Source organism: Cryobacterium sp. Y57, from assembly GCF_002929505.1.
Classification (GTDB): Bacteria; Actinomycetota; Actinomycetes; order Actinomycetales; family Microbacteriaceae; genus Cryobacterium.
This window is the reverse complement of sequence record NZ_PJJL01000071.1, coordinates 57,672-115,342: the sequence shown is the minus strand read 5'-3', so window position 1 is coordinate 115,342 and position 57,671 is coordinate 57,672. Positions and strand designations below refer to the sequence as shown.

Annotated in this window: 52 protein-coding genes (2 of these 52 cut by a window edge); 41 read left to right on the top strand and 11 right to left on the bottom strand. The window is 64.1% G+C overall.

The features are described 5' to 3' along the window. The 6 genes from nrdR to CXY72_RS14640 all read left to right on the top strand — a co-directional run. A protein-coding gene (gene nrdR / locus CXY72_RS14665) for a transcriptional regulator NrdR (RefSeq protein ID WP_104128407.1) crosses the window boundary here: on the top strand, window positions 1–498 show its 3' portion. The gene continues 24 nt to the left of window position 1, outside the view; 498 of the gene's 522 nt are visible here — the last part of the coding sequence; its start codon lies off the left edge, out of view; the stop codon is at window positions 496–498. A 6-nt stretch (window positions 499–504) separates the two neighbouring features. Next, on the top strand, window positions 505–1,545 hold the full coding sequence (locus CXY72_RS14660) for a quinone-dependent dihydroorotate dehydrogenase (RefSeq protein WP_104128406.1): 1,041 nt from the start codon (window positions 505–507) through the stop codon (window positions 1,543–1,545). Window positions 1,546–1,770: 225 nt separating this feature from the next. After that, a complete protein-coding gene (locus CXY72_RS14655) occupies window positions 1,771–2,856 on the top strand; it encodes an ABC transporter substrate-binding protein (protein WP_104128405.1) in 1,086 nt (361 codons plus the stop codon). Window positions 2,857–2,973: 117 nt separating this feature from the next. Beyond that, a complete protein-coding gene (locus tag CXY72_RS14650; protein ID WP_104128404.1) occupies window positions 2,974–3,819 on the top strand; it encodes an ABC transporter ATP-binding protein in 846 nt (281 codons plus the stop codon). Continuing rightward, on the top strand, window positions 3,816–4,628 hold the full coding sequence (locus CXY72_RS14645) for an ABC transporter permease (protein WP_233197859.1): 813 nt from the start codon (window positions 3,816–3,818) through the stop codon (window positions 4,626–4,628). The genes CXY72_RS14650 and CXY72_RS14645 overlap by 4 nt, the downstream gene beginning before the upstream one ends. After that, window positions 4,625–5,419 carry an ABC transporter permease gene (locus CXY72_RS14640; RefSeq protein ID WP_104128403.1) on the top strand — a complete coding sequence of 265 codons (795 nt, stop codon included), beginning with the start codon at window positions 4,625–4,627 and terminating at the stop codon, window positions 5,417–5,419. The genes CXY72_RS14645 and CXY72_RS14640 overlap by 4 nt, the downstream gene beginning before the upstream one ends. A 63-nt stretch (window positions 5,420–5,482) precedes the next feature. On the opposite strand, the gene CXY72_RS14635 is transcribed toward CXY72_RS14640, so the two are convergent. Beyond that, on the bottom strand, window positions 5,483–6,505 hold the full coding sequence (locus tag CXY72_RS14635) for an App1 family protein (protein ID WP_104128593.1): 1,023 nt from the start codon (window positions 6,503–6,505) through the stop codon (window positions 5,483–5,485). Window positions 6,506–6,652: 147 nt separating this feature from the next. Here CXY72_RS14635 and CXY72_RS14630 point away from each other — a divergent pair, with 147 nt between their 5' ends. From CXY72_RS14630 to CXY72_RS14610, 5 genes are all read left to right on the top strand, one after another. Next, the gene (locus CXY72_RS14630; RefSeq protein ID WP_104128402.1) at window positions 6,653–7,330 is read left to right on the top strand and encodes a TetR/AcrR family transcriptional regulator; all 678 of its coding nucleotides are present in this window, start codon (window positions 6,653–6,655) and stop codon (window positions 7,328–7,330) included. Between the two features lie 175 nt (window positions 7,331–7,505). Further along, the gene (locus CXY72_RS14625; RefSeq protein WP_104128401.1) at window positions 7,506–8,423 is read left to right on the top strand and encodes an ABC transporter ATP-binding protein; all 918 of its coding nucleotides are present in this window, start codon (window positions 7,506–7,508) and stop codon (window positions 8,421–8,423) included. Next, window positions 8,423–9,103 (top strand): ABC transporter permease, encoded by a 681-nt coding sequence (locus CXY72_RS14620; RefSeq protein WP_104128400.1) that lies wholly within the window; start codon window positions 8,423–8,425, stop codon window positions 9,101–9,103. Before CXY72_RS14625 ends, CXY72_RS14620 begins: the two co-directional genes overlap by 1 nt. Continuing rightward, entirely contained in the window at window positions 9,100–9,843 is a 744-nt protein-coding gene (locus tag CXY72_RS14615) for an ABC transporter permease (protein ID WP_104128592.1), read from the top strand. The genes CXY72_RS14620 and CXY72_RS14615 overlap by 4 nt, the downstream gene beginning before the upstream one ends. A gap of 11 nt (window positions 9,844–9,854) precedes the next feature. Further along, on the top strand, window positions 9,855–10,808 hold the full coding sequence (locus CXY72_RS14610; protein ID WP_104128399.1) for an ABC transporter substrate-binding protein: 954 nt from the start codon (window positions 9,855–9,857) through the stop codon (window positions 10,806–10,808). A gap of 12 nt (window positions 10,809–10,820) precedes the next feature. Here CXY72_RS14610 and CXY72_RS14605 read toward each other — a convergent pair whose 3' ends face one another. After that, window positions 10,821–11,810 carry a M56 family metallopeptidase gene (locus tag CXY72_RS14605; protein ID WP_158252591.1) on the bottom strand — a complete coding sequence of 330 codons (990 nt, stop codon included), beginning with the start codon at window positions 11,808–11,810 and terminating at the stop codon, window positions 10,821–10,823. 25 nt (window positions 11,811–11,835) lie between these two features. Beyond that, window positions 11,836–12,222 carry a BlaI/MecI/CopY family transcriptional regulator gene (locus tag CXY72_RS14600; protein ID WP_104128397.1) on the bottom strand — a complete coding sequence of 129 codons (387 nt, stop codon included), beginning with the start codon at window positions 12,220–12,222 and terminating at the stop codon, window positions 11,836–11,838. Window positions 12,223–12,353: 131 nt separating this feature from the next. Here CXY72_RS14600 and CXY72_RS14595 point away from each other — a divergent pair, with 131 nt between their 5' ends. From CXY72_RS14595 to cydC, 4 genes are read left to right on the top strand one after another with little or no spacing between them, the layout of a single operon-like run. Continuing rightward, window positions 12,354–13,766: a cytochrome ubiquinol oxidase subunit I gene (locus CXY72_RS14595; RefSeq protein ID WP_104128396.1), complete on the top strand. Its 1,413-nt coding sequence runs from the start codon at window positions 12,354–12,356 to the stop codon at window positions 13,764–13,766. 23 nt (window positions 13,767–13,789) lie between these two features. Beyond that, window positions 13,790–14,794, top strand: coding sequence for a cytochrome d ubiquinol oxidase subunit II (gene cydB, locus CXY72_RS14590; protein ID WP_104128395.1), 1,005 nt, complete (start codon window positions 13,790–13,792; stop codon window positions 14,792–14,794). A gap of 4 nt (window positions 14,795–14,798) precedes the next feature. Beyond that, on the top strand, window positions 14,799–16,454 hold the full coding sequence (gene cydD / locus CXY72_RS14585) for a thiol reductant ABC exporter subunit CydD (protein ID WP_104128394.1): 1,656 nt from the start codon (window positions 14,799–14,801) through the stop codon (window positions 16,452–16,454). Then, window positions 16,447–18,210, top strand: coding sequence for a thiol reductant ABC exporter subunit CydC (cydC, locus tag CXY72_RS14580; protein WP_104128393.1), 1,764 nt, complete (start codon window positions 16,447–16,449; stop codon window positions 18,208–18,210). Before cydD ends, cydC begins: the two co-directional genes overlap by 8 nt. Here cydC and CXY72_RS14575 read toward each other — a convergent pair. Continuing rightward, window positions 18,167–18,802, bottom strand: coding sequence for a DedA family protein (locus tag CXY72_RS14575; RefSeq protein WP_104128392.1), 636 nt, complete (start codon window positions 18,800–18,802; stop codon window positions 18,167–18,169). The genes cydC and CXY72_RS14575 overlap by 44 nt on opposite strands. Before the next feature lie 78 nt (window positions 18,803–18,880). Here CXY72_RS14575 and CXY72_RS14570 point away from each other — a divergent pair, with 78 nt between their 5' ends. The 5 genes from CXY72_RS14570 (at window position 18,881) to holA (ending at window position 27,449) form a co-directional block, all read left to right on the top strand. Beyond that, complete coding sequence (locus CXY72_RS14570; RefSeq protein WP_104128591.1) at window positions 18,881–20,323, top strand: anthranilate synthase component I family protein; 1,443 nt, start codon at window positions 18,881–18,883, stop codon at window positions 20,321–20,323. A gap of 82 nt (window positions 20,324–20,405) precedes the next feature. Further along, on the top strand, window positions 20,406–23,006 hold the full coding sequence (leuS, locus tag CXY72_RS14565) for a leucine--tRNA ligase (protein ID WP_104128391.1): 2,601 nt from the start codon (window positions 20,406–20,408) through the stop codon (window positions 23,004–23,006). A gap of 137 nt (window positions 23,007–23,143) precedes the next feature. After that, on the top strand, window positions 23,144–23,872 hold the full coding sequence (locus CXY72_RS14560; protein WP_104128390.1) for a helix-hairpin-helix domain-containing protein: 729 nt from the start codon (window positions 23,144–23,146) through the stop codon (window positions 23,870–23,872). Next, the gene (locus tag CXY72_RS14555) at window positions 23,869–26,355 is read left to right on the top strand and encodes a ComEC/Rec2 family competence protein (RefSeq protein WP_104128389.1); all 2,487 of its coding nucleotides are present in this window, start codon (window positions 23,869–23,871) and stop codon (window positions 26,353–26,355) included. Before CXY72_RS14560 ends, CXY72_RS14555 begins: the two co-directional genes overlap by 4 nt. Window positions 26,356–26,393: 38 nt before the next feature. Then, window positions 26,394–27,449, top strand: a complete 1,056-nt coding sequence (holA, locus tag CXY72_RS14550; RefSeq protein WP_146071195.1) for a DNA polymerase III subunit delta — start codon at window positions 26,394–26,396, stop codon at window positions 27,447–27,449. A 29-nt stretch (window positions 27,450–27,478) separates the two neighbouring features. On the opposite strand, the gene CXY72_RS14545 is transcribed toward holA, so the two are convergent. From CXY72_RS14545 to CXY72_RS14535, 3 genes are all read right to left on the bottom strand, one after another. Further along, entirely contained in the window at window positions 27,479–28,105 is a 627-nt protein-coding gene (locus CXY72_RS14545; protein ID WP_104128388.1) for a hypothetical protein, read from the bottom strand. Between the two features lie 167 nt (window positions 28,106–28,272). Next, window positions 28,273–28,536, bottom strand: a complete 264-nt coding sequence (gene rpsT, locus CXY72_RS14540) for a 30S ribosomal protein S20 (protein ID WP_092339797.1) — start codon at window positions 28,534–28,536, stop codon at window positions 28,273–28,275. 243 nt (window positions 28,537–28,779) lie between these two features. Then, on the bottom strand, window positions 28,780–29,517 hold the full coding sequence (locus CXY72_RS14535; protein ID WP_104128387.1) for an alpha/beta fold hydrolase: 738 nt from the start codon (window positions 29,515–29,517) through the stop codon (window positions 28,780–28,782). Window positions 29,518–29,751: 234 nt separating this feature from the next. On the opposite strand from CXY72_RS14535, the gene lepA reads away from it, so the two are divergent. Genes lepA through hemW form a run of 3 tightly spaced genes read left to right on the top strand, consistent with a single transcriptional unit; the run spans window position 29,752 to window position 33,518 of the window. Continuing rightward, window positions 29,752–31,602, top strand: a complete 1,851-nt coding sequence (lepA, locus tag CXY72_RS14530; RefSeq protein WP_104128386.1) for a translation elongation factor 4 — start codon at window positions 29,752–29,754, stop codon at window positions 31,600–31,602. A 5-nt stretch (window positions 31,603–31,607) separates the two neighbouring features. Then, window positions 31,608–32,258, top strand: coding sequence for a DUF1990 family protein (locus tag CXY72_RS14525; protein ID WP_104128385.1), 651 nt, complete (start codon window positions 31,608–31,610; stop codon window positions 32,256–32,258). 36 nt (window positions 32,259–32,294) lie between these two features. Beyond that, window positions 32,295–33,518, top strand: a complete 1,224-nt coding sequence (gene hemW, locus CXY72_RS14520; protein WP_104128384.1) for a radical SAM family heme chaperone HemW — start codon at window positions 32,295–32,297, stop codon at window positions 33,516–33,518. On the opposite strand, the gene CXY72_RS14515 is transcribed toward hemW, so the two are convergent. Beyond that, window positions 33,515–33,922: a DUF4870 domain-containing protein gene (locus CXY72_RS14515; RefSeq protein WP_233197858.1), complete on the bottom strand. Its 408-nt coding sequence runs from the start codon at window positions 33,920–33,922 to the stop codon at window positions 33,515–33,517. The two genes, hemW and CXY72_RS14515, sit on opposite strands and share 4 nt — an antisense overlap. Before the next feature lie 463 nt (window positions 33,923–34,385). On the opposite strand from CXY72_RS14515, the gene hrcA reads away from it, so the two are divergent. The 9 genes from hrcA to CXY72_RS14470 all read left to right on the top strand — a co-directional run bounded on the left by hrcA (window position 34,386) and on the right by CXY72_RS14470 (window position 42,750). Next, a complete protein-coding gene (gene hrcA, locus CXY72_RS14510) occupies window positions 34,386–35,405 on the top strand; it encodes a heat-inducible transcriptional repressor HrcA (RefSeq protein WP_104128383.1) in 1,020 nt (339 codons plus the stop codon). A gap of 79 nt (window positions 35,406–35,484) precedes the next feature. Then, the gene (gene dnaJ, locus CXY72_RS14505; protein WP_104128382.1) at window positions 35,485–36,591 is read left to right on the top strand and encodes a molecular chaperone DnaJ; all 1,107 of its coding nucleotides are present in this window, start codon (window positions 35,485–35,487) and stop codon (window positions 36,589–36,591) included. A 1-nt stretch (window position 36,592) separates the two neighbouring features. After that, complete coding sequence (locus tag CXY72_RS14500; protein WP_104128381.1) at window positions 36,593–37,333, top strand: 16S rRNA (uracil(1498)-N(3))-methyltransferase; 741 nt, start codon at window positions 36,593–36,595, stop codon at window positions 37,331–37,333. Between the two features lie 19 nt (window positions 37,334–37,352). Then, the gene (locus CXY72_RS14495; protein WP_104128380.1) at window positions 37,353–37,730 is read left to right on the top strand and encodes an HIT domain-containing protein; all 378 of its coding nucleotides are present in this window, start codon (window positions 37,353–37,355) and stop codon (window positions 37,728–37,730) included. Then, entirely contained in the window at window positions 37,717–38,820 is a 1,104-nt protein-coding gene (locus tag CXY72_RS14490) for a PhoH family protein (RefSeq protein ID WP_370446267.1), read from the top strand. Before CXY72_RS14495 ends, CXY72_RS14490 begins: the two co-directional genes overlap by 14 nt. Beyond that, window positions 38,817–39,281 (top strand): rRNA maturation RNase YbeY, encoded by a 465-nt coding sequence (gene ybeY, locus CXY72_RS14485; RefSeq protein WP_104128379.1) that lies wholly within the window; start codon window positions 38,817–38,819, stop codon window positions 39,279–39,281. Before CXY72_RS14490 ends, ybeY begins: the two co-directional genes overlap by 4 nt. Next, window positions 39,281–40,612 (top strand): hemolysin family protein, encoded by a 1,332-nt coding sequence (locus CXY72_RS14480; RefSeq protein WP_199184055.1) that lies wholly within the window; start codon window positions 39,281–39,283, stop codon window positions 40,610–40,612. Before ybeY ends, CXY72_RS14480 begins: the two co-directional genes overlap by 1 nt. Next, window positions 40,609–41,526: a GTPase Era gene (gene era, locus CXY72_RS14475; protein WP_104128377.1), complete on the top strand. Its 918-nt coding sequence runs from the start codon at window positions 40,609–40,611 to the stop codon at window positions 41,524–41,526. The genes CXY72_RS14480 and era overlap by 4 nt, the downstream gene beginning before the upstream one ends. 357 nt (window positions 41,527–41,883) lie before the next feature. Continuing rightward, window positions 41,884–42,750, top strand: coding sequence for a universal stress protein (locus CXY72_RS14470; protein ID WP_104128376.1), 867 nt, complete (start codon window positions 41,884–41,886; stop codon window positions 42,748–42,750). A gap of 58 nt (window positions 42,751–42,808) precedes the next feature. Here the strand turns inward: CXY72_RS14470 and CXY72_RS14465 are convergent, their stop codons facing one another. Next, window positions 42,809–43,849, bottom strand: a complete 1,041-nt coding sequence (locus CXY72_RS14465) for a hemolysin family protein (protein ID WP_104128375.1) — start codon at window positions 43,847–43,849, stop codon at window positions 42,809–42,811. Further along, the gene (locus CXY72_RS14460; protein ID WP_104128587.1) at window positions 43,842–45,209 is read right to left on the bottom strand and encodes a hemolysin family protein; all 1,368 of its coding nucleotides are present in this window, start codon (window positions 45,207–45,209) and stop codon (window positions 43,842–43,844) included. The genes CXY72_RS14465 and CXY72_RS14460 overlap by 8 nt, the downstream gene beginning before the upstream one ends. Before the next feature lie 482 nt (window positions 45,210–45,691). Here CXY72_RS14460 and CXY72_RS14455 point away from each other — a divergent pair, with 482 nt between their 5' ends. The 6 genes from CXY72_RS14455 to leuA all read left to right on the top strand — a co-directional run bounded on the left by CXY72_RS14455 (window position 45,692) and on the right by leuA (window position 54,388). Further along, window positions 45,692–46,438, top strand: coding sequence for a hypothetical protein (locus tag CXY72_RS14455; protein WP_158252590.1), 747 nt, complete (start codon window positions 45,692–45,694; stop codon window positions 46,436–46,438). Continuing rightward, complete coding sequence (locus CXY72_RS14450) at window positions 46,435–46,830, top strand: GntR family transcriptional regulator (RefSeq protein WP_104128373.1); 396 nt, start codon at window positions 46,435–46,437, stop codon at window positions 46,828–46,830. The genes CXY72_RS14455 and CXY72_RS14450 overlap by 4 nt, the downstream gene beginning before the upstream one ends. Window positions 46,831–47,158: 328 nt before the next feature. Continuing rightward, window positions 47,159–48,379, top strand: a complete 1,221-nt coding sequence (locus tag CXY72_RS14445) for a calcium:proton antiporter (RefSeq protein ID WP_104128372.1) — start codon at window positions 47,159–47,161, stop codon at window positions 48,377–48,379. 170 nt (window positions 48,380–48,549) lie between these two features. After that, window positions 48,550–49,902, top strand: coding sequence for an esterase family protein (locus CXY72_RS14440; protein WP_104128371.1), 1,353 nt, complete (start codon window positions 48,550–48,552; stop codon window positions 49,900–49,902). Beyond that, window positions 49,899–52,448 carry a DUF2156 domain-containing protein gene (locus CXY72_RS14435; protein WP_233197857.1) on the top strand — a complete coding sequence of 850 codons (2,550 nt, stop codon included), beginning with the start codon at window positions 49,899–49,901 and terminating at the stop codon, window positions 52,446–52,448. The genes CXY72_RS14440 and CXY72_RS14435 overlap by 4 nt, the downstream gene beginning before the upstream one ends. A gap of 173 nt (window positions 52,449–52,621) precedes the next feature. Then, the gene (gene leuA, locus CXY72_RS14430; RefSeq protein WP_104128370.1) at window positions 52,622–54,388 is read left to right on the top strand and encodes a 2-isopropylmalate synthase; all 1,767 of its coding nucleotides are present in this window, start codon (window positions 52,622–52,624) and stop codon (window positions 54,386–54,388) included. Between the two features lie 100 nt (window positions 54,389–54,488). Here the strand turns inward: leuA and CXY72_RS14425 are convergent, their stop codons facing one another. Then, complete coding sequence (locus CXY72_RS14425; RefSeq protein ID WP_199184054.1) at window positions 54,489–55,079, bottom strand: hypothetical protein; 591 nt, start codon at window positions 55,077–55,079, stop codon at window positions 54,489–54,491. A 489-nt stretch (window positions 55,080–55,568) separates the two neighbouring features. Here CXY72_RS14425 and CXY72_RS14420 point away from each other — a divergent pair, with 489 nt between their 5' ends. From CXY72_RS14420 to CXY72_RS14410, 3 genes are all read left to right on the top strand, one after another. Continuing rightward, the gene (locus tag CXY72_RS14420; protein WP_158252589.1) at window positions 55,569–55,934 is read left to right on the top strand and encodes a hypothetical protein; all 366 of its coding nucleotides are present in this window, start codon (window positions 55,569–55,571) and stop codon (window positions 55,932–55,934) included. A 127-nt stretch (window positions 55,935–56,061) separates the two neighbouring features. Then, a complete protein-coding gene (locus CXY72_RS14415) occupies window positions 56,062–57,039 on the top strand; it encodes a beta-1,6-N-acetylglucosaminyltransferase (protein ID WP_104128368.1) in 978 nt (325 codons plus the stop codon). Then, window positions 57,036–57,671, top strand: partial view of an oligosaccharide flippase family protein gene (locus tag CXY72_RS14410; protein ID WP_104128367.1) — the start only. 2,310 nt of this gene lie beyond the right edge of the window; 636 of the gene's 2,946 nt are visible here — the first part of the coding sequence; its start codon is at window positions 57,036–57,038; the stop codon falls past the right edge of the window. The genes CXY72_RS14415 and CXY72_RS14410 overlap by 4 nt, the downstream gene beginning before the upstream one ends.

Here is a 57,671-nt window from a genome sequence, read left to right as displayed (position 1 = left end):
CCCGATTCCCGAGTCGTCGACTCGCGCACGAGCGACGACGGACTGTCGATTCGCCGCCGTCGGCAGTGCCCGGAATGCGGCCGCCGGTTCAGCACCAGCGAAACGGCGAGCCTGAATATCATCAAGCGCAGCGGCGTGGTCGAACCGTTCAGCCGAGAGAAGATCGTCTCCGGCGTGCGCAAAGCCTGCCAGGGGCGGCCCGTCACGGACTCCGACCTCGCCATGCTGGCTCAGAAGGTCGAGGAAACCATCCGCCAGACCGGTGCCTCCCAGGTCGACGCCAACGACATCGGCCTGGCTATTCTCCCGCCGCTGCGTGACCTCGACGAGGTCGCCTACCTGCGATTCGCGAGCGTCTACCAGGGGTTCGACTCCCTCGACGACTTCGAAGCCGCCATCGCCGCGCTGCGCACCGAGCACTCACACGACTCGAAAAAGCCGAGCGCAGTGTCAACCGCGGGCGCACCCGTGGTCGACGCTGCTGCCACCAAACGGTAGGGACCGATGTATCCGCTGTTCTTCAAGCTCGTGCTCACCCGGATGGACCCCGAGCGCGCTCATCACCTCGCTTTCACCGTCATTCGGCTGCTGCCGGCGCTGGGTATCGGCCATCTCGTACACCGCTTCACGCGCCCGCGCACCGACCTCGGCGTGAACACCCTCGGCCTGCACTTTGCGTCACCGTTCGGCGTCGCGGCGGGCTTCGACAAGGATGGCGAAGCCGTGCTCGGGCTCGGCCAGCTCGGCTTCGGCCACGTCGAGGTCGGAACGCTGACCGCCGTAGCCCAGCCCGGAAACCCGAAGCCGCGTCTGTTTCGCCTCGTGGCCGACCGCGCGGTCATCAACCGCATGGGCTTCAATAACCACGGTGCCGCCGCAGCCGTCGCCCGGCTCACGCGGGTGCGTGCCGCGGCCGGCCGGCCGGTGCTCGGCATCAACATTGGCAAGAGCCGCGTCACCGCCGTCGAGAACGCCACGGCCGACTACCTGCAGAGCGCTCACACCCTCGCTGCCCTCGCCGACTACCTCGTGGTCAACGTGAGTTCGCCCAACACCCCGGGCCTGCGCGGACTGCAGGAACTGGACCAGCTCGCCCCGCTGCTGACCGCGGTCAAGACGGCCGCCGGGGCCACCCCGTTGCTCGTCAAGATCGCACCCGACCTGTCGGACGCCGAGGTCGCGCGCATCGCTGCCCTCAGCGTCGAACTCGGTCTCGACGGCATCATCGCCACGAACACCACGATCTCCCGCACGGGCTTACGAACGGGTGCCGCCACGATCGCCGCCGCCGGAGCCGGCGGCCTGTCCGGCGCCCCGCTGCACGCCCGGTCGCTCGCCATCCTGCAACAGATTCGTGCCGTCGTGCCGCCCGGGTTCTGCGTCATCTCCGTCGGCGGGGTGGACACGGCCGCTCAGGTGGCGGAACGTCTCGCCGCCGGTGCCACCCTCGTGCAGGGCTACACGGCGTTCCTCTACCGCGGTCCCCTCTGGGCCCGCCAGATCAACCGCGGACTCGACCGCATCCTGGCGCCTGCCGCCTGGTAACCCTGTGGCTTCGGCTAACCGGGCATCGAGCCGGTCAAGCGGAGGATATTCTCCCTTTGTCGACATCCGTTCGAAACATAGTCGAACTGGGATTGTTACATGACGCGCTTACACTGCCCTTTCCGGGCCATTTTCGCCCCTCGGCCGCGCCCGAAAGCAAGCGTGCCGACAACCACAGCGACTGTATCTCCACAGCGCCCTTGCATCCTCGAAAGGAAACCCGCAATGACACCGTCCAGAGGCTTGATCAATCATCGATCGGCAACCCGGGTGGTACGCGGCGTTGCGGTCGCAGCCGTCCTGACGCTCTTCCTGGCCGCGTGCGCGGGCAGTGACCCAGAAGTGGCCGACGCGGACGGCGCCACGGCATCGTTCGGGGACGCGAGCATTCAGTTCAGCTGGATCAAAAACGCCGAATTCATGGGGGAATACCTCGCCGACGCAAACGGATACTTCAGCGCAGCGGGCTTCGACTCCGTCGACATGATCGAGGGGCCGGCTTCGATCGAAGCGGCCGTCATCTCCGGCAACGTCGACATGGGCATCGGCAACGCGATCTCGACCGGCACCATCATCGCCAACGAGGGTGCCCCGCTGAAGATCATTGGCGCCACCTACCAGAAGAACCCCTTCACCATTCTCTCCCTGGCCGATAAGGGCAACATCGCAAGCCTCGACGACCTGAAAGGCAAGACCATCGGCGTGCAGGCCAGTAACCTGAGCCTCTGGGAAGCCTTCCTCGAGATCAACGACATCGACGAGAACTCGCTGACCACCCTTCCCGTGCAGTACGACCCGACGCCGCTGTTCAACGGCGAGGTGGACGGCTGGTTCTCTTACCTCACCAACGAATCCATCGACGCCGAACTGCTCGGACTCAACCCGGTGAACCTGCCGCTGGCCGACTTCGGCCTGCCTTTCGTGGCGGAGACATTAACGGTCACCGACGACGCGATCAAGAACGACCGGGAAAAGCTCAAGGCCCTGCTCGTCGCCGAGATTCGCGGCTGGACTGACGCGATCAACGACCCGGAGGCCGCCGCAAAACTCACCCTCGAGACCTACGGGCCGACCTTCGACCTCACGATCGAGAAGGAGACCCGGCAGGCCGAGATTCAGTCCCTTGACCTCGTGGTGAGTGCCGACACCCTCGCCAACGGCCTGTTCACGATCAGCGACCAGTTGCAGCAGCAGAGCATCGACACCCTCGCGGCTACCGGCCTGACGATCACGGCCAGCCAGTTGTTCGATCTGACCCTGCTCGACGAGGTCTACGCCGAGAACCCCGACCTGGTGGCGTACCGCGAATAGCCGCAGGGGGAGCACTGGGCATCCGTTTGAACGAGACGACGGATGCCCATTCGGAACGTAAAATAAGGCCTGACCCGAGGAAGCACCTCGCTTTGCCATCGCCAAGGAGCGAATCACGTGAGTAGTACTGATGCCGGCGTTCGTGACTCGGTCACGAACACGACTGCCGGTAGCGAGGCTGCGGGCACCGGCCTGCACATCTCCCAGCTGCACAAGGTCTTCACTGTTGGGCGCACCGACGTCGTCGCCCTGGATGACGCCAACCTGCACACCGACAAGGGCAGCTTTCTCTCGCTGCTCGGACCGTCCGGATGCGGAAAATCAACCATTCTGCGCATCCTGGCCGGACTGGAACAACCCACGAGTGGCACCACCCGGGTCGACGGCAAGAGCCCGCAGCAACTTCGGCAGGGGCATCAGCTCGGCATTGCCTTCCAGGATTCGGCCCTGTTGCCCTGGCGCAGCGTGCGCTCCAACATTCGCCTGCCGTTCGAGGTCGCCCGTCTCCCCGTCGACGACGCCTATATCGACGAACTGATCGCCCTCGTCGGCCTGCAGGGCTTCGAGACAGCCAAGCCGGCGCAGCTTTCCGGCGGCATGAAACAGCGCGTGTCGATCGCACGCTCGCTCGTGCTCAAGCCTTCGGTGCTGCTGCTCGACGAACCCTTCGGAGCCCTCGACGACATGACCAGACAGCGGCTCAACCTGGAGCTGCTGCGTATCTGGACCCAGAAGCCGGCCACGACGCTCATGGTCACCCACGGCATCGCGGAAGCCATCTTCCTCTCCGACCACGTGGCGGTCATGAGCGCCCGCCCCGGTCGAGTCAAAGAAATCATCGACGTTGACCTCCCGAGGCCTCGGCTGCCCGAGATGATGCGTGCGCCCGAGTTTCACGCCCTGCACGACCGCGCCTCCGACCTGCTGTTTGGCGATGCGGTCGTGGCGGGCGACGACCGGTGATTCGCAGCAGGCTGCGCACCCTGCCCGCCTGGGGGACCGGCCTCATCGGAGCCGGGCTCGTCATTGGCCTGTGGTGGATCGGAGCCGTCACCGTCTTTGCCGAGGTCGGGTCGATGCCCGGCGGCGCAGTACCCACCCCGCTCGATGTGTTCATGCAACTCGTCAGCGACGGGCCGGCTTTCTACCTGCCCCACGTCAGCGTCACCGTGCTCGAAGCGCTCATCGGCTTCGCCTGGGGCACTGGGCTCGCCCTGGCCCTCGCGGCGCTCGTGCTCCTGCTGCCGCGCATCGAGAAGATCGCGATGCAGGTCGCCGTGATCACCTATTGCATACCGATCGTAGCCATCGGCCCGATCGCGTACATCGTGATCGGGGCGCCGAGCGCGGGCGACCCGGCAGGAACGGCAGTGTTTCTCGCTGCCATGTCGGTGTTCTTCACCACGGTCATCGGGTCACTCGTCGGTCTCAAGGCAGCGGATACCGCGAGCCTCGACCTCATCAGCGTCTATGGCGGCAGCAAGTTCACCCAGCTGCGCAAGGTGCGCCTGATCGCCGGGCTGCCCAGTGTGCTGACCGCGCTGCAGGTCGCAGCACCGGCCGCCTTCATTGGGGCCATCCTGGGGGAATATCTCGGCGGGGTCAGTCGGGGGCTGGGCATCGCCATGCTCGTAGCCGGTTCAACGGCCAACGTCGACAGGGTCTGGAGCCTCGCGCTCGTCGCCGGGGTCGCCGCGGGGCTCGGCTACGCGATCTTCGCCGTCATCCTCCGTTTAGCGACGCCGTGGACGATGGGACGGAGCAGCCGATGAGCTTTGCACGGGTAGCACTGGCGACCGTGGCGCGCGGTCTGCTCACCGGGCTCATCACCCTGGTGCTGGTTCTGATCGCCTGGCAGGGACTGCTCCTGCTGCTGGACATTTCGCCGTTTTTGGCCAAGGGGCCTCTCGATGTCTGGACCTGGCTCGTGACCGTACCGGATGCCACCGACAATCGCGCCCTCGTCCTCGGCAACCTCATGGTGACCCTCGGTGACGCCTTTCTCGGTTTCGTCGCCGGACTCACCTGCGCCCTGCTCCTTGCAGTGCTCTTCACACTGTCGCGGGGGATCGAGCATGCCCTCATGCCCATTGCCCTGCTGCTACGGTCGGTACCCCTCGTGGCGCTCGTGCCCATCATCAGCCTCATCACCGGGCGCGGCCTCACGACCGCCGTGGTGATGGGGGCCATCGTCGTGCTGTTTCCGGCGCTGGTGAACATTGCGTTCGGATTGCGTTCCACCTCGCCGCAGATCAGCGATGTCATCACCGTGTACGGCGGCAGCGCCGTCACGACCCTGCTCAAGGTGGCGCTGCCGAGTTCGCTGCCATCTTTCTTCGCCGCGGTGAAGATCTCGGTGCCCGGGGCGATCACCGGCGCGCTACTGGCCGAATGGCTCACGACCGGTCAGGGACTGGGCAATTCGATTGTCGCCGCCGTTGCCAAGGTGCAGAACTCCGAGGTGTGGGCGTCGGTCGTGGTGATCACCATTGTCTCCCTCGTTCTCTACGGCCTGGCCCAGGTCGTCGAGAACCTGGTCCTGCGTCGTATGGGCATGGGGTAGCGCGCCGCAAACTGACGCGCTGACGCGCTGACGCACGAGTGCGGCCGAAGATCTTGAGCGGGGCTAGAGCAGCCCGTGTTCGGCGAGTTGATTGGCGAGGCTGGAGCCGTCCGGGCCGTAGACCCAGGGGGCCTCAGGGCCGCCCTCGATGAGCACGGCATCACGGGAGCGACCGCCGGCGAGAACCGCTTCGCTCGGGGAGAGCTGACGAATGGCCACGGCCGCTACGCTGCCCGGATAGTCGCGTTGAAAGTCGCTGTAGATGGCTTCGTCGTGCTGGCCGTCGTCGCCGATCAATATCCAGCGCATCTGCGGAAACTGTTCGGCGAGTCGGCGGAGGTTGTCGCGTTTGTGAGCGCTGCCACTGCGGAACCAGCGGTCGTGTGTTGGTCCCCAGTCGGTCAACAACAGCGCCCCGGCGGGATACAGGTTACGGGAGAGAAAACGAGACAGGGTGGGGGCCACATTCCAGGCGCCGGTCGAGAGGTAGATGATCGGGGCGCCGGGGGTGAACGACGCCAGACGCTCCAGGAACACGGCCATGCCGGGGGTCGGCACCCGGGCGTGCTCGTCGAGCACAAACGTGTTCCAAGCGGCTAACAGGGGGCGGGGGAGGGTAGTGACCATCACGGTGTCGTCGACGTCGGAGACGATGCCGTAGCCGACCGTGGGGGCCACGATGAAAATCGGGGCTTCCACCACGTTCGAGGACTCGGTGTGCAACCGGGCAACGTGCCAGCCGGCGGGCAACGATACCGGAACCACGGTATCGACGACCCCGCCGCGATCCGCCTGGACAAGGTGGGTCCGCCCATCGATCTCAATCGTGACGGTGACATCGTTGACGGGCACACTCGTGAAGCTGCGCCAGCCTCGAATGCCGGCGTCACGGCCATCCGCTCGGGGGCGTTTTTGACGTTTCGTGGGCTTTTCCGGTTTGGCCAGGAGTACGCGACACAGGATGCGTACCCAGGCGGTCGAGCCGTAACCGGTATACGGGATGACGGTGGGCTGGTAGCCGCGGCGGCGGGCGGAATGCTCGCGATGTTCGTGGAGCCAGTCTTCGATGCGGGCCGCACGGTGCATGATTCGCTCGGGACTCGGCGCACGCGGAGTGGCGTCTGGAAACTCTGGCACACTTTCATTCTGCCATGTTTGCTGTGCATCCCCGATCAGGCCTGTGGAAAAAGGGTTTTACCCCGTAGTATGGTGACTTATCTTCAAGGGGGATAAATGTCGCTTGGTGGCCTATTAGGTGAAGGGTCCGGTGCAGCACTTCAGCAAGTGCGCACCGAGCCGATTCAGCAGCGCAGTGCTGCACGTCTGTCCGGTTTGCTCGATGCAGCCGCCGCCGTTGTGGACGAGGTGGGTTTCGACCGCATCACGACCGCCATGGTCGCCGAACGCGCCGGTGCCTCCATCGGCACCGTGTACCGCTACTACCCCGACAGGGTCGCTGTTCTGCACGCCCTGCATGAGCGTGCCGTGGCGCGCTTCCGGCAGCGTGTCGTCGATGAACTCGGTGCCAGCACCCTCACCTCCTGGTGGGACGCCGTGGACTGCGTCGTCACGGCCTTTGTCGGCCTGTACCGCACGGAGGCGGGCTTTCGTATCGTGAACTTCGACGACCGCGACGGCGCTCCCGCCGCAGACGCCGTTGCGGACGCCGACTTCTTCGCCCGCCGCCTCGCCGACGTTCTCGTGAACGAGTTCGATCTGCCCAGCGGCGACGATTTGATCTTTCGACTCGGAGTTGCCGTGGAGATGGCCGACGCGCTGCTCGCCCGCGCTTTCTATAGCAATCCGCTCGGTGACGAGCGCTTTATCGCCGAGTGCCGCCTGGTCATGCGCGACTACCTCGACCGCTTCTACAGCCCGCAGGCGCTGGATCTCCTCGCCACTGTGTCGTAGTACCCGCCGACAGCCGGGCCCCACTGGGGCTCGGCTTTTTGTGTTGGGGAAGCCGCGCCTGTTCGCTCAGAGATAAAACTTTGTTAGCGATGGGTTTTGCCTGTCGCGCAAAATAGTGATTGGGTTAGCATCTGATTTGTGTTGACCCACAAGATGCGAGGAGCGAGCCGCCAGGATGATTGAATTCCACTCGGTGACAAAACGGTTCCCCGACGGCACGCTCGCCGTTGAAGATTTCAGCCTCGTGCTGCCTTCCCGCAAAACGACCGTGTTCGTCGGTTCGTCGGGCTGTGGCAAGACCACACTGCTGCGCATGATCAACCGGATGATCGATCCCTCGAGCGGTTCGATCGAGATCGACGGAGTCGATATCGCCAGTGGCTCGGCCGTCGCCCTGCGACGCAGTATTGGCTACGTCATGCAGAATTCCGGACTTCTGCCGCACCGACGCGTGATCGACAACGTAGCGACCGTGCCATTACTCAAGGGCGTCAAGAAGGTGGATGCCCACACGCAAGCCATGGAATTGCTTGACACCGTCGGGCTCGATCGTGCACTCGCGTACCGGTATCCCAGCCAGTTGTCCGGCGGGCAACAACAGCGTGTAGGCGTCGCCCGCGGCTTGGCGGTGAACCCGAACATTCTCCTCATGGATGAACCTTTCGGTGCGGTGGATCCGATCGTGCGCGACGATCTCCAGCAGGAGCTGCTTCGCCTGCAACACGACCTGGATAAGACAGTCGTGTTCGTGACGCACGATATCGACGAGGCGTTCCTGCTTGGCGATCAGGTCGTGATCCTGGAGAAGGGCGCACAGATCGCCCAGGTGGGAACCCCGAAAGAGATCCTGGCCAACCCGGCAAGCGACTTTGTCGCCTCTTTCATCGGAGCAGACCGCGGGAAGCGACGACTGGCCGTTGATTCGACTGTCAGTCGCTCCGGTGACGATGTCGTGCTCGTAGACGGCGCCGGCTACGTTGCCGGTGTAATCGAGGCACCGGGGGGCGTTCTGCCCGGCGCCGGTGCTGGAGTGAGCACAAATTCCCGGGCGCGCAGCGTGTCGAACAAGACGGACCAGGCGGGCGATGCCTGATGCTCTGGCTGTGGGACAACCTCGATCTGGTACTCGGGCTGACCGCTGATCACGTGCGTCTGAGCATCATCCCGATTGTGGTCGGTTTCATAGTCTGTATCCCGTTCGGTTGGCTCGCGAACCGCTACACGGTCGCGCGCACCATCCTGCTGACCTTGGGTGGAGTCCTCTTCAGTATTCCGTCCCTGGCCCTGTTCGTGACCCTCCCGGCTCTTCTTGGTACTCGCATTCTCGACGAGGCCAACGTCGTTGTGGCACTCTGTATCTACGCGATTGCGGTGATGGTACGTGGGGCAGCGGATGCGTTCTCCTCGGTGTCGAGAGATGTCATCTCCTCGTCCACCGCCGTCGGGTTCTCGGCGGTGTCACGGTTCTGGACCGTCGAATTTCCACTCGCTGGTCCGGTTCTGCTTGCGAGTCTCCGCGTTGTCTCGGTAAGTACGGTCAGCCTGCTCAGCGTCGGATCTCTGATCGGCGTCCAGAGCCTGGGCTATCTATTCATCAACGGCTACCAGCGTGACTTTCCTGAGGAAATCCTGATCGGTATTGTTTTTACCGTTATTGTCGCTGTGCTTTTTGACACAATTCTGGTACTCGTCGGCCGTTTGTTGATGCCCTGGACGCGCGCGACGCGACGCCGCCGTTGGGTGACCTCGGCCACGGCTTCGGTGAGCGCATGAACCTTTTTCTGGACGCCCTGAATTTTATGTTTGATCCGGCCAACCTGACCGGTGCGAATGGCATACTGTCGCGTCTTGTTGACCACCTCTGGTACACCGGCCTGAGCATGGCCGTCGCCGTCGTCATCGGCATCCCACTCGGGCTGCTCGTCGGACATACGGGGCGCGGGCGCAACGCGGTCGTCGCTGTCAGCAGCGCAGCTCGCGCGCTTCCCACGCTCGGACTGATCTTCCTCATTATTCTCTACACCGGTCTGGGGGTCGGGCCGCTCATCGTCGTGCTCGTCATTCTTGCCGTTCCGCCACTTCTGGCCGGTGCCTACTCCGGGCTCGAAGCCGTAAATCGTTCGACAATCGACGCGGCTCGGGCGATCGGCATGACCGAGTGGCAGATTCTGTTCAAGGTCGAGATGCCCCTGGCCATGCCACTCATTTTCGGCGGCATTCGCTCAGCGACTCTTCAGGTGATCGCGACCGCTACAATCGCCGGCTATGTGGGCCTGACCGGCCTCGGCCGTTTCCTTATCGAGGGTCTCGCACTGCGCGATTACAAGCTCGCCCTCGCCGGTGCAATACTCGTCATTGCCTTGGCGCTTTGCGTCGATACGATTCTCGCACTGGCCCAACGACTCGTCATTCCGCACGGGGTTGCCCGCGGACTGACGCGACACCCCGATGAATCCGCCGCGCCAACTCCAAGGCAGCACGGGCGCGTCTCACCAGCACCATCCAACCTTTAAGGATATGCCGCATGTTCACACAGCACCGAACAATTACCTCGCGTCGTGGTCGCCTCGTTCTGGGCGCAGCGCTCGCACTGTCCGTCACTGCAGCCCTTGCTGGATGCAGTTCGGGCGACCCCCTCGGCGCCGATTCCGCAACCCCCGCCGATTCCACGACCATCACAATCGGGTCGCAAGGGTTTGCGGAGAGTGAAATTCTCGCGCAAATCTATGGGCAGGTTCTGGCAGCCAACGGTTACACGGTCGACTACAACCCGGGAATCGGTTCGCGGGAAGCGTTTGTCCCCGGTCTGAAAGACGGCTCCATCGACATGATCCCGGAGTACTCGGGCAACCTCCTCCAGTTCCTCGACCCGTCGGCCAGCGCATCCTCGTCGGAAGAGATCGCAGCAGCCCTCCCGGCAGCTCTCGAACCCGAAGGTCTTACGGTGCTCGACGCAGCACCGGCCGAAGACGCTGACTCACTCGTCGTAACGCCCGAATTCGCCGCGGCCAACAATCTCGTGACCATCGCCGATTTGGCTCCTATTGCTTCAACGATTACTCTCGGGGCCAACACCGAGTTCCAAACTCGTCCGTACGGCCAGAGCGGTCTCGAGTCTGTATACGGCGTGACCGGCTACACCTTCAAGGCCATCGACGATTTCGGTGGGCCGGGTACCCTAAGCGACCTGCTGGCCGGAAATATCCAGGTAGCCGACATTTATACAACCACCCCATCGATCAAGCAGAACAATCTCGTCATCCTCGAAGACCCGGAGAATCTTATTGCGGCCCAAAACGTAGTGCCGCTGATGAACACCTCGGTTTATTCAGATGCGCTGGCCGCGCTGCTGAACCCCGTGTCCGCCAAATTGACGACCGCAGGGGTGCTCGACCTGAACGAAAAGAGCAACTCTGACGCTAAGCCGTCGCCCGAGAAGCTTGCAACCGAGTGGCTCACCACCAACGGTTTTCTGTAGTGAGACGCTGCTCTAGGCACCGAACAGAATGAGCGCCGGCCCGGCCAGGAGCACCGCTGACACGGTGAGTGCTCCGGCTGTGGCGGCGTAGCCCAGCGGCATAATCGAGTTCACCAACCTCGACACACGAGGAGTGACCTGATAGGCCGGATGCTCAGGATCTGCAGCGGGTGCTATTTCAGAGCGCGAAGCGGATGCAACGGCGCGCGCCGTCGCATCCGCTTCGTGCTCTGACGGGGGAGTAGACCCCACGAGCGCGAATGCGACGAGGGCGATCGCGCGCGCCAGCGTGTAGTCATCCACCACTCGGCGGGCGCGGTCGTCGGCGAGCATCTCGACCAGCAGGGCAACGGCGTTTTCGGCGCGGTTGGCGATGGGAAACCACGGCAGTGCGCTGTGCCAGCTCTTGAAGGCGAGCAACACCAGGTGGTGCTGCTGCACGAGGTGGGCCTGCTCATGGGCGATCACGGCGCGTACCTGATCGGCATCGAGCAGCCGGAGCAATCCGTTCGAGAGTACCGTCGCCGAGTGCCCGGCCCGGGGCAAGCAGTAGGCGACCGGGGCGGGATAGTCGATGACTCGCATTCCGGGCTGCCCGTGCAGGGGATCGCTGAGCAGGGTGATGAGGGCGTGGTGACGCCGGCGCTGCCGCTCGGACCGCACGAAGGTCGCGAGCAGGTTCAACAAAAGGTGCGTGCCGAGCAGAACGGCCGCTCCAAGCGCGAGCACGTGCGCGAAGGTCGTGCCGACAGGGAGGGTGCCTGCACGCAAATTACCGCTGAGGGCGACGATGCTCTGCGGCAGTGCATCGCCGAATGGAACGAGACCGTAGACGAGCAGCGACCCAATCATGGACATGCCGCCGGACAGTGCGATGGCTTGCCAGAGAACGAGTGCCACACCGGGGGAACGCGCCGGCCATGCTGAACGGGCGAGCACGAGCGGGATCGGCCAGGCGAGCAGCACGGCAATGGCGCCGAGCAGGACGGCGGCGGTAATCACGAGAATTGACGAGTCAGGAGGCGGGTCAGACGCTCGGTCTGGGCGCGACGCCGAGTAGTTGCCGCAGGGTCTCGGCCTCCTGTGGGGTGACATCACCGATGAACCGGGCCAGCGCAGCCTCGCGATCGGGGACCTGGCCGAGCACTTCGTGCATCAGCCCGGCAGTGTGCGCAGCGCGAGTCATGGCCGCGGTGTAGGCGTGCGGCCGAACGCCTCGGTCGCGATTGACGAAGCCCTTCGTTTCGAGCCGGGAAAGTACGGTCAGAACCGTCGTCGTCGCCAACTGCTTCGTGGGGGTACCCGGCGCATCTGGCCGCAGCAGGGATTCTTTGAGTTCGTTGGCCGTCAGCGGGGTCGAAGACTCCCACAAGACGTCCATCATCAGCCTCTCGAGTGCACCCAGTGATCCCATGGCCACTATGATACGCCGCGAAACTGAGACTTCTACGAGCCGTAGAAATCAAGGTTCTACACAGCGTAGAAGGGTAATCTTCTACACAGCGTAGAAAAGTGTGCGCGGGTAACAATAATGCTGGAGGGCATATGAACGAGTGGTTGGACCCTTTACTCCTCTCACGGTGGCAGTTCGGTCTCACGACCATGTATCACTTCATTTTCGTACCACTCACGATCGGTATGGCCCTCACGGTCGCGATCTTCCAGTCCGCGTGGGTGCGCACGGATAAAGCGAAGTACCTGCAGCTCACGCACTTCTTCGGCAAGATCTTTCTGATTAACGTCGCCATGGGCGTGGTGACCGGAATCGTTCAGGAATTCCAGTTCGGTATGAACTGGTCGGACTACTCGCGTTTCGTCGGTGACGTCTTCGGTGCTCCGCTCGCCTTCGAGGGCATCGTCGCGTTCTTTCTCGAGGCGACGTTCATCGGATTGTGGATCTTCGGCTGGGACAAGCTGCCCAAAAAGATCCACCTGGGCACGATCTGGATGACCGTGGTCGGCTCGATCGCCTCGGCCTATTTCATTCTTGCCGCGAACGCGTTCATGCAAAACCCGATCGCGTACACGATCAACGAGGAGAAGGGGCGGGCCGAACTCACGAGCATCTGGGAACTGCTCACGAACCCCATTGCCATCGCCGCGTTCCCGCACACGATTTTCGCCTGCTTCATGGTGTCTGCCGGACTCATCATCTCGGTAGCCGCCTGGCACCTCTATCGCAACCAGCACCTCGACACGATGCGTCCAGCACTCAAGTTCGGTCTCTGGATGATGGTCATCGCCGGAGTGCTCACCACGCTCGCCGGTGACCAGCTCGGTCTGGCCATGGTCGACGCCCAGCCGATGAAGATGGCGGCGGCCGAGGCGCTTTATCACACCGCGACCGGCGCCAACGCAAGCTTCTCAGTTTTCACTCTGGGCACTCCGGACGGCGTCCACGAGCTGTTCTCCGTGCGTATTCCGTACCTGCTCTCCTTCCTGTCGACCCATACTTTCGACGGCACGGTCGAGGGCATCAACAATTTGCAGGCCCAGTACGTCACCCTGTACGGTCCTGGCGACTACACCCCGACGATCTGGATCACCTACTGGGCATTCCGCTGGATGATCGGACTCGGCCTCGCGCACATGCTCGTCGCCGTCGCCGGCCTGTGGCTGACCCGTGGGGGGCGCAGCCCGAAGCGCACCTGGGTGTGGAAGGTTGCGATCTGGAGCTTCCCGATGTCGCTACTGGCGATGAGCGTCGGTTGGGTCTTCACGGAGATGGGTCGTCAGCCCTGGCTCGTATTCGGACTCATGCGCACTGCAGACGGTATCTCGCCCGGCGTGACCGGTGTGGAGATTTTGATCTCGTTGATCGTCTTCAGCCTGCTCTACGGAATTCTCGCAGTGGTCGAGTTCAAGCTCATCCTCAAGGCCGTCCAGAAGGGCCCGGACGATGCGCCGGTTCAAGACGCCGAATCCGGCGCCCACCAGCACGCTGTCACGGTCTACTAGGACAGGGTTACGGAAAACACACAATGGATCTCACAATTCTCTGGTTCTGGATCATCGCTTTCATGTTCATCGGGTACTTCGTACTCGATGGGTTCGACTTCGGAGTCGGTATGTCCCTGCCCTTCCTCGGCAAAGACGACACCGATCGCCGCGTTCTCATCAACACCATCGGTCCGGTCTGGGACCTCAACGAAACCTGGGTCATCGTGGCCGGGGCGTCGCTCTTCGCAGCGTTCCCGGAGTGGTACGCCACAATGTTCAGCGGCTTCTACCTTCCCCTGCTGCTCATTCTGGTGGCCCTGATCCTGCGTGGTGTGTCGTTCGAATATCGGCACCAGCGCCCGGAATCATCGTGGAAGAAATGGTTCGACGGCCTGATCATCGTCGGTTCAGCCGTTCCGGCGTTTCTGTGGGGTGTGGCCTTTGCCAACATCGTGCGCGGCGTCAAGCTCAATGCCAACCACGACTACATCGGTACCCTCTTCGACCTGCTCAACCCGTACGCCCTGCTCGGCGGCATCACGACGCTGCTGTTGTTCTTCGTGCACGGGGTGGTGTTCGTGTCGCTCAAAACCGAGGGCGACATTCGACTGCGAGCCCGGAAGCTGGCGACGAAAGCTGGAATCGTGACGATCCTCGCCGCGGCCACCTTCCTAGCCTGGACGACGCTCGCCTACGGCACCGTGGCATCCGCTCTGCTGGCCGCCCTGGCCGCTGCCCTGCTGCTCGCATCGTTCCTCGCCAACCTGCGCGGCGCTGAACGGCTCGCGTTCGCCCTGATGGCCGGCACGATCGGTCTCGTCGTGCTGACCCTGTTCTCGTCATTGTTTCCCGAGGTCATGCCGGCCAGCAACAACCCGGCCAACAGCCTGACGATCGCGAACGCCTCCTCGTCGACGTACACGCTCGGTGTGATCAGCTGGACCGCCCTGATTGCTATGCCCGTCATTCTGCTCTATCAGGGCTGGACCTACTGGGTATTCCGCAAACGCATCGGCCGGGCGCACATTGACCTCGCCGTACACTAAACGAGTGCGCCCTCTGGATCCGCGTCTCCTTCGCTACGCCCACGCAGCCCGTCGGTTTCTTCTGGTCGGCGCGCTGCTGGGCCTGGCGCAAACGCTCGTCGTCATCGCGTTCGCATGGCTGTTGACCCGAGCAATCACGTTCACCGTCGCGGGGGAGCCCCTCCGCACCATCGCGCCGACCCTCGCCGCCCTCGCCGGAGTCGTCGTGCTGCGCTCGGTGCTCATCTGGCTGCTCGAAGTAGCGGCCAACCGTGGCGCCGCCCAGGTGAAAAGCCAGCTGCGCGCCAAAGTCATTGCGCGGCTCGCCGAGCGCGGCCCCGACTGGGTCGCATCCCGGCAGAGCGCGCGACTCTCGACGGTCGTGACGACCGGACTGGACGCGCTCGACAACTACTTCGCTCGGTACCTGCCCCAACTGTTGCTAACCCTGATCGCCACCCCCATCCTGATCATTGTCATCCTCTCGCAAGACCTCATCAGCGGGCTCATCGTCATTGTCGTGATTCCGCTGATTCCGCTTTTCATGATTCTCATCGGCCGGGTCACCCAGTCGGTGCAGCAGGAGCAGTGGCAGGCCATGCAGCGTCTGTCGACCGGGTTTCTCGACGTGGTCGGGGGCCTCGGAACCCTGAAGATTTACGGCCGCGAACGACGCCAGTTCGATCGAATCAGGTCGATCACCGAGGAATACCGCACTCGCACCATGAAAGTGTTGCGCGTCTCCTTCCTCAGCGGTTTCGTGCTCGAACTCGCCGCGAGCCTCTCCGTTGCGATCATCGCCGTGTCGATCGGCCTGCGACTTATCGACGGTGCCCTGCTGCTCGGCGTCGGCCTGTTCGTTCTGCTGCTCGCCCCGGAGGTCTTTCTCCCGGTGCGCCAGGTCGGAGCGCAATTCCATGCCGCAGCAGACGGGCTCGCCGCTGCCGAAGAATTGTTCGCCATTCTCGACGACGAGATGACGCCGGAAGTATCACAAGCGGATGCCGTCGCCCACACGGTACAGCTCGGCGTGGGCTCCCTGGTGCTGAACGGAGTCTCCGTTCGGCATGGCGACACCCTCGTGATCGATCACCTGCATGCGGAATTTGCTCCCGGACAGCTCAGCGTGCTGCGCGGGGTAAGCGGAGTTGGCAAGTCGACCCTCGTCGCAGCCCTGCTTGGTTTCGTCCCTTTCACCGGTACTCTCACCCTCGACGGTGTGACAGTGCCGGCCGGCGCGACGCGCGGCTGGCTGGCCTGGGCCGGCCAACGCCCGGGCCTGTTCCGGGGGACAGTGGCCAACAATGTGGCGCTCGGCGCAGCATCCGTTGATTCCACCGGCCCCGATCACAGGCTGGTCGTGCAGTCACTACGCTGGGCCGGCGCCGCCGAGGTGTCACCGGCTACGGTCCTCGGGGTCAACGGTGAAGGCCTCTCGGGCGGGCAGGCCCAACGTATCGCCGCAGCACGAGCCATCTACCGGGCCCTGGCGACCGATTGCCACGTGCTGATCCTGGACGAACCGAGTTCGGCGCTCGATTCCGACGCCGAGGCCGGTCTGCTCGTCGGACTCCGACACCTGGCCGACCAGGGACGCGTGGTGATCGTTGTCAGCCACCGCGCGGCTGTCGCCGCCGCCGCCGACAACGTGATCGAACTGCAGGAGTTGACTCATGTCTGAGGCCACGTTGCACCCGCATACCCGCGACGTGTTGCGCCTCGCCCAGCCTCACCCACGCTGGTTCGTTCCCGGTCTGCTGGCCGGCATCGGCAGCGCCGTCATGGCGGTGGCGCTCTTGGCCTGCTCCGCCTGGCTGATCACCGTCGCGGCCGAAATGCCGTCCCTCGCGGTTCTGGGATTGGCCGTCGTCGGGGTTCGCGCCTTCGCTATTTTTCGCTCTGTGTTTCGCTATCTGGAACGGGTGTCCAGCCACGATGCCGCCTTCCGGCAGCTCGCCGAACTGCGCCTCGGCATGTTTCGACGCATCGTGCCCATCGCTCCGGCCGGGCTCGCCAGCACCGGGCGTGGTGATCTGCTCACCCGCCTCGTGCGGGATGTCGACGATCTTCAGGACCTGCCGTTGCGCGTCGTGCAGCCGCTCCTGGTAGCGGGAACAACGGCCCTGCTCAGTGTGGTCGGTATCTGGCTGATCGTTCCGGCTGCCGGACTGACGCTGCTGGTCTGCCTGCTGCTGGCCGGAATACTCGGAACGCTCTTCTCCGGCACACTGTCCGCACGTGCCGATCGTGAACTCGCGCCCCTGCGCGGTTCCCTCGCCGATGAGGTGCTCGAGATCATCGAGAACCTCGACGTCCTCACCGCCTTCGACGCTCTCACCCCGCGTCTCGAGCAGCTGGCGCGTACCGACGCGCGCCTCCGACAGGCCACCCTGCGCCGATCGGTCGGGATCGGCGTCCAGTCGGCGGTGGTGGCGCTGTTCGCCGGCGCGGCAACGCTCGGGGCTCTCTATTTTGGTGTCCCCGCCCTCGACAGCGGCGGTGGCCTGCTCAGCCCCGTGCTGCTCGGCCCGACCGTCATCGTGGCCGTGCTCGTACCGATGGCCGTGTTCGAGGTCTTCGGTATGATTCCCCTCGCCGGCTCGGCCTGGCGGCAGGTGCGGGTGAGTGCTACCCGGGTCGCCGACATCGTTCCGGCCGCGGTCCCGGGGGAGATTCCCGTCGATGTGGTCGACCCGCTGACGCTGTGTGCCTCCGATTGCGCCAGCGGTCCGGTCGTTCTGGAACTGGCCGATCTCGCCGCGCGCTGGCCAGGGCAGCACGAACCCGGCGTGGCCGGCGTCACCCTGCGGTTGGCGCCGGGCGATCGCGTGCACCTGGCCGGGCCGAGCGGCGCCGGCAAGACCACCCTCGCCCAAACCCTCGAGCGCTTTCTCGACTACACCGGTTCATATCGATTGAACGGGGTTGAGGCGCGACTGCTCGCCCAGTCCGAGGTGAGACGCATGGTCGGACTGTGCGAGCAGCGCCCGTGGTTATTTGACGACAGCATCCGCCAGAATTTGCTGTTCGCCCGCGATACCACCACCGATGCCGAGCTCGAAGCCGTGCTGGCGCGCGTCGGACTAGCCGAGTGGTCCCGCGCCCGCGGCGGCCTCGACGCCCGGGTGGGCGAGCGTGGTGCGTTGGTCTCCGGCGGCCAGGCGCAGCGTATTGCCCTGGCGCGGGCCCTGCTCGCCGATTTTCCGGTGCTGATCGTCGACGAGCCCACCGCCAATGTCGACAGTGCCGGGGCGGATGCCCTCGTGCGCGACATCCTGACGGCCGCGGCCGATGCGCACCGCGCAGTGCTGCTCATCTCTCATACCCCGGTACCTGACGAGCTCGTGACCGCGAGGGTGACGCTGCCGGCCCGTGCCGGCGGGCCCACCGTAATCAGTCCATGTGGCGCAGTTCGCGGCGGTGCAGCCATTTCTTGAGGAGGAAGACCGCGAGTGTGAACAGGGCGATCACGCCGACGAAGAGGTAGCCGGCGAAGTGCAGGCGCCCGCTCAGCTCGCGGTAGCCGTCCGCCGCAGCCGATCCGACGCTCACGTAGGCGAGGGACCAGATGATGCAGGCGGGTACGGTCCAGGCCATGAAGGTGCCGTACCGCATACGGCTCATTCCCACGGTGAGCGGGATCAGCGAGTGCAAGACCGGCAGAAACCGGGAAATAAAAACGGCCAACCCTCCGCGCCGGTCGAGGTAGGTCTCAGCGCGAGCCCAGTTGTGCTCGCCGATGCGTCGCCCCAGCCTGCTGCTCCTGATGAACGGGCCGAAGTGGTGCCCGAGGGCAAAACCGATGCTCTCTCCGGTCAGGGCTCCCACGATCACGGCCAGAACCAGGGTGACGAATTCCACCGGGCTGGCGACCGCAGTGCTGGCAACGATCACAATGGTGTCGCCGGGTACGACCAGCCCCACCAGCACCGAGGTCTCCAACAGCATGCCCACACCGGCCAGAAGCGTTCGAATGACCGGGTCGACGCCGGAGACGGTGTCGAGAATCCACGTGAGGATGTCATTCATTGTGCCCAGCCTACGTGCCGCGCGCGATTCAACAAGGTCGACCCGGCCCCCACCGCGTCGAAAAGCTAGACTAGTGTGGTGACCGGCACCGTGCAGAGCAAGCTCTTGGCCGGTTGGTTCGACCCTGCCGCGGTTTTTACTGCGCTGTATGCTTTCGACCGGTATTCTTTCTGGCTCGATGCCGGACCGAGGGCGCGCACCGGCGTCAGCTACCTCGGGGCGGCGTCGCCCCGGTCTCGTTTCGTCACGGCCTCGGTGATGGAGGGAACGGTCACCAGCACATACGTTTATCCGCAGGATGCCCCGCCTCCGGTGAGCACACACGAGACCGTCTTCGAGTTTCTGCGTCGCGACCTCAAAAGCGACAGCCCGCCTGCAGACGCTGCCTCGCGTCCGGATGGGTTTGAGCTTGGTTGGGTCGGTTGGCTCGGCTACGAACTGGGCGCGAACACCGTCGGTACACCCACGCACGAGTCTCGGTACCCCGATGCCGCACTGCTTGAAATAGACCGCATGATCCGGTTCGACCACGGTGACCGTACGGTGACACTCGTGGCACGAGCGAGTGCAGGCGAGACAGGAGCGTCCGTCGCCGACTGGTTCGACCAGATCACCGCAGCGCTACCGGCGACCCAGACGGTGGACCGCGTCACACCCCCGCCGACTCGCGCTTCTCTGCTGCGGGCATCCGCTGCCCCAAGGTGGCGTCACAGTCCCACCGACTATGACGCCCTGATCGAGACCTGCCTGGCTTTCATCGGCAACGGCGACGCGTACCAACTGTGCCTGACCAATGAGATTCGGGTGCCGGGCGAGTGGCACCCGGTTGAAACCTACGGCCGGCTGCGAACTGGCAGCCCCAGCCACCATGGCGGTTTGCTGCGCTTTGGTGACGTGGCGCTGCTGAGCGCGAGCCCGGAGCAGTTTCTGCAGGTGAGCCGGGATCGACGCATCCGGACCAAACCGATCAAAGGCACCCGGCCACGCTCGAACGAGGCAGCCGAAGACGAACGGCTGAAAGTCGAACTCGCCAAAAGCGACAAAGAGCGCGCCGAAAACCTGATGATCGTCGACCTCATGCGCAACGACCTCGGACGAATCGCCGAGCTCGGTACCGTAGCCGTCTCCAGCCTGCTGGCGGTGGAGAGCTACCCACACGTGCACCAACTGGTCAGCACCATTGAAGCGCTTCTGTCACCGGGTATCACGGTGGTCGACGCCATTGAGTCGTGTTTTCCGGCCGGTTCCATGACGGGTGCCCCGAAGCAGAGCGCGATGACGATACTCGACGCGCTCGAACAGGGGCCGCGGGGGGTCTATTCCGGGGCATTCGGCTATATCGGGCACGGCGGCGTGGCCGACCTGGCCATCGTCATCCGCAGCATCGTGCTCGATATCGAGGGAGCCAGTATCGGAACGGGTGGCGGAATCACCACCCTCTCGATCGCCGCCGACGAGATCGAAGAGACCCGAATCAAGGCGGCCGCGCTGCTGGCGAGCCTCGGCATCGCCGCGCCCTAGTAATCTAGACCGTGCATACGTGCGCTTCATCGCGCGTGCGCCCGAGCGAATGCTCCCGCATCGATCATGTACAACCCCTGCAATGAATGAGAGTCACGTGGCACACGAGCATGACAGCGTACGCATTGACGCGCGCGACGAGAGCGACGAAGAAGTGTACGACTTCGCGGCGATCCAGGCGAAGTGGCAACCCATCTGGGAGGAACTCGCCCCGTTCAAGACGAGCGCCGAGGGCGATACCCGCCCGCGCAAGTACGTGCTCGACATGTTCCCCTACCCCTCCGGCGACCTGCACATGGGCCACGCCGAGGTGTACGCGCTCGGCGATGTCGTCGCCCGCTACTGGCGCCACCAGGGTTTCAACGTGCTGCACCCAATTGGCTGGGACTCCTTTGGACTGCCGGCCGAGAACGCCGCCATCAAGCGGGGCATCGACCCGCGCGGTTGGACCTACGACAACATCGCCCAGCAGAAGAAGAGCATGAAGCTCTACGCGACCAGCTTTGACTGGGACCGCGAACTGCACACGAGCGACCCCGAATATTACAAGTGGACCCAGTGGCTGTTCCTGCAGCTGCACAAGAAGGGGCTCGCCTACCGCAAGGACAGCTGGGTCAACTGGGACCCGATCGACCAGACCGTGCTTGCCAACGAACAGGTACTGGCCGACGGCACGAGCGACCGCAGCGGCGCCGTCGTCGTGAAGAAGAAGCTCACCCAGTGGTACTTCAGGATCACCGACTACGCCGACCGCCTGCTGGATGATTTGAACCAGCTCGAGGGCACCTGGCCGGCCAAGGTGCTCAACATGCAGCGCAACTGGATCGGACGCTCCATCGGAGCGGATGTCGACTTCGCTATCGAGGGCCGCACGGAGCGCGTCACCGTGTTCACGACCCGTCCCGACACGCTTTTCGGCGCCACCTTCATGGTCGTGGCGCCAGATTCTGACCTCGCTGCCGAACTCGTCGCCGAGGCCACGCCTGACGTGCAGGAGGCGTTCCAGGACTACCTCCTGCAGGTGCAGCGCAGCACCGAGATCGAGCGTCAGGCCACTGATCGGCCCAAGACGGGCGTGTTCCTCGGTCGCTACGCGATCAACCCGGTCAACGGCGAACGCCTGCCCGTCTGGGCCGCCGACTATGTGCTCGCTGACTATGGCACCGGCGCGATCATGGCTGTGCCGGCCCACGACCAGCGCGACCTCGACTTCGCCCGTGCCTTCAACCTGCCCGTGCGGGTCGTCGTCGACACCAACTCTCCGGCCACCGGCATGATCCCGGTGATTACTCAGGGCATGCTCGACGGCACCGAAGAGCTGCCAGAGCTCGACCCGCTCAGCACCGGCATCGCGCTGGCGGGCGAGGGCCGCCTGATCAATTCGGGCCCCCTCAACGGCCTGAGCAAGATCACCGCCATCAAGCGCATCATCGAGCAACTGACCAACGACGGGCTCGGCCGCTCCGCGAAGAACTATCGCCTGCGCGACTGGCTCGTCTCCCGCCAGCGTTACTGGGGCGCGCCAATCCCCATCATCCACGGCGCCGACGGCACCGAGATTCCGGTTCCTGAAGATCAGTTGCCGGTGTTGCTGCCGCCCGCAGAGGGGCTCGATCTAAAGCCGAGGGGAACTTCGCCCCTGGGCGGAGCGACCGACTGGGTCAATGTGCCGAACCCGATCGACGGGACTCCGGCGACACGCGACGCCGACACCCTGGACACCTTCGTCGACAGCTCCTGGTACTTTCTGCGGTTTTTGAACCCGAGTGATGACACCAAAGCCTTCGACCCGAAGGAGGCCGAGAAATGGGCACCCGTCGACCAGTACGTCGGCGGTGTCGAGCACGCCATCCTGCACCTGCTCTACGCGCGCTTCATCACGAAGTTCCTGTTCGACGAAGGCTACGTGAGCTTCACCGAGCCCTTCACCGCGCTGCTCAATCAGGGCATGGTCATTCTCGACGGTGCCAAGATGAGCAAAAGCCGCGGCAACCTCGTCTACTTCACCGAGGAAGTCGAACGCCACGGTGTCGATGCCGTACGCCTCACAATGGCCTTCGCCGGCCCGCCCGAAGACGACATCGACTGGGCCGACGTGTCTCCGGTCGGTTCGGCCAAGTTCCTCGCCCGCGCCTGGCGCGTCGCGCGCGACGTGTCCAGCGCGCCCGACGTGGAGTGGAAGACCGGTGACGTCACCCTGCGCCGCGTCACGCATCGCTTCCTTGCGGATGCGCCCGGCTTGGTGGAGTCGTTCAAGTTCAATGTCGTCGTGGCACGCCTGATGGAGCTGGTCAACGCCACCCGCAAGGTCATCGACACCGGTGCCGGTTCAGGGGATGCCGCAGTGCGTGAAGCCGCCGAGGCCACCGCCATGGCGCTGAACCTCTTCGCGCCCTACGCGGCCGAAGACATGTGGGAGCACCTCGGCTACGAGCCGTGCATCGCTCTCGTGCCGTGGCGCAAGGCCGAGCAGACCCTGCTCGTGCAGGAGTCGGTGACGGCGGTCGTGCAGGTCGATGGAAAAATGCGTACCCTGCTCGAAGTTTCGCCGAAAATCTCCAGCGAAGACCTGGAAAAAATGGCGCGGGACGCCGCTGCGGTCATCCGTTCGATCGGTGATCGCGAGATCATCAAGGTGATCGTTCGCGTGCCCAAGCTCGTCTCGTTCGTCACACGCGCCTAGCGCGACACGACTGACCCGTCCCGGTCGATCGCGCGTGATCGACCGGGACCTTCTCCACAAGTCTGGGCCGGCTGAAGGCATCCACAGATGGGGCAGTGCAAGGCTAGCGGATGCTGTGCCCGGCCTAGCGTGCGAGCATGCAGCCTGATTGTTCCCCGCTCGACCTCGACCGCCTTGCTCCAGCCGCCCGCTATCGTCCTCGACTGCGGGTCGGCGTCGGAGCAGCCGTCGTGCTGCTGCTGCTCGCCCTCGTTGTCGCCGTCATCGTGTCCGCCGTCGGCCAGCAGGCCGGGCAGCGCACGGTCGGGTCGGAAGCGTCGATCACCTCGGGTAGCAGCGCGACATTAGAACCGTTCGACGTCGGAGCGGGGGCGAGCGCCCTTCCCGGCCAGGCGATTGCGACCGACACCGGTGTCACCATCTTTGTGCACGTTCTCGGAGCGATATCACGGCCCGGGTTGTTTCAACTATCTGACGGCGATCGGGTCATGGACGCGATTGCTGCTGCCGGTGGTTTGACAGCGGAGGCCGATCCTGCGGGCGTGAATTTGGCGCGCCTCCTTAGTGATGGCGAGCAGTTCTATGTACCCCGACAGGGCGAAGTGCCACCGGAACTCCCCGCAGCGGTCGGCGGCACTGGGGCCGGCGGCACTGGGGGAGCTAACGCGAAAGCGCCCAAGGTCAACCTCAATACGGCCGCCGTAGCCGACCTGGACTCCCTGCCTCGGATCGGTCCGACCATGGCCCAGCGCATCCTGGACTATCGCACGAAGAACGGCCGGTTTACGAGCATCGACGGGCTGCGCGACGTCGCCGGGATCGGCGATAAAACCTTCGAGGCGCTCAAAGACTTCATCACGGTATGAGCCTCGATCTGCGGCTTGCGTTGCCGGCACTGGCCGTGTGGCTGACCGCCGGCCTGCTGATCGGCGCGCCCACCGTGGCCGGCGCCGTCGCTGTGACGCTGTGGCTAGTAGCCGGCGGCTGTATCGGCGTACTGCTGATCGGCCGAATGGCGCAGCGCATCGGGCGGCCGACAGCGCCGAGATCCAGGCGCAGGCAGACAGCGTGCGCCAGCGTGCTGCTCTGCTGCGCCGGCGCGGCGCTCGTAGCCACCGCCGTCGCCGCGTGGGCGCCGGTTCGGCTGCCGCCCGAGGTGCGCGACGCCGCCGGGTCGCACGCGCCGGTCACCGCGATACTCACTATCTGGTCGGTTCCGGTTGCGACCAAAGCCTTCATCGGCAGTGGAACGTCGGGACGGGTGCGGTACAAGGCCACCCTGACCCAGATCGACAGCCGCGGCACGACCGCGCACGTGTCGAGCCCGGTCGTGGTGTTCGCCGAAGCAGCCAGGGCCGGAACCGAACCAGAAATCGGATCGATCCTCCACGTGCGCGGCACGCTGCGCCTGACTGAGCTCGGTGATGCCACGGTCGCCCTATTATTCACCACCGAAACGGCGCGTGGTATTGCGGCGCCCCCATGGTGGTTGCAGTGGGCCAACGAGCTGCGAGCCAGGTTCAGGGCGGCCGCGACGAGTCTTGCCGGCGACGGGGGTGATCTACTGCCCGGACTGGCTATCGGTGACACGAGCGCGGTCAGCCCCGCGCTTGATGCCGCGATGAAGACCAGCTCTCTCAGTCACCTGACCGCGGTATCCGGAGCCAATTGCGCGATCATCATTGCCTCGATCATGCTCCTCGGCGGCTATCTCCGGCTGCGCCGCTCCTGGCGCATCGTGCTCTCGCTCCTGACGTTGCTCGGCTTCACCATTTTGGTCACCCCGGAGCCGAGCGTGCTGCGCTCCGCCGTGATGGCCACGGTGACCCTCGCCTCGATTGGGGCGGGACGACCGGGTCGGGGCGTGCCAACCCTGTTGTTTGTTGTGATCGGCCTGCTGGTGAGCGATCCGTGGCTGGCGCGCAACTATGGGTTTGCGCTCTCGGTGCTCGCGACCGCCGGACTCCTCGTGATCGCCGGTCCGCTGTGCCGCGTACTCAGTCAGTGGATGCCATCCGCCCTCGCCGCCCTCATCGCCATCCCGCTCGCGGCCCAGCTGGCCTGCCAGCCGGTCCTGATTCTGCTGAGTCCCAGCCTGCCGTCCTATGGGGTTCCGGCCAATATTCTGGCTGGCCCGGCCGCGCCCGTCGCGACAGTGGTCGGGCTGATCGCGTGTCTGGCCTTACCGGTGCTGCCCGGGGTGGCGTCCGGGCTGCTCGCCCTGGCCTGGACCCCTTCGGCGTGGATCGCCGCCGTCGCTCAGGTGGTGTCGACCCTGCCGGGTAACCGATTGCCCTGGCCGGGCGGCGTGTGGGGGGTGCTGCTGCTCGCCGTCGGGACCGTACTCACCCTCATCGTCGTGCTGCGCGGGCCGGGCGCCCGACCCGCGCGCTGGCCGGCGGCAGTGCTCGCCGTGCTCGTGGTCGGCCTGGGCGGCTACGCGGGGTCGTTGATCGGCACCGGAATCGGCCGAGCGGTGTCGTTTCCATCGAATTGGCAGATTGCGGCGTGTGACATCGGCCAGGGCGACGCCGTGGTCGTGCGCGACGGCGACGCCTACGGTCTCGTTGACGTTGGGCCAGACCCCAAACTGTTGAGTACCTGCCTGGCCACTCTGGGCATCACCCGCATCAACCTGCTCGTGCTCACCCATTACGACCTTGACCATATCGGCGGGGTCGACGCCGTCATCGGGCGCGTCGACACCGCCCTCGTCGGTGTGCCCGAGAATGCCCAGGATGAGAGCCTGCACGCGCGCCTCGCCGCGGGCGGAGCTGCAGTTCGGCAGGCCGCGCGCGGTGATTCCGGCACGCTCGGCGGCCTGCACTGGAACATCCTCTGGCCCATTCGTGGAGCGACGACCATGCAGGTTGGCAACCCGGGAAGTATCACGATCACGTTTGACGGGCGGGGCATCCGTTCCATCTTCCTCGGCGACCTGGGGCAAGAGGCACAGGACGTTCTCCGCCGCGTGTCACCGCCGGGACGGGTCGACGTCGTCAAGGTGGCCCACCACGGTTCGGCCGACCAGAGCCCGGAGCTGTACGCGGAACTTCGTGCTCGCGTCGGCCTGATCTCGGTCGGGGCGAAGAACACCTACGGTCACCCCACGAACAAACTGCTCATTATTCTCGCGTCGGTCGGCACCCTGTCGGCGTGCACCGATCAGGAGGGGATGTCGGTCGTCGCGCCGGGAGCCAACGGCACTCTCGTACTCTGGACGGAGAAGGTCGCCGCCCGAGGTCCGCCCGGGTTACCGCCCGCGGTTTCGGTCTCTCCGTCTGCCACGGCCGCATCGGTCGGCGCGGCACCCCACGCGGCAGCTCCGGTCGTCCGTGGTGCGGGTTAGGCTGGTTTTACACCCGCATCAATCCCAAGGAGATCGCTTTGGCCGCACGACCCGCCACGACCGGCTCCCGCACCGGCAAGGCAGCGCCTGCGCGATCGAATAAGGGCACTGTCATTCCCCAGCTCGGCTGGCATGAGGTACGTCCGGCTCCGATCGTGCTCGTCTCCGGCACCGAAACGTTCCTCGCCGAGCGAGCCATCCGTCAACTGCGCGACTTTCTCAAACGTGAAGACCCGAGCCTTGAAATCAGCGACGTGCAGGCCGACAGCTACGCGCCGGGTGAGCTGCTCACCCTCGCAAGCCCGTCGCTGTTCGGCGAGCCGCGGCTGATTCGGGTCAGCAATGTCGAAAAATGCAGCGACATTTTTCTGGCCGAAGCGCTGGACTACCTGGAGAACCCGGCCGAGGATACCTACGTCGTACTGCGGCACGGCGGGGGAGTGCGCGGCAAGAAACTCCTCGACACCATCCGCGGCGGTCGGGGCGGCGCGATCGAAGTCGTCTGCAGCGAACTCAAGAAAGACACCGAGAAATACGAGTTTGCGTCGAACGAGTTCAAGACGGCCGGCAAACGCGTCACGGTCAGTGCGCTCCGCCAGCTCGTCGCAGCGTTTTCTGACGACCTGGCCGAACTGTCCGCCGCCTGCCAGCAGCTCATCTCTGACGCGACGAGCGAGGTCACCGAAACCACGGTCGATCGGTATTACGGCGGCCGGGTCGAAACGAACGCGTTCAAAGTAGCCGACTGGGCCATCGCTGGCCGCAACGGTGAGGCCCTGGTGACTCTGCGCCACGCTCTGTCCTCGGGAGCCGATCCGGTGCCCATCGTCGCGGCGTTCGCCATGAAAATTCGCACCATGGCCAAGGTGTTCGGTGCCCGTGGCGGGTCAGCCCAGCTCGGCGCACAATTCGGCCTGGCCCCGTGGCAGGTGGAACGCGCGCAAAAAGACCTTCGCGGCTGGAGCGATGAGGGCCTTGCCCGCTGTATCCTCGCGCTGGCCGAAACGGATGCCGCGGTGAAGGGTGCCGGACGCGACCCGGTGTTCGCGCTGGAACGCCTGATCGGCGTGATCTCTCGTCGCGGCGAGCACTAGCGGTTGCCGGTGCATCGTAGTACCAGACTTCAGCGGTCGCCGGCGTCGGCAACCGTGATGCTTGCGCGGTTCAGGTAGAGCCACACTCCCTGCTGAAAACTCGGATTGCCGCACACCCGGCTGGCCACCCAGACCGGCAGCAGGGTCGACGAACTGGCCAGATCGGTCGGCTTGGCCAGGGCTTCGAACGATGACGGCAGACCCGGGCAGTATTCGAGTTGCACTCGCCCGGTGATCTCGGTGAACTGCACCGACACCGGCCGTTCGGCGGGCGGCGCCAGAATGCGTAGTGCTCCGAGCGCGGCGACGGCTAGCAGGGCGGCGACCGCGAACACCGCACCGAACCTCGAGAGTGAGCGGACGCGGCGGGCAACGCGCATAGGCCGCGCGGGTTCGAAATCTTCCGAGTCGTGCTGTCCGGTCACGGCTGCACTGAGGTAGAACAAGATTCCAATGATTAGAAGCACGATCGAAACCAGCGAGATCAGCAACTGGTCGCGCGTGCTGCTGGACACTGCATCGTTCGTGTGGACAGCCAGCCACACCGCGATGGCGAAGGCTGCGGCGCTGAGCAACGCGGCGACAAAACGAGCGTGCGCCCGCTGATGCGGGGCGCTTTCGGCGATGCTGAAACTGGCCGGTGGGGTGCTCTTCACCGCGTCAGTCTAGTGGGGTTGCTGGCCCAGCTACGCGGACTACCGAGTTATGCCGGGCCCCACGTCACGAACAAAAAACCCCCGCCGATCAGGCGGGGGTTTCTGTGCGACGAGGGCGTCATCCGCTCGCTGGGAGCCGAGATAATTTCCTCATCTGCAGGTGTCGATTAGACGAGTGCGGAAACGGCCTTCGCGATAGCCGACTTCTTGTTCGCAGCCTGGTTCTGGTGGATGACACCCTTGCTGACGGCCTTGTCGAGCTTCTTGGAAGCAAAAGCGAGACCGACGACGGCCTTGTCCTTGTCGCCGGCGGCAATCGCGGTACGAGTCGCGCGAATCGCGGACTTGAACTCACTCTTGACGGCCTTGTTGCGCTCCTGAGCCTTCTTGTTGGTGCCAATTCGCTTGATCTGCGACTTGATATTTGCCACGTTGTTTACGCTTTCGTTAGGTTCTAGTACGGACAGCCGCTCAGCGGGTAGAGGGCGCTCGAGCGGCGAAAATCGTGCGGGGTGGGACCCGACACGCAAGCCAACCACTAATACTATCAGTAATCGCCTGCACTCCAAAACCCGCCCCGGTCGGTTGAGGGATGGACGCGCCCAATAGAGCCGGCGCTACGGTAGTGACCGCGGCGGCCAGTCGGATCGGGCACGCACACGGATGCCGCGACCTCAGACCGGGCCCGGCCCCGCCGTCACCTGACCGGCGACCCGCAACAGAATCGTCGTGAAACGCTCGGGCTGGGCCAGGCTCGCCAGATGCGTTGCCCCGCGCACCACGACGACCTTCCCGTTGCGGCAGGCGGCGAGGAAGCGCCGTTCGTTCAACCGAAAATGATCGAGCGCGCCATTGACCAACCAGATCGGCCCCGGATACGCGGCCAGGCTGGCCAGCGGAGTTAGTGTCGAGGTCGCGCGTAGCCCGGAATCCATCACGTCGAGAGCGGCGCCGCCCGCGAGTACGTCGTGTGCTCCGGCGGAAGGCAGCATGAGGTGCACCATGGTTTCGTGCAGCCATAAACCCCGATCGGGCAGGCGATGAATCGAACGGGCCAGCAGTCGATACCCCTCGAGCAACATTCCCTTCGGCACGGCGCTACAGCCCGCAGCAACCAGCCCGGCCACCCGATCAGGGTGCTCTCCGGCGTACGCCACGGCGTAGTAGCCGCCGAGCGAGAGCCCGACCAACAGCGCCCGGCCGCCGAGGTCCGCCACCCCGTTGTCGATAGCAGCGAGCGCGGCCGGCACCGTGAACGGCTCGCTCATCCGCTCTCCATGGCCAGGCAGATCAATCGCGAGCACGGGATAGCCGGCCGCACGCAACCGCTCCTCTTGAAAACGCCACATCGTGGCCGAGGTACGGATGCCGTGCACGAGCAGAACCGGCACGGGGGCCTCGGGAATCGCCATGCCCGTGAGCCTAGCCAGCCGCGGGGCCAGTCAGCTGGGCGTCTGGCACGGGCTGTGCCCAACTGGCCTGATCAGCCCGGAAGGTTGGCCCAGCCGGCAGCACGCTGGTAACCGTCAAAGCGCGCAGTCCACGCCTGGCGGGACTAGCATGCTGGTGCAAAGTTGCCCTCCCGTTCGACGCCGCCAGTTGCGTCGAACGTCAACGCGCACCGAGCATGGAAGAATAGTGGAACTATGTCACCTCGAGCCCTTCACGCGCTGGAACCGGCCGCCACAGCCCCCGAGTTCATCCGCAACTTTTGCATCATCGCCCACATCGACCATGGCAAGTCGACGCTCGCCGACCGGATGCTGCAGATCACCGGCGTCGTCGACGAGCGTTCCATGCGGGCCCAGTACCTGGACCGCATGGATATCGAGCGTGAACGCGGCATCACCATCAAGAGCCAGGCCGTGCGCATGCCGTGGGAGCTGGACGGCGTCACCTACGCGCTGAACATGATCGACACCCCCGGCCACGTCGACTTCACCTACGAGGTCTCCCGCAGCCTCGCTGCCTGCGAGGGCGCTATTTTGCTCGTCGACGCGGCCCAGGGCATCGAAGCCCAGACTCTCGCCAACCTCTACCTCGCCCTCGAGAACGACCTCACGATCATCCCGGTGCTCAACAAGATCGACCTGCCGGCCGCCGACCCCGACAAGTACGCTCGCGAGCTCGCCAGCCTCATCGGGGGCAGGCCCGAAGACGTGCTGCGCGTGTCCGGCAAGACCGGCGCCGGCGTGCAGGAACTGCTTGACCTCGCCACCACGATGATTCCGGCCCCGAAGGGCAACCCGGATGCCGCCGCCCGCGCCATGATCTTCGACTCGGTCTACGACAGCTACCGCGGCGTCGTCACCTACGTGCGCATGATCGACGGGCACCTGAAGGCGCACGAAAAAATCCAGATGATGTCGACCAAGGCGACCCACGAGATCCTCGAGATCGGCGTCATCTCGCCCGAACCGATCGAGAGTAAGGGGCTCAAGGTCGGCGAGGTCGGCTACCTGATCACCGGCGTGAAGGACGTTCGACAGTCCAAGGTCGGCGACACCATCACGACGGCCCTGCGCCCGGCGACCGACGCGCTACCCGGCTACAACGAACCACAGCCCATGGTGTTCTCCGGGCTGTACCCCATCGATGGCAGCGATTACCCGGCGCTGCGCGAAGCCCTCGACAAGCTCAAGCTCTCCGACGCCAGTCTCGGCTACGAGCCGGAGACCTCCGTCGCCCTCGGTTTCGGGTTTCGCTGTGGCTTCCTCGGCCTCCTCCACCTCGAGATCATCACCGAACGCCTCGAACGCGAATTCAACATCGACCTCATCACGACTGCGCCAAGCGTGCCATACGAGGTCACCACCGACGACAAACGCACCATCACGGTCACCAACCCGAGCGAATACCCCACCGGAAAGATCGCCAAGGTGCTCGAACCCATGGTCAAGGCCGCCATCCTCGCGCCCAAAGACTACGTCGGCGTCATCATGGAGCTGTGTCAGAGCCGCCGCGGCACGCTTCTCGGCATGGAATACCTCGGCGAGGACCGCGTCGAGATTCGCTACACGATGCCGCTCGGTGAGATCGTGTTCGACTTCTTCGACATGCTCAAGGGCCGCACCGCCGGCTACGCCTCACTCGACTACGAGCCCTCCGGCGAGCAGGAAGCTGACCTGGTCAAGGTTGACATCCTGTTGCAGGGCGAGCAGGTCGACGCATTTTCTGCCATCGTGCACCGGGACAAGGCCTATGCCTACGGCGCTCTCATGACCGGGCGCCTGCGCAAACTTATTCCGCGCCAGCAGTTCGAGGTGCCCATCCAGGCCGCGATCGGCGCCCACATCATCGCCCGCGAGAGCATTTCGGCGATGCGTAAAGACGTGCTCGCCAAGTGCTACGGCGGTGATATCTCGCGCAAGCGCAAACTGCTGGAGAAGCAGAAAGAGGGCAAGAAGCGCATGAAGATGGTCGGCCGGGTCGAAGTTCCCCAGGAAGCGTTCATCGCGGCACTGTCGGGGGACATCGAGACGAAAGACAAGAAGTAGAACAGATGCGCAGGGCTACTTTCACTGACGCCGCCGTCAGCTACGCTGCCATCGGCGGCACGCTGGCGCCCGACCTGATGAGCTATCCGCCCAAGGGTTATCGCCCGATGGAACAGAGCGTGAAGCTGGGCAGTTCCCACGAACGGTTTGAAGCCGCGACCAAGTTGCTGATGACATGGGGAATCCAGCGCGGCAGCGGCATGGAGGTGACCGATCTGGAGAACGGTACCGGCGTGCAGTACACCCCGGTCACCTTCCAAGCCGACGGCACCCCGGCAGTCGGGGAGCAGCATCCGGTCAACGAAGCGACGTTCGCAGACGACGGCACGCCATATATCGCCAACGGTATGACCGCGACGTTGAAGATGAAGGTCTGGCTTTTCGCCGTGACCGCGCCGGTGCGCGTGGTCTACGTCATCGACGAGGCCGCCCGCATCGGGTTCGCGTACGGAACCCTGACCGGTCACCCCGAGAGCGGCGAAGAATCCTTCATCGTTGAACACCGGGAGGACGACTCGGTCTGGCTGACCATCCGCTCCTTCTCGCGGGCCAGCACCTGGTACTACCGTCTGGCCTGGCCGGTGCTGCGCTTTCAGCAGGCGAAATTCACCAAGCTGTACCTGCGGGCCCTGCATCCCGTCGGTGCGATCAAATAACGCGCATCACATAACGAACGTACTGGAGCTCTACCTATGGCCGGACCCCACCCCGTCGGCGACGCCGCACCCGACGACGGACTCCTTCCCGCGTCAGCGGCCGTCGGTGCGGCCGAGCGCGATTTCGGTGTGTACCTGCACGTGCCGTTCTGCCGGGTGCGCTGCGGCTATTGCGACTTCAATACCTACACGGCGACCGAACTACGCGGCGTCAAACAAAGCGACTACGCCAGCCAGGCGGTGCTGGAGGTCGATGCGGCCGCCCGCATCCTCACCGCGTCGGGCGTGCCGGCACGCGAAGTCGCCACGGTGTTCTTTGGGGGAGGCACGCCGACGCTACTGCCGGTGACTGACCTGACCCGTATGCTCGCTGCGGTGTGCGAGCAGTGGGGCCTGGCAGACGGCGCCGAGGTCACCACCGAAGCCAACCCAGACTCGGTCGACGCCGCTTACCTCGGTGCCCTCGCTGATGCCGGCTTCACGCGCGTGTCGTTCGGCATGCAGTCTGCCGTGCCGCACGTGCTCGCCACGCTGGAGCGCACCCACGACCCCGAGCGGGTGCCGCTCGTCGTGGAGTGGGCCCGCGCCGCCGGGCTCGACGTGAGCCTCGACCTGATTTACGGCACGCCGGGGGAGTCCCTCGCGAACTGGCGCACGAGTCTCGAACACGCGCTCAGTTTGCATCCCGACCACCTGAGCGCCTATTCACTCATTGTCGAGGACGGTACCAAGCTGGCCCGGCAGATTCGCCGCGGCGAGATCGCTCCGACCGACGACGATCAGCAGGCTGACTTCTACGAGTTGGCCGACGAACTTCTCGCCGCCGCCGGGTATGACTGGTACGAGGTCAGCAATTGGGCGACGAGCGACGCCCACAGATCCCGGCACAACCTCGCCTACTGGACCGGCCAGGACTGGTGGGGCGTCGGCCCCGGCGCCCACAGCCACGTCGGCGGTGTGCGCTGGTGGAACGTCAAGCATCCGGCGGCCTATTCCGAACGGATGCGGGGCGGCCTGTCACCGGCCGCTGGCCGAGAGACGCTCGACGCGCCCACCCGTGAGCTCGAACGCATCCTCCTGCAAAGCCGGATCCGCTCCGGGATTCCGGTCGCATCGCTGTCGGCGGCGGGGCGCGTCGAGGTCGCCGGTTTGATCGCCGACGAACTCCTCGATGCCAGCGCCGCCCTGGCCGGAACGGTGGAATTGACCCTACGCGGGCGACTTCTAGCCGACGCTGTGGTGCGGCGCCTCAGCGATTAGCTGAAGAATTTGATGGTGAGCGGGTAGGCGTAGCCCTGGCCGCGATTGGCTGCCAACGCGGCCAGGATCGAGAAAATAATGCCGAGGGCGAAGGCGACCGGCAGAATCAAGTATCCGATCAGGATGCTCGTCAACGCGGCTGCCACCACATAGACGATCGTCAGGGTGATCTGAAAATTCAACGCCGTTGCGCTGTGCGCGCGAATGAACGGACCACGATCGCGCAGCATGAGGTAACCGATGAGGCCGGGTAGAAAAACGAGCAGAATGCCGCCGACGTGAATCAAAGTCGCCCACATCTTCTCGTCCGCCGGGCTCATCGGTTGGCGAGGAATATTCTGCGAGTAGGGATTGTGCGACGGGGTGGATTCATAGGGATTCGTGCGCGGATCGTTCTCGGACATGTGGTCTCCTGTTCGAGTAAGTTGAGTTGGTCATGGCGGTTCCGGCATTGAGTCGCCGAAACCTCTTTCACAGTCATAGACTGCCCACGCCTGCTCCTTCCAGCCTAACCGTGCTAGTGGTGTGCTGACCGGAATCGGCCACGGATATCGGGAGTTTCGGCCGTCCCGTGGCTTTCTCGACCTTCGGTTCATGATGGTTGGGGCCGTTCACAGAGTGTGACTCTGGATCGCTCATGATCGTCCCCTTCACTGAACGTGCTGGGCGGTATACCCGTAATTAAACCCTCGCTTCGGGCTGCTGGCAATGGGTCTGCTCAGGCAGTCGCGATATGATTAGCAGTCAGTGGATGCGAGTGCCAACGGTGTGCTGGCAAACGTACCTTTTCGTGTGATCATCAGAGTGCGCGGTAAGCGGCATCCGCAGAACTCAAGCTGGACCTCACGAATCAGGAAGGTGGGCGCAATGGTTTCCGACCGTGGCCTCGATGTCTTGCGCGTCATCGTGCAGGACTACGTTGCCTCTCGTGAACCCGTCGGCTCCAAATCCATCGTTGATCGACACGCCTTCGGCGTCTCCGCTGCCACCATTCGTAACGACATGGCCCTCCTCGAAGAAGAAGACCTGATCGCAGCGCCGCACACCTCGTCGGGGCGCATCCCCACCGATAAGGGCTACCGCGTTTTCGTCGACCACCTCGCTGATCTGCGGCCACTCACTCCCGCGCAACGTCAAGCCATTGAAACCTTTTTGGGTCATGCCGCCGACCTCGACGAAGTGCTCGTACGCAGTGTGCGACTGCTCTCCCAGCTCACTCATCAGGTCGCGCTCGTGCAGTATCCTTCTGTTTCTCGCGCCAAGGTGCGGCACATCGAGTTCGTGCCGCTGACGGCGACGCGCATCCTGTCGGTGCTGATCACGGATTCCGGCGGGGTGGAACAGCGCGTGATCGATCTGCCGCGGGCGCTCGATGAGCAGACCCTCGTCGAAGTGCGCACCCGACTCAATGTCGCTGTCGTTGGACTCGGCATGGCCGAGGCCAGAGCCGCCCTCGCCGCGAGCGTGTGGCCAGGAGCGCCGATGCTGCAACCGCTCATCGACCTCATCACGAGCACCCTCGCCGACCAAATCGGCGCCAACCGCCAGGATAAACTCGTCATGGCCGGGGCAGCGAACCTGGTGCGCACCGAGGAAGATTTCTCCGGCAGCATCTACCCGGTACTCGAAGCCATCGAAGAGCAGGTGGTGCTGCTGCGCCTGTTCGGCGAGATGGAGACCGACCAGCACGGAGTTTCGGTGAGCATCGGCCGGGAGAACGCGGCGTTCGGCCTGCCCGAGGCAAGCGTGTTGACCAGCGGCTACAGTGCGAACGGCAACCTCGCCCGCCTGGGCGTGCTGGGTCCCACGCGCATGGATTACTCCAATAACATGGCGGCGGTGCGCGCTGTCGCTCGCTACCTCTCCCGCCTGCTCGGCGAGACCTAAAGCTGTTGCCGCCTCGGCGGCAGAGACCACATCACCAGAACCAGAACCATAATCCTAAAAAACTCAAGGAGAGCCACCTTTGGCTGACCACTACGAAGCTCTCGGCGTTGACCGCGACGCAACCACCGACCAAATCAAAAAGGCCTATCGCCGCCTTGCCCGTGAACTGCACCCCGACGTGAACCCCGGCGCTGAAGCGTCGGAACGGTTTAAAAGCATCACCCATGCCTACGACGTGCTCAGCGACCCGAAACAGCGTCAGAAATACGACCAGGGCGGCGGTCAGAACGGCGGGTTCGACGGCCAGAACTTCGGCAACTTCGGCGACATCTTCGAAACCTTCTTTGGCGGAGGAGGCGGCAGCAGCCGCGGTCCGCGGTCCCGCCGCGAACGCGGCCAGGACGCCCTCATCCGGGTTGAACTCGACCTCGATGAGGTCATCTTCGGCACGCACCGCGACCTCGAGGTCGACACCGCGATCGTGTGTGACACCTGCAAGGGCTCCTGCTGCGCCCCCGGTACATCACCGATCACCTGCGATATCTGTCACGGTACCGGCAGTATCCAGCGCGCCGTTCGGTCTCTGCTCGGCAACGTGATGACGTCGAGCCCGTGCGGCTCCTGCCGCGGTTACGGCACTATCATTGCGACGCCGTGCATGACCTGCTCCGGTCAGGGCCGCGTGCGCGCCCGGCGCACGGTTCCGGTGGACATTCCGGCTGGCGTCGACACCGGCCTGCGCCTGCAGATGCCCGGCAGCGGAGAGGCCGGTCCGGCGGCCGGCCCGAATGGTGACCTCTACCTCGAGATGAAGGTGCGCCACCACGACGTGTTCAGTCGCGACGGCGACGACCTCATGTGCTCGCTCGACGTGTCGATGACGAGCGCGATTCTGGGCACCAACGTCACAGTGAAAGCTCTCGACGGTGATATCGAGGTGGAGATTCGCGCGGGTTCGCAAAGCTCAGAAGTACTCACGATCAAGGACCGTGGCATCACCAAGCTGCGAGGCAGCGGGCGAGGCGACCTGAAGATCGGTATCCATGTACTGACGCCGACCAAGCTCGACCACAAGGAACGCGACCTGATCGAGCAGTTCGCTGCCCGCTATGCAGCGCCTGCACCCACCCTGAGCCAGTACCAGCAGGGCTTGTTCGCGAAGCTGCGCGACCGGTTCCTCGGCTGACGTGGCACATTTCTATCTGCAGGAAACGCTCCGGGCGGCGCAGTGTCGCCCGGGGGCGGTCGTTTCTGTTGATGGCGCCGAGGCGCGGCACGCGGTCACGGTCAGTCGGGTTCGTCCCGGAGAGCGGCTGCGCTTAGGCAATGGAGCCGGGTTGCTGGTGCAGGGGACGGTGCTGACGGCGGAGGCTACGGTGTTGACCCTGCGCGTGGATGACGCGAGCGAGACCGCGGCGGCGACGCCGCGCATCCGTTTGGTACAGGCCCTCGCCAAGGGTGATCGCGACGAGCTTGCCGTGCAGGCCGCCACCGAGCTCGGTGTCGACGGCGTCATTCCCTGGGCCGCATCCCGTTCCATCACCAAATGGGAGGGCCCGAAGATAGCCAAGGGCCACGAACGCTGGATCAGCATTGTGCGCGAGGCCAGCAAACAATCCATTCGGGCCTGGTTGCCGGGCGTCGCGCCGCTCGCCAGCACCAAACAACTAGCCGTGCTCGCTGCCACTACACGGATGCTGCTGCTCGAGCCGACCGCGAGCGGTCGCCTCACCGAGGTGGCCGCGCCCACCGACGACCGCGACATTCTGCTCGTCGTTGGGCCCGAGGGCGGAATCTCCCCAGCCGAGCTGCTCTTGCTGGAACAAGCCGGCGCGACCCCGGTACGCCTCGGTGACACCGTGCTTCGTACGTCGACCGCCGGCCCAGCTGCCCTCGCAATCCTCAATGCGACCTTCGGTCGCTGGTAGGGCCGCTTAAGATAGAGGCATGTCTTCTTCCGGTTTTGAACCGACCATTTTCAGCCGCATCATCGCGCGTGAGATTCCGGCGACGATCGTCGCCGAGACCGAACACATCATCGCGTTCCTCGACATTGCCCCGAAAGCTCCGGTGCACGTCGTCATCACCACCAAAGACCCGCAGTTTCAGAACGTCGTCGAACTGGCCGCAGGCAACCCGGTCCTTCTGGCCGAACTTGTCTCGGTAGCCGAGCGCATCGCTGCTGAACGAACCAACGGGCAGTTCCGCCTCGTTTTCAACACCGGGGCGGCCGCCGGCCAGACCGTGTTCCACGTGCACGCCCACCTGCTGGGCAGTCCGGAACCGACCGAATCTCTGGGGGAGGACTCGCTTGGCGCCCTCTGAGCCCCGCAACGCTCCATCCGGCAACTCCGCTGCCAGCGGCAACACCGAGTTGCGCTTCACCGTCGACGGCGTCGCCATGGTGCGCCTGCTCGGGCCGGACGATCGCTACCTGAGTACCGTCGAGGCTGCCTACCCCCAGGTGGACGTGCACGTTCGCGGCAACGAGGTCACCCTGAGCGGCTCGGCTGGCGACGTGGCGGCAGTGCGTCGGCTGATCGAGGAACTGCAGCTGGCACTGCGCACTGGCCATGATCTCGGCGAGACCGAGGTCGCCACGTCAGCGCGGATGCTCGCTGCCGACAGTTCGGTGAGTCCATCCGCCCAGCTGGGCGCCCCCATCCTCACGGCACGGAACAAGAGCATTCGGGCCAAGTCGATCGGGCAGAAGGACTATGTCGACGCGATCGACGACAACACGATCGTATTCGGCATCGGCCCGGCCGGAACCGGCAAGACCTATCTGGCCATGGCCAAAGCGGTGCGGGCGCTGCAGAACAAGGAGGTCGAACGCATCATCCTGACTCGCCCGGCCGTGGAGGCTGGGGAACGACTGGGTTTTCTGCCTGGCACCCTCACCGACAAGATCGACCCGTACCTGCGCCCGCTCTACGATGCGCTCGGCGAAATGCTCGACCCCGAGCTCATTCCCAAATTACTCGCTGCTGGCACGATCGAGGTGGCACCGCTGGCCTACATGCGCGGGCGCACCCTCAACGCGAGCTTTGTCGTGCTCGATGAAGCCCAGAACACCACGCCGGAGCAGATGAAGATGTTCCTGACCCGCCTGGGGTTCGGCTCGAAGATGGTCATCACCGGAGACGTCACCCAGATCGACCTGCCGGCCGGCACGAGCGGCCTGAAACTGGTCACACGCGTGCTCGACGGGATCGACGACATCCACTTTGCCTATTTGACCAGCGCCGATGTCGTGCGGCACTCGCTTGTTGGGCGCATCGTTGATGCCTACACCGAGTACGACGCGCAGAAGCAGGCCCTTCGCCAAGAGACGGCTGAAGCCCGAGAATTTGCCACCCGTGGCCCCCAGCGCACGAGCGCTTCGGGCCGCACCCCGAAACGGAGTTCCAGTTGAGTATCGAAGTTAACAACGAATCGGCTATCCCGGTCGATGAGGCCGCCATTTTGCGCCTCGCTGCCTTCGCGCTCGACACCATGCACGTGCACGCCGACGCCGAGCTTGCCATCGTGCTCGTCGATGAGGGTGCCATGGAACAGCTGCACGTGCAGTGGATGGACGAGCCGGGCCCCACCGACGTGCTGAGCTTCCCGATGGACGAACTACGCCCTGGTACCGAGGAGGAGGAAACCCCGCCGGGCCTGCTCGGTGACGTTGTGCTCTGCCCGCAAGTCGCCAAGGAGCAGGCGGAAACCGCCGGCCACAGTACTCTCGATGAACTACTCCTGCTCACCACCCACGGCGTGTTGCACCTGCTCGGCTTTGATCACGCGGAACCGGCCGAGGAGAAGGAGATGTTCGGTATTCAGCGCGATATCCTCATCGCTTTCGCCATGCAGGAACGACAACGCCACTGATGCACATCGTCTGGTTCATTTACCCGGCCGTGGTCCTGGTCGTTTTTGCCGGACTGATGGCCGCCGTTGACGCCGCGATCATGACTCAGTCCCGGGCGGACATCGCGAGCCTGGTGGCGCATCATCGCGCCAAACGGTCATTACAGGCCATCGCCGACGATGCCGGCGCGCACCTGAACGCGATCAATTTCATTCGGATCACCGCTGAGACCACGGCCGCCGTTCTGGTCACCCTGGTTTTCGCGACCACGATCGAGGCCGTGTGGCTTGCGTTGCTGCTGTCAGCGCTCATCATGACCTCGGTGTCGTTTGTGCTCGTCGGTGCCAGCCCGCGCAGCGTCGGACGAGCCCACCCGGTCGGCTTGCTGGCCGCGACTGCGTTGCTCGTGCACGTCGGACGCGTTCTGCTTGGACCCATCGCGAACGCCCTCGTCGCCCTCGGTAACCGGGTCACGCCCGGGCGCACCAAGCTCGCGACATTCACCTCCGAAGACCAGCTGCTCAGCATGGTGGACGAGGCCACGGAGCTGGATGTGATCGAGGAAGACGACCGCGAACTCATCCACTCCATCTTCGAGTTCAGTGAGACGGTCGTGCGTGAGGTGATGATTCCGCGCACCGACATGGTCACCATCGACGCTGACGCCAGTATCGATGCGGCGATGGGCCTGTTCCTGAGCAGCGGCACGTCGCGCCTGCCCGTGTTGGATGGTGAGGTCGACGACGTCGCCGGCGTTCTCTACCTGCGTGATGTGGCCAGACTGGTCTTCGAGCGGCCGATCAACGCGCTTCAGCTCACCGTGGCCGACCTGGCTCGCCCGGCCGTGTTCGTTCCGGAGTCGAAGAAGGCCGACGACATGCTGCGGCAGATGCAGTTGGAGTCCAACCACCTGGCCATGGTCGTCGACGAGTACGGTGGAATCGCCGGACTGCTCACGCTCGAAGACCTGATCGAAGAACTCGTCGGTGACATTTCCGACGAGTACGACCGTGACGTGGTCGAGGTCGAAGACCTCGGTGGTGGGCATTTTCGGGTGAGTGCTCGATTGCCGGTCGACGAACTGGGTCAGCTGTTCGATCTCGAACTCGACGATGACGACGTCGACTCGGTGGGTGGTCTTCTGGCCAAGGCCCTCGGGCGACTTCCCGTTGCCGGGTCGGTCGCTTCGGTCAGTGGGCTCAACCTCACCGCCGAGCGCACCGAAGGCCGCCGCAAGCGCATCAGCACCGTGCTGGTGGAGCGAGACCAGGCGTTGATCAGTGCGCAAACAGCATTCCTCACGGTAACGAACAACAGCACAGTGTCTGATGATGAAGGAGAACGGTCATGACCGGAGCAACCGAGCCCCACCCGAGCGGGTACCGAGCAGGATTCGTCTCGTTCGTGGGACGTCCCAACGTGGGCAAGTCCACCCTGACGAACGCGCTGGTGGGCGAGAAAGTTGCGATCACCTCATCGAAGCCGCAAACCACCCGCCGCGCCATTCGCGGCATCGTGCACCAGAAGAATGGCCAGCTCATTCTGGTGGACACCCCCGGTATCCACCGTCCGCGCACCCTTCTTGGTGAACGACTCAACAGCCTCGTCACCGCGACCCTGGCCGGCGTCGACGTGATCGGTCTCTGCATCCCGGCTAACGAGCCGATCGGTCCGGGGGATAAATTCATCAACGAGCAACTGGATGCCTTCCCCCGTGCAAAAAAGGTCGCCATCGTTACCAAGATTGATGCGTCTTCCAAAACCAATGTCGCCAACCAGTTGCTCGCTGTTTCGCAGCTGCGGGACTGGGAGGCGATCGTTCCGATTTCCTCCACCAGCCGCATCCAGCTGGACGTTCTCGCAACCGAACTGCTGCGCCTGTTGCCGTACGCGGATGCCCCGCTGTACCCAGCCGACGCCGTTACGGACGAGACCCTTGAGTCGCGCATCTCGGAGTTCATTCGTGAGGCTGCCCTCGAAGGAGTCACCGACGAGCTGCCGCACTCGATCGCCGTGACCATCGACGACATCATTGAGCGTGACGACCAGGAACTGGTCGAAATCTACGCCAACCTGTTCGTGGAACGGGACAGCCAGAAGGGCATCATCATCGGTAAGTCGGGCAGCCGGCTCAAGGACGTCGGTACCCGCGCGCGCAAGCAGATCGAGCCCCTTGTCGGTAAGCGCGTCTTTCTCTCGTTGCGTGTGAAAATCGCCAAGGAATGGCAGCGCGACCCGAAGCAGCTCGGGCGCCTCGGTTTCTAAGGCGCGGACTGGCCACTTTGGGTGCTGCCCGAAATTATCATCTCGTCTCAGCGGCCTGACCGATCTGGTTATAACGTTCGAAAGCCATGGTGCCGGTCACCCGTTCACGGCGTCTACCCTGAAAAGCCGTGTCCGTTACGGCGGAGGCCTGTTCAGGCAGGTTGTTCGTCAGGTCGTCGGCGACAGACCCAGGTGCCGCATGTTCGCGCAGCACCGGCGCCGTTATCGGATTGATTTGTAACGCCGCAGATCGGGTTGAACGAATTTATCGTTTTCTTTCGGTAACTGTGTTTTAGTGAGAATGTGACGTGATAGTTCGAGCACCAATTCTCCCTGAGAAGGAGGAGAGCAAACGATATGGCCGAGACAGTTGTTCTCGCACTCAACGGCGGCACGGGAAGTCCCGCTGCGCTCGACTGGGTGATCGAGCGTGCCCGCACTACTCACGTATCCCTGGAACTCACCACCGTTATTGATCTGGCCAGATTGCCGACGACCATTACGAAGGACCGGGTTCTTCCCGCTTACGAGCAGATGTTGATGGATGCCGCGAATCGGGTGAGTCGCGACGCGCCCGCTGTGCAGGTGATGACGTCGGTACGACGAGGCGCGCCGCGCCACGAGCTGTTGATCTCCGCCGCGGATGCCGATCTGATGGTCATCGGGACGCGCGAGGCTGCAGGCTCCCTCTATGGAACATTGCGCCACCAGATCGCAGCGGGTGTGAGCTGCCCCCTCGTTATCGTGCCCACAGACTGGACGCCGTGTAAGGGGGCCATCGTCGTCGGCGTGGATAACGACGAAACCTCTCACCGTGCAGTGGACTTCGCCGCTCGGGAAGCTGAGCGGCTCGGCCGTGAATTGTCGGTCGTGCATGCGTGGCGCATCCCCACCCTGCTCGCTCTTGGATGGTTGAGCGCTGGTGCTAGTCCTTATGACCAGATACAGCTGGCACACGCTGAAGTATTGGCGGGAGTGGTCGCAAGGGTTCGCGCCGAGCATCCGACCGTGATAATTCGAGACACCCTCGAACACGGATCTGCTGCTGCGGTCCTCACCAACGCGGCTGAGCACGCTGAAATGGTCGTGGTGGGAAGCCACGGACGGGGAATGATGACGGGGCTGTTGCTCGGCTCGGTCGCTCACGACCTGCTGATCAGTATGCCGTGCCCGGTCGTGGTCGTGCCGCACCCAGCCTCCCGGGACCAGGTTCGGAGCGAGTGACGTGAGACAGGCACCGGTCCCTGGTTCGCGTCTCACTGGTGCACACACCTTCCTGTGGCTAAACCGTCGTGGCGTCTTCGATTTCGCCGATGAGCTCCTCGATGATGTCCTCGAGGAATAAGACTCCGGTGGCGACGCCGTCCGCGTCGAAGGACGTGGCCACGTGCGCTCCAAGGCGGCGCATGGCTGCCAGGGCATCCTCTAACTCGCTGTCTCGAAAGACGGATGCCAGACGGCGGATGCGCTTGCCGGGCACGGGACGGGTGAACGCGTTTCCGTCGATGAGGTCCATCACATCCTTGAGGTGCAGGTATCCGGTGGGTTGCCCGTCCTGGTCAGTGAGGATATAGCGGGAATATCCGTGCTGCGCGACAGCTTGTTGAATGTCGGACGGCGACGCCAAGGCGGGAAGGTGGACCATCGAGGACAGGGGCACCTCCACGTCGGAGACGCGTTTCGAGGTGAATTCGAACGCAGCCGAGAGGGTGCCCGAGGCGTCCTTCAGCATTCCTGCGCGCGTGGACTCTTCCACGATGCCGGCAACCTCGTCGAGGGTGAACGCGCTGGTCGCCTCATTCTTGGGCTGCACCTTGAACAGGCGCAGCACCGCGTTCGCCAACCAGTTCAAGCTGCCGATCACGGGGCTGAAGATGCGGGCGACGAGCACCAGCGGCGGCGCCAGGATGAGCGCGGCACGGTCGGGAACGGAGAAGGAAATGTTCTTGGGAATCATTTCGCCAAACACCACGTGCAGGAAGGTCACCAGCGCCAAAGCGATACCGAAAGCGATCACGCTGATCGCGGCGTCGGAGAGTCCGGTCACGGCGAGTGGATATTCCAACAGGCCGTGAATGGCGGGTTCGGACACGTTCAGGATCAGCAGGGAGCACACGGTGATGCCGAGTTGGCTGGTGGCCAGCATCAGAGTCGCGTGTTCCATCGCCCACAGGGTGGTCTTCGCGGCTTTGCTGCCGCGTTCGGCGAGCGGTTCGATCTGCGAGCGGCGGGCCGAGATCACGGCGAACTCGGCGCCGACGAAGAATGCGTTGACGATCAATAGCACGACGAGCCAAATCAGGCCCGGCCAGTACTCACTCATGGGTTAGGTCCTTCTGGATCTGGTTGACGATTCGGTCGTGTCTGGTGGCCAGACTCGGGTCGTGTTCCGGGTCAGAGGGGGTGAAGCGCACGCGTTGAACCTGCACGCCATCCACCCGGTCGATCCGCAAGAGCCCTCCATTGACAGGGACCTCGTCGCCCACCTTGGGAATACGGTCGAGCTGGTCGGCGATGAACCCGGCAATGGTTTCGTAGTCGCCGTCGTCGGGAACGGTGACACCGGCCCGATCGAACAGTTCGTCCGGCCGCCAGCTGGCGTCGAACACCACCGACCGCCCCGAGCGGATGACGCCGGCTTTCGCCCGATCATGCTCGTCTTCCAGCTCGCCCACGAGTTCTTCGACGAGGTCCTCCAGCGTGACGATGCCTGCCGTTCCGCCGTATTCGTCAGCGACGACCGCGATCTGGAAGCCCTGCTTACGCAGCAAAGCGAGGAGGGTGTCCACGGCCATCGACTCAGGCACACGCAGCGCGTCCATCTTGAGCTCGTTCGCAGTGATCTGATCGCGGCGGTCAAGATCGACAGCGAAGGCTTGCTTGACGTGCAGGACCCCGACGATGTCGTCGGAGTTCTTATCGATGACGGGAAACCGCGAGTAGCCGGTGGCCGTGGACAGCCGCACGATGCTCTCGGCCGTATCAGCGACCTGGACGGAGGCCATCCGCACCCGAGGTGTCATGACGTCGGCGACCGTGTGATCGGCGAACCGGAGCGTGCGGTGCAGCATCGCCGCGTGATCGGTGTCGAGCACACCCTCCAGGGCCGACCGCCGCACCAGGAAGCTGAGTTCTTCCGCGGTGCGCGCCCCTGATAGTTCTTCCTTGGGCTCGATGCCCACCAGACGGATCAGGGCGTTGGCGGTGTTGTTGAACAACAGGATGATGGGTTTGAACACCGCGGTGAACAGTGCTTGCGGGGGCACGACGATTTTGGCTGTGGCCAACGGTACGGCCAAAGCAAAGTTTTTCGGCACGAGCTCGCCGATCACCATGGAGAACAGTGTTGCCACCGAAATCGCGATGATGGAGCCGAGCACGGGAATCAGGCCGTCGGGTACACCGACTCCCGCTAACGGTTCAGACAGTAGTGATGTGATGGCGGGCTCGAACGTGAACCCGGTCAGTAGCGTGGTCAGAGTGATGCCCAGTTGCGCGCTGGACAGATGCGTCGACGTGATCTTCAGTGCCTTGATGGTCGGTCCGAGGCGCTTTTCGCCGCGTTCCTGACGGGCCTCAAGATCGTTGCGGTTCAACGTGACAAGAGAAAACTCGGCCGCAACGAAGATACCCGTACCCACGGTCAGGAGCAGGCCCACCCCCACCATCGCCCACTCAAACAGCATGTGGCCCCCTCAAAATTGGAGACGTTGTGCGAAGAAGTGATGAAAGGGGCGAGGGTTTATCGGGGTCCATTGTGTCACCAGAGTACCAAGGGCACTCGGAGCAGGCTGAGAAAAGTACCGCAGCCATCCGGCTCGCCCCAGAAAATGCCCGGTGGAGGGAGGGCTGATTCTGAGAGTCGACGCAACGAGGATGTTTTTGTCCGGCCTATCTCCAAGTATTTTACGGTTCAATGGTGGTGGCAGCAGCGTATCAACTGAGTGATACATGTGTGTATTGTTTAAGTGATACAAGTCGAGGGGTGGTAGAGATGGTTTGGTTGTTCTTCATGGTGCTGGGCCCTGTGGCAGTGGGCATTGTTCTAGCGACGGTGTGGTGGCTGGTTTGGGGGTGCAAGAGGGGACAGCCTGTCGGCGTCCTGAGCGCGTTTTCTCTGGCGGCGGGGCTGACTCTTTTGCTTGGTGGGGTCGCGGTGCGGCTAATGGATGGGCTACTGCCGCTAGTGCTCGATGTTCCGAGTGGAGTATGGGAGTGGTACTCCGACTACCGGTTCGCGATCCCGCTGTGGCTCGGCATCCTCGGCTTGGTGCTCGTCGCTTTCCCGGTTCGGGCACGACGCGGGCGGGGCGCTGCGGACCTCACGCCCCGGACGGCGCTAAGTTTCGCCCGCGGGTGGTGGTTCGTCACTCCTACTGTGGTCCTCGCGCTCATCCTCGTTGTCACCTTCACGGCCGGTGCCGTCTCGGAGCCGGATGAGGTAACAGGGCGATACACGATGTACTCCGTGGACCTCGGTGGGGAACGGAGTATGGGTACCAGTATTTATGGATGGTTCCATTCCGTACCCTGCCTGATCCTCATCGGACTCATGATCGTGATCGTCATACTCGACCTGGTCTTCATCTCCCGACCAGCACTTGACCATGACCACGAGCGAGATGTGCATATCCGGTCCGTCCGCGCACGTAACGTCCTCTTGGTCGGAACAGGTGCGCTGCTCGTGCACCTCGGACTTATCTTCGGCTCGCTCGCCGGGACCGCCTCGATACGGTCGTGGTTCCCGACCTCGGAGGGAGGCGTGACGTTCTGGACGACGTTCGCCGCGCTACAGCCGGCGCTCACCGCCGCGTCCAGTGTCGCCGCTGCACTCGGGCTCACACTCTGGGCCGCGGTCGCCCTGTCCGCGATCCCGTCTACGCGGCGTGCTTCAGCCACCGTCAGATCATGATCATCACCTTGTCAGGCTTTGCGCCGCCCACGGAGCAGATCCGCGATCAAATCCGCGGGCTGATCGCTTCGGGTCGGCTCGCAGCCGCCGAGCGCCTTCCCTCGGTTCGTCAGCTTGCGAAGGACCTCGACGTGGCCCCTGGCACCGTCGCAAAGGCATACAAGGCGCTCGAAACCGAGGGCTACCTCACTGCCCGCACCGGCGGGGGAACCCGTGTCAGCCAAAGCGCGGCGACGACACCGCGAACGGTTCTAGACGCCGCCCGCCGACTCGTCAATATCAGCACCCACGCCGGCACTGGTCTGGATGACACCATCCGTATCCTCCGTGCAATCTGGCCCGAACCGCACGCCGAATCGCCAACACCGGAAGTATCGTCGCCGCAATCGTGATGAGTTCTCGGCGGGCCTCATTGCGAGAGCGGGGATAGCGGACGAAACCCAAAGGCCGTAACGGCTGGCCAGACTAATTCACGGCCGCGCAGGCTGCACTACCTATTTACGGTTGATCTGTCTCGTAACCAAAGCGTCGTGTGCCCCAGAGGGCATGAGACCCGCGCGTTCCGAGACGCTTCAGGAGTAAATCTGAAGCCAGTGATCTCCGGTGAAAACCACGCTTCTGGTATCGTCTCTTAGGTGGATGCATGCTGTGTTCATGCGTCACGGGACGACCTCGGATGCCGCGGTTTGTAGGGGGACGGCCTCCGATTAAGGCAGGCTCATGCCCATCAAGCGGCACGCGGATTCTCACACGCCGCCCGAGGTCCGATCGAACGATGGTTGGCGGGCACTGCTGAGCCGATCAACGACGATGACCCTCGCGATTGCATGGCTGGTCTCGATCGGCGTGCTGACAGTCGGCCATGATCTTGTCGCCCACCCGCCGAGTGTGGCAGTCGCGGTGGGCGTGTTCCTGATCGTCCTCGCGGCGATCATGGTCGCCGCGTTCGGAGTCGTCCACCAGGCCGAGGCGCTTGCCCGCAAGCTGGGAGAACCATTCGGGACGTTGGTTCTGACCTTGACCGTCGTCATCATCGAAGTCGTCCTCATTTCCTCGGTCATGCTTGGGCCGTCGGGATCATCGACGATCGCACGCGACTCGGTGTTCGCCGTCATGATGATCATCATCAACGGAGTCATGGGTGTGTCCCTGCTCCTCGGCGGCCTGAAGCACGGCCCGCAGCGCTACAACATGGAAGGCGCGTCGGTCTACGTTGCGATGATCGCCGTGTTGTCGTTGTGCACGCTCGTGCTGCCGAACTTCACAGTGTCCACGTCCAACGGGAGTCTGGTGCCCGCGCAGGCCATCGCCGTCTCCGTCCTGGCAGCGGCACTCTACGGGTTCTTCCTCTACCTGCAGACGGGGAAGAGCCGGGCGTTGTTCACGCAGCCCAGCCACGCCCAGGCGATCTTTGGAAGCGTCACTACCGCCGATATTCCCAAAACCCGCCCCGACTCTCGTGCGGCCGCTGTCGTCGGCGTGGGCAGGGGGGAGCTGGTTCGGCGGGTCATCCTGCTGGTCGGGACCGTTCTGCCGATCGTGCTGCTCTCCCACGACCTTGGGATCCTGGTCGATGCCGGTATCGCGGCCACGGGTGCTCCAGTCGCGTTGGGCGGGGTGATCATCGCGATCATCGTCTTCACGCCCGAGGCGATCACCGCCGTTCGGGCGGCGCTGGCTGATGAGGGCCAACGTACCCTGAACCTCGGACTCGGGGCGTTCGTGTCCACGGTCGGGCTGACCATCCCGACCGTACTGATCATCGGCCTAGCGACAGGCCAGGAAGTCATTCTTGGGGAATCGAGCGCAAACATGGTGCTCATCGCAGTGACACTGGCGACGAGCATCATTACCTATTTTTCGCCGCGCACCACTGCCCTCCACGGAGCTGTCCATCTGGTGCTGTTTGGCATGTTCGCCGTATTGCTCTTTGCCCCATAACTCCGCGACCTGAGTCGAGCGAACTTCCCGGCGTGATCGGGATGGAAGCCGGTCGCCCCCTGTGCATGGGATGTCACTCGGCTATGACTTGGCCGGATACCGGCTGGTAACTCAGCGATGCCCGCGCACGAAACGTGCGGGTGGTGCCACAGTACTGGGGGAGGCTCTCAATGAGTGTGAATTTTTCGGCTTTCAGCCCGCTCGATATCAGCCTTATCGACGCGCCCTCGCTGGGAACGCTCTACGCGGTCAGCGGACTTGCGCTGCTGCTCGTGCTGCTCGGCCCCACCGGCGTGCGTCGCGCCGTGATCACCGTCATTGGCGCCGTCGTCGGTGCGTTCGGCGGTTGGGCCCTGACCTGGTTTATCACCGACGTCTGGGACCCGTGGGGTGTCTCGTTCTCTACCGGAACAGGTCTGTGGACCGCTGCCCTGGGGGCGAGCCTCGCCGTGGTCGTGCTAAATCTCAGCGGCCAGGTGCGGTGGCGCCGTGGCGTCGCCGTTGGCGCCATCGGACTGTGTCTGCTCAGCGCTGCGGGGGGAATCAACGCAGATGTCGGTGAATTTCCCACCGTGCGTGCCGCCCTCGGGCTCGCAAGGTACATGCCCCTTGACGCGGCCCTCGCAACCGCACAGGCGCAGGCTGCCCAGACTCCAGCCGTGCATCCCGACTCAGCGCATGCTGCCAGTAGCGCGGCAACCACCGACTCCGGCGTCGTCGGCACGGTCACCATTCCGGCTACCAGCTCGGGTTTCGTCTCCCGCGACGCACTGGTCTACCTGCCGCCGGCGGCGCGGCGTCCGAACCCGCCGGCCCTGCCGGTGGTCGAGATGCTCTCCGGGCAGCCGGGCAGCCCGAGCGACGTGTTCACGTCCGGCCGGCTGGCGGGCATTCTCGACACGTACGCGCGGGCGCATTCCGGCCTCGCCCCCATCGTTGTCGTTCCCGATCAGCTCGGCGCGCCGGGCCACAATCCGATGTGTGTCGATTCAGCGCTCGGCAATTCGGCCAGCTACCTCACCGTCGACGTTCCGGCTTGGATCAGGTCGCACCTACACGTCACCGTCCAACCCTCCGGGTGGACCATCGCCGGTTTCTCTCAGGGCGGCACGTGTGCCATTCAACTCGGCGCTACGCATCCGGAGCTGTACATTACCATCTTGGACATCGCGGGAGAGCTGGTTCCCAAAAACGGAAGTGAGGCGCACACCGTGCAATCCGGTTTTGGTGGCAGTGCCAGCCTCTACGCCGCGGCTGCGCCCTCCGCTATTCTCGCCGCCCGCCAACCCTACGCCGAGCTCGGTGCCGTCTTTGTGGTCGGTAGTGATGATGCGCGCTTTCTGCCGGGGATACACGCGGCAGCGGATGCCGCCCAGCGCGCCGGCGTCGTCACCCACCTGTTCGAGTCACCCGGTACAGCGCACGACTGGCGAACGGTTGACTATGCCTGGACCGCTGCCCTGCCGATCATCGCCGCACGCACCGCATTGCTCGCGCCGACCGCGATTGCGACGACACAGTGACCACCAACGACATCACGAGCGACGCAACCGCCCTCGAACCGCCCGGGCGCGAACCCGCGAGAGGCTCCGCCCTGCGAGCGCTTTACCGATGGTCCAGCCAACGACCCTTCGCCGTCTCCTATGCCGTCGCACTACTCGCGGTGGGCCTCGCTACGGGAGCAGTCTCCGGACCGGCGCGCGATATCCGTCTGTTATTCGGCACCGGCTACGAGTCGGTCATAGAACGCGGGCATTGGTGGTCTCCGCTCACCTCGGTGTTCCTTGGTGACAATGGCGTCGAACTGTTGTTGGCGCTAGCCGGAGCGGTGGTTCTGCTGGGTTTTGCCGAACGGCTGATGGGAACCCGCCGCACCGCCATCGTCTTTCTGGTGACGTCGATTCTCGGTGGCGCAATCGGCCTCGGCGTCCAGTACCTCGGTGTCGCCGGGGGCGAAATGTGGTCGCGCGGCGTGAGCGAGTTGTGGGCCATTGATCCCTTCACGCCCATGTTCGGCAGCGCCATGGCAGCCAGCTATTTCGTCGGCCCGCTTTGGCGCCGCCGCATCCGCGTGCTCGGGCTGTCGACGGTGCTCGTGCTCGTACTCTATTCCGGCCAGCCCTCCGACCTCTACCGCCTGCTGGCCGCGGTTGTTGGGCTTGGTGTGGGGTGGCTCTGGCGCCCGTCACTACGGGTGGCGTCGTGGCGGCGCAGTTCCGACCACGAAACCCGCACTCTGCTGGCTGCCATCGTCGGTATGGTTGCCGTCGGTCCGGTCGTCACCATCTTTTCCGGCGCCCGTTTTGGCCTGCTCGCACCGCTGGGGCTGCTGCTCACTCAGGACGTACCGAGTGCTGGGGAGGTCATTGACCGCTGCCGGCTGGGCGATATCACTCGGCAGTGCGTGCAGGAACTCAGCCTCGAACGTATCGGCGGGGCCGGCCCCGTGCTGGTCAGCTTGCTGCCGCTGCTCACCCTCGTGGTGGCAGCTTTCGGGCTGGCTCGCGGACGGCGATTCGCCGCGTGGCTGGCAATCACGATCAACGTTGGATTGGCGATACTCGCCGCCTGGTACTACGGGCTGCTGCCGATCTCCGGGCAGGCCTACGTGTGGCAGTGGCAATCCGGCCGGTACTGGGAAGTCACGCTCATCCTCGCGGTGTCGGTGCTCGTGCCGCTCGCCGTGGCCGTCGTCATTCTCGGCAATCTGCGCCACTTCCCGGTGGCCTCTCGAACCGGTGTGCGTCGCCGATTTCTGCTCGTCACGGCTGGAAGTCTCGCCGTACTCGCCGCGTTCTATCTCGGGGTCGGATGGCTGCTCCGCGATCACTTTCGGCCAGCGGTGACTCTGCTGGACCTGCTCGCAGATGTGCCGGAGCGGTTCATTCCGGTCGGTTTCCTGCGCCTGGAGCGAGTGTCTTTTCTTCCGACCGATCCGCTCACCACCGCCCTGTATGACGGTGTCGGCGCTGCATTCTGGATCGTCATCTTCGTGGGGGCGATCTTCTGCCTGCGGAGCGCGTCCGTCGGCCAGACCGGCGATGCATCAAGTCGCCTGCGCGTGCTGCTCTCAGCGCATGGCGGCGGATCGCTCGGCTTCATGACCACTTGGACTGGCAATTCGCTGTGGTTCACCTCAAGCGGACGTACGGCCATCGCCTACCGAGTGGTCAACGGCATCGCCATCACGACCTCCGAGCCGGTCGGACCACGCTCCGAGGCCGTTGCCGCCGTCGCTTTCTTCGCCCGCATGTGTGACGACAACGGCTGGGTTCCGGTTTTCTACAGCGTGCACGAGAGCTGGCAGGTTGTTTTCGCCTCGATGGGCTGGCCGACGGTGCAGGTGGGGGAGGAGACGTTGTTGCGGCCGAGCAGGTGGAGCACGACGGGAAAGAAATGGCAGGACATCCGCTCGTCGATCAATCGCGCCGACCGCGCCGGGGTGCGGGCTGAGTGGACCAGCTACCGGTCGCTCTCGTTCGCGGCAGCTGCCCAAATCGCCGAAATCTCTGAGCAATGGGTTCAAGAAAAGGAACTCCCCGAACTCGGATTCACCCTCGGTGGCCTTGACGAGCTGCGTGACCCGGGGGTGCGCCTCATGATCGCCGTTGACGCTGAAGACCGCGTGCACGCCGTGACGAGTTGGCTGCCGACCTACCGGGACGGTGAAATCGTGGGCTGGACCCTCGACTTCATGCGGCGCCGTCCCGACAGCATCAACGGCGTCATGGAATTCCTGATCGCCCAAACTGCTGAGCGCATGCGGGAACGCCCGGAGATTGAGTTTCTCAGCCTGTCGGTGGCGCCGCTCGCTCCCTCATCCGAACCCCGGCAGGGCGGTCTTGCCACCGGTCTGCTCGAGTACCTTGGTCGCACACTCGAGCCGGTGTACGGGTTTCGATCATTACTCGCGTTCAAGAGCAAGTTCCAACCCGAGTATGCGCCAGTCTTCATGGCATTCCCCGACTCGGTCGCGCTGCCGGAGATCGGACTCGCTCTCGCCAAAGCTTATCTGGCCAGCTTGTCGATGCGGGAAGTGGTCACTCTGGTGCGCGGACTCGGCCAATAGCATCCGCTTGCCGGGGCCTTCGTCCATGTGGTCGCAACCGTGCCAAACGGTGCTAGCCTGAAAATGTGTTGAACGGTACGCTCCTCCTTAGCTGCCGCGACGAGTCCTAATCTGAAGGCCTCCCTCGTCGCGGCGTTTGTCGTTGGCTGTACGACACCACGAGGAACAGGATCATGAAGAACAATCAGACCGCATCCACCCTGCCGATCCACCGCTACCGCCCGTACCACGAGCAGTTCGCCATTGAACTGACCGACCGTACCTGGCCGAGCAAGCACATCACGAGCGCCCCGCGCTGGTGCGCGGTCGACCTGCGGGACGGCAACCAATCGCTCATCGATCCGATGAGCCCCGAGCGCAAGCGCATTATGTTCGACCTGCTCGTGCGTATGGGCTACAAGGAGATCGAGGTGGGCTTTCCGTCGGCGAGCCAGACCGACTTCGACTTCGTCCGCAGCCTCATCGACGAGAACGCCATTCCCGACGACGTCACCATCCAGGTGCTCACCCAGGCGCGAGAGCACTTGATCAAGCGCACATATGAGTCCATCACGGGCGCCAAACAAGCCATCGTGCACTTCTACAATTCCACCAGCATCCTGCAGCGCGAGGTCGTTTTTCGCGAAGACAAGCAGGGCATCATCGACCTGGCCCTGTTCGGGGCGCGTCTGTGCAAGCAGATGGAAGCGACCATTCCCGGCACGACCATCTACTACGAGTACTCCCCGGAAAGCTTCACCGGCACCGAGCTGGACTTCGCCGTGGACATCACCAATCAGGTCGTCGAGGTTCTCGCGCCCACCGCGGAACGCAAAGTCATCGTCAATCTGCCCGCGACCGTCGAGATGGCCACCCCGAACGTCTACGCCGACTCCATTGAGTGGATGAGTCGTCACCTGACCCAGCGTGAGAACATCCTCATCTCGCTGCACCCGCACAATGACCGCGGCACCGCCATCGCCGCCGCCGAACTGGGCTACCTGGCCGGCGCCGACCGCATCGAAGGCTGCCTGTTCGGTAACGGAGAGCGAACCGGAAACGTCGACCTCGTCGCCCTTGGTGTCAACCTGTTCACCCAGGGCATCGACCCGCAGATCGACTTCAGCAACATCGACGAGATCAAGCGCACCGCCGAGTACTGCAACCAGTTGCCTGTTCCGGAGCGCCACCCCTGGGCCGGTGATCTGGTCTTCACCGCTTTCAGCGGATCGCACCAGGACGCTATCAAAAAAGGCTTCGAAGCCATGGACGTCGACGCGGCCAAACACGGCTGCACTGTCAACGACCTGGTCTGGGCTGTTCCCTACCTGCCGATCGACCCGAAGGACCTCGGCCGCAGCTACGAAGCAGTGATCCGGGTCAACTCGCAGTCCGGCAAGGGCGGCGTCGCTTATCTGCTTAAGACCGACCACGCCCTCGACCTGCCCCGCAAATTACAGATCGAATTCTCTGGCGTCGTTCAGGCCAAAACCGACGCCGAGGGCGGCGAGGTGACGAGCGAGCAGATCTGGGACATCTTCAACGACGAGTACCTGCCGGCCACGATCAAGAACCCTGAAGCCAAGTGGGGCAGGTTCGAACTGCACTCCACTCGCACGTCGAGCGACCTGTCGGGCACGGTCGACCTGGCGGTCGAACTGCGCGACGGCGACACCGTGGCGCCGGTCACCGGTTCCGGTAACGGCCCGATCAACGCTTTTCTTGGGGTGATGGCCGAGCGTGGTATCGCCATCACACTGTACGACTACGTGGAGCACGCTCTCTCGGCCGGCGGTGACGCACAAGCGGCCGCCTACGTCGAACTCGACGTGAACGGTAAGCGCTACTGGGGCGTCGGCATCGACGCCGACATCTCTACCGCGTCGCTCAAGTCGGTCGTCTCCGCCGTCAACCGCGGCATCCGCGCTGAGGTCGATGACCTGGAACTGGCCGCCGTCTGACGCCACAGCATCTGTTTTTTCGCACACACGAAAGCCCAGTCCCGTTAAAACGGAGCTGGGCTTTCGTTGCACCATCCGGGTGCGGTCCGTGGACCGGTGATCAAGCCAGCGCGGGCAGATGCACCATTCGGTCCGCGTGCTTTATTTTCAGCAGCACGGTACAATCGTTGATCGCGTGTTCGAGCAGGGTATACAACCGGGCGTCCGGGTCGCCAATGCACGCCTCTCCGATGCCCTGCACGGCAACGCGAATGATTGTGTCGGCGGTACGCGCCGTGAACTTGGTGCGCGACCACGAATGCACGCTACCGATGAAGCCGCGCGCCCAGCGCTCGGAATCGGTCGCTTCATCGAGGGCAGCCCGAATGAGGGGGCGCACCTGCTCGGCCAGCGCCGGATCAAGAACGGATACGGTGCGCTCGCAGGTGAGCACACCCACCGCGAGCGCGCGCTGGCGTTCCAGGCTGGCCACCGGAAGCGCTTCGCAGCCCGCCCGGATCGCGATCATGACTTCGACCCGCTTGTCGGAACCGGTCAGGCCGATAACCGACGGAATCAGCAGTGCCAGCCGCGACCTGGCATCGTCTGAACTGCAGTCGTTGACCATGCGCGCCAGCGAGGCGAGCTCCGGGTGGGTGCAGGCTGGATGATCGCTCCAGGACTCGCCAGCGAGGTAAGAAGCGAATTCCATGAAGCACGCTCCACTTTTCGGAGTGCGATGCTTGCCACGCGAAAGCACGGGCATAATGTCGGGCAGACTGCCCTGGACTGGTTTCATGAAAACCTCCATACCACGGGAACTAGGTGTATCAAGTCTCCCCCCGTCCGGCCTGAAACACCAGACCCGAACCGACTCCGCTAGCAAAATATGAGCATTCATTATGTCATGCCTGCCCACTCCCCGGATGGGGGCTGCCGGTTCGGTCGCTGACGCGTCAAGATCATGCGTAAACCCAGCCTTACCCTCGTGCGGCGCTCACCCGAAACGTTGCATTCGTTGCCCCAGGACCCGAAGACCTGACAGGATTCCATGTTCCGCGCCACCCCCAGTCGTCTGGCCAGCGCACGACGACGACCGCTGCTTTTGTGCCGGCCGTCGATAGGGGGCGGTCCCGGGCGCAGATGGCCGCTTCGATGCCGCTGGTCCCGGCGTCGCTGGATCCGACGACAATGGATCCGCGTGGACACCTGTGCGATCTGTGCTGGCCTGGATTCTTTTGCCGGGGGGACTATCAACATGCTGGCGAACCCGGGCGACAACCCCGTGTTTCAGGGCTCCAATCGGATTAGCGACATGCAGGTCGGTCGGTGCGTGCCCACGCTCTCTGTCACCGCTGGCGATGAAGGTCGTGCCGACGGGTTTTGGAAATCGCGTGGAAAGGGGGTCGCTGCGAGTTGCGCCCAGATCGCCCAGGTCGAGAATGCGTGGTCCAAAACGAATGCCACCGTGCCGGGACACCCGATCGGGTGGTGCTCGATCGAGGCGGTGAAGGGCGCGACCGTGAGAGTCGGCTTGGCCGAGATCGAAAAGTGGACATCCGGATAGGGCGACTGCGTCGCGGACCGAGTCCGCTGCATGGCTACCGCCCAGCAGCCCCGCCACGTACCGAACCGTCAGCGTTGCCGGTAACGCAATACAGCCCCGTGATACCCGCACACCCCGACAGGATCCCATGCGCCGCGTTCCCCCCGTTTCAGCTGACATTCCCACGCTCGTCACCCCGGGCTCGGTGTCAGGCGATCGTCCGGAGGCTTCAGCGTTGCTCGCCTGTGTGATCCTGGCGCACACCGATCCCGTGCACGTGCGGCGGCTGATCGACGCGCTTGATCCGTTTCCTGTTTTTCTGCACTGCGATTCTCGGGCGAGCCCAGGCGTCTTTGCTGCCATGACTACTGACCTTCCCCAGCGCTGCACGGTACTACCGCGAATGAAGACCGGCTGGGCGCGGTGGGAAAATGTTGCCGCCGAGCTCGCGGGGTTTCGCACGGCACTGGAATCGACATTCGTGACGCACGTCGCTTTGCTCACCGGAGCCGACTACCCATTGGCCTCGGCCGAGGAGATCACTGATACGCTCACGGCCTGTGCCGGTCAATCGATCACCTATATCAACCCGCTGCCCTACGACGGTTGGGGAGCCAGTGGGGGGCTTGATCGGCTGAAATTCCGTCACTGGGCCGTGCGAAAGCACATGATCCGAATCCCAATTCCCCGCCGGCTTCCGCCCGACATCGTCTTATCCGGAGGTTCCCAACTCAAAATTTTGTCTCGTGCCCACGCGCAGGCCGTGGTCGATATCGCGGATCGTCGACCCGACCTGGTTCGATTCTGGCGCCGCAGTTGGGTGGCCGACGAGACCTTCATACCCTCGCTGCTCGGCACGTCTCAGTATTTTCCGAACTGGTCAGACGAACATATTCGTGCCACGCCCTGGTGGATCGGGTGGGATGGGACTCGCCGCAAGAGCCCACCGTGGCTCGGCACCGAACAGACCGACGCCGTGCTGTCCCGGCGGAACTTCGACCAACAAGAGCTCCCGAGCTTATTTGCGCGCAAATTTACGACTGGTATGAGTGATCCAATCCTGGATGCAATAGATGCGAGCCGGTCACACTCGGCCCCGGCCGCAGTGGTGAGCGGGGCGTCGTGACCACGATTGATCCCGGGGCGGCGGGTAGCGCCGTACCGGTGGCACCTCACGCTGAGCCAGAAGCGGCTGCTTCCTCGCACCTCTTCGGCCGGGGCCTGCTGTACGTCGTGGTGTGGTCTCTGCAGCTCGTTGCCGGCACGATCGTGTCGCCCATTCTGGCCCACGTGTTGGGGCCGGCTGAATTCGGCGCCCTCGCTTCCGCGATTGCACTTCACCAGGTGTTGAGTGTTCTGGCACTCATTGGTCTCGACCAGGCACTCGTGCTGCAGCGGGGCGAAGACGGTCATACCGATCGGGCTCGTGGAATCATGACGGTGGGCATCGTGGTCGCGCTCGTCGTCGCAGTGATCGCAGGAAGTACGGCACCACTGTGGCGGGACGCCCTCGGCTTTGGTGATTATCCCGCGCTGGTCTTCGCCGTGATCCTGTGGACTTTCCCTGCGGCGATGGTGCAAATCGTTCTCGCGCTTCTGCTCGCGGAAGACCGTCTGGGCCCGTTCGCAATTGTCAGTGTGCTGGCGGCCGTTGGTGGGTTAGTGGTTGGCGTTGTCCTGCTCCTGACCGTGCGCAATGACGCGGCTACGTACGCGATCGGCGGCGTCGTGAGCCAGACCCTGGCGATGATTATCGGG

Excerpts from the sequence above, each read along its gene's own strand:
- cydB (WP_104128395.1), top strand. The coding sequence starts at position 13,790 with ATGGATCTCACAATTCTCTGGTTCTGGATCATCGCTTTCATGTTCATC.
- leuA (WP_104128370.1), top strand. The coding sequence starts at position 52,622 with ATGAAGAACAATCAGACCGCATCCACCCTGCCGATCCACCGCTACCGC.
- CXY72_RS14515 (WP_233197858.1), bottom strand. The coding sequence starts at position 33,922 with ATGTCCGAGAACGATCCGCGCACGAATCCCTATGAATCCACCCCGTCG.
- leuS (WP_104128391.1), top strand. The coding sequence starts at position 20,406 with ATGAATGAGAGTCACGTGGCACACGAGCATGACAGCGTACGCATTGAC.
- CXY72_RS14455 (WP_158252590.1), top strand. The coding sequence starts at position 45,692 with ATGGATGGGCTACTGCCGCTAGTGCTCGATGTTCCGAGTGGAGTATGG.
- CXY72_RS14415 (WP_104128368.1), top strand. The coding sequence starts at position 56,062 with ATGCGCCGCGTTCCCCCCGTTTCAGCTGACATTCCCACGCTCGTCACC.
- CXY72_RS14525 (WP_104128385.1), top strand. The coding sequence starts at position 31,608 with ATGCGCAGGGCTACTTTCACTGACGCCGCCGTCAGCTACGCTGCCATC.
- CXY72_RS14450 (WP_104128373.1), top strand. The coding sequence starts at position 46,435 with ATGATCATCACCTTGTCAGGCTTTGCGCCGCCCACGGAGCAGATCCGC.
- CXY72_RS14635 (WP_104128593.1), bottom strand. The coding sequence starts at position 6,505 with ATGCACCGTGCGGCCCGCATCGAAGACTGGCTCCACGAACATCGCGAG.
- CXY72_RS14655 (WP_104128405.1), top strand. The coding sequence starts at position 1,771 with ATGACACCGTCCAGAGGCTTGATCAATCATCGATCGGCAACCCGGGTG.
- CXY72_RS14600 (WP_104128397.1), bottom strand. The coding sequence starts at position 12,222 with ATGGGATCACTGGGTGCACTCGAGAGGCTGATGATGGACGTCTTGTGG.
- era (WP_104128377.1), top strand. The coding sequence starts at position 40,609 with ATGACCGGAGCAACCGAGCCCCACCCGAGCGGGTACCGAGCAGGATTC.
- CXY72_RS14595 (WP_104128396.1), top strand. The coding sequence starts at position 12,354 with ATGAACGAGTGGTTGGACCCTTTACTCCTCTCACGGTGGCAGTTCGGT.
- CXY72_RS14445 (WP_104128372.1), top strand. The coding sequence starts at position 47,159 with ATGCCCATCAAGCGGCACGCGGATTCTCACACGCCGCCCGAGGTCCGA.
- hemW (WP_104128384.1), top strand. The coding sequence starts at position 32,295 with ATGGCCGGACCCCACCCCGTCGGCGACGCCGCACCCGACGACGGACTC.
- CXY72_RS14640 (WP_104128403.1), top strand. The coding sequence starts at position 4,625 with ATGAGCTTTGCACGGGTAGCACTGGCGACCGTGGCGCGCGGTCTGCTC.
- CXY72_RS14535 (WP_104128387.1), bottom strand. The coding sequence starts at position 29,517 with ATGGCGATTCCCGAGGCCCCCGTGCCGGTTCTGCTCGTGCACGGCATC.
- CXY72_RS14660 (WP_104128406.1), top strand. The coding sequence starts at position 505 with ATGTATCCGCTGTTCTTCAAGCTCGTGCTCACCCGGATGGACCCCGAG.
- CXY72_RS14560 (WP_104128390.1), top strand. The coding sequence starts at position 23,144 with ATGCAGCCTGATTGTTCCCCGCTCGACCTCGACCGCCTTGCTCCAGCC.
- cydC (WP_104128393.1), top strand. The coding sequence starts at position 16,447 with ATGTCTGAGGCCACGTTGCACCCGCATACCCGCGACGTGTTGCGCCTC.
- CXY72_RS14440 (WP_104128371.1), top strand. The coding sequence starts at position 48,550 with ATGAGTGTGAATTTTTCGGCTTTCAGCCCGCTCGATATCAGCCTTATC.
- CXY72_RS14470 (WP_104128376.1), top strand. The coding sequence starts at position 41,884 with ATGGCCGAGACAGTTGTTCTCGCACTCAACGGCGGCACGGGAAGTCCC.
- CXY72_RS14630 (WP_104128402.1), top strand. The coding sequence starts at position 6,653 with ATGTCGCTTGGTGGCCTATTAGGTGAAGGGTCCGGTGCAGCACTTCAG.
- hrcA (WP_104128383.1), top strand. The coding sequence starts at position 34,386 with ATGGTTTCCGACCGTGGCCTCGATGTCTTGCGCGTCATCGTGCAGGAC.
- lepA (WP_104128386.1), top strand. The coding sequence starts at position 29,752 with ATGTCACCTCGAGCCCTTCACGCGCTGGAACCGGCCGCCACAGCCCCC.
- CXY72_RS14480 (WP_199184055.1), top strand. The coding sequence starts at position 39,281 with ATGCACATCGTCTGGTTCATTTACCCGGCCGTGGTCCTGGTCGTTTTT.
- CXY72_RS14555 (WP_104128389.1), top strand. The coding sequence starts at position 23,869 with ATGAGCCTCGATCTGCGGCTTGCGTTGCCGGCACTGGCCGTGTGGCTG.
- CXY72_RS14625 (WP_104128401.1), top strand. The coding sequence starts at position 7,506 with ATGATTGAATTCCACTCGGTGACAAAACGGTTCCCCGACGGCACGCTC.
- CXY72_RS14575 (WP_104128392.1), bottom strand. The coding sequence starts at position 18,802 with ATGAATGACATCCTCACGTGGATTCTCGACACCGTCTCCGGCGTCGAC.
- CXY72_RS14495 (WP_104128380.1), top strand. The coding sequence starts at position 37,353 with ATGTCTTCTTCCGGTTTTGAACCGACCATTTTCAGCCGCATCATCGCG.
- CXY72_RS14620 (WP_104128400.1), top strand. The coding sequence starts at position 8,423 with ATGCTCTGGCTGTGGGACAACCTCGATCTGGTACTCGGGCTGACCGCT.
- CXY72_RS14615 (WP_104128592.1), top strand. The coding sequence starts at position 9,100 with ATGAACCTTTTTCTGGACGCCCTGAATTTTATGTTTGATCCGGCCAAC.
- CXY72_RS14465 (WP_104128375.1), bottom strand. The coding sequence starts at position 43,849 with ATGAGTGAGTACTGGCCGGGCCTGATTTGGCTCGTCGTGCTATTGATC.
- CXY72_RS14610 (WP_104128399.1), top strand. The coding sequence starts at position 9,855 with ATGTTCACACAGCACCGAACAATTACCTCGCGTCGTGGTCGCCTCGTT.
- CXY72_RS14425 (WP_199184054.1), bottom strand. The coding sequence starts at position 55,079 with ATGGAATTCGCTTCTTACCTCGCTGGCGAGTCCTGGAGCGATCATCCA.